General features: G+C 42.0%; 53 protein-coding genes, 8 tRNA genes and 1 pseudogene (1 of these 62 running past the window's edge). 44 read left to right on the plus strand and 18 right to left on the minus strand.

Annotation, left to right across the window (positions count from 1 at the left end):
• Positions 1-2 precede the first annotated feature (2 nt).
• The 13 genes from FFM63_RS07135 (at position 3) to gor (ending at position 7,822) form a co-directional block, all read left to right on the plus strand.
• Positions 3-75 (plus strand) — tRNA-Val (locus FFM63_RS07135).
• A gap of 3 nt (positions 76-78) precedes the next feature.
• Positions 79-151: transfer RNA gene (locus FFM63_RS07140), tRNA-Lys, on the plus strand.
• Positions 152-160: 9 nt separating this feature from the next.
• Positions 161-242: transfer RNA gene (locus FFM63_RS07145), tRNA-Leu, on the plus strand.
• A gap of 18 nt (positions 243-260) precedes the next feature.
• Positions 261-333 (plus strand) — tRNA-Thr (locus FFM63_RS07150).
• Positions 334-337: 4 nt separating this feature from the next.
• Positions 338-409, plus strand: a tRNA-Gly gene (locus FFM63_RS07155).
• Positions 410-431: 22 nt separating this feature from the next.
• Positions 432-517: transfer RNA gene (locus tag FFM63_RS07160), tRNA-Leu, on the plus strand.
• Between the two features lie 14 nt (positions 518-531).
• Positions 532-605: transfer RNA gene (locus FFM63_RS07165), tRNA-Arg, on the plus strand.
• 17 nt (positions 606-622) lie between these two features.
• Positions 623-696: transfer RNA gene (locus FFM63_RS07170), tRNA-Pro, on the plus strand.
• 123 nt (positions 697-819) lie between these two features.
• Positions 820-1,284 carry a CtsR family transcriptional regulator gene (locus FFM63_RS07175; protein ID WP_137609630.1) on the plus strand — a complete coding sequence of 155 codons (465 nt, stop codon included), beginning with the start codon at positions 820-822 and terminating at the stop codon, positions 1,282-1,284.
• 4 nt (positions 1,285-1,288) lie between these two features.
• Entirely contained in the window at positions 1,289-3,787 is a 2,499-nt protein-coding gene (locus FFM63_RS07180; RefSeq protein WP_137609631.1) for an ATP-dependent Clp protease ATP-binding subunit, read from the plus strand.
• A 256-nt stretch (positions 3,788-4,043) separates the two neighbouring features.
• Positions 4,044-4,958: a peptidase U32 family protein gene (locus FFM63_RS07185; protein ID WP_137609632.1), complete on the plus strand. Its 915-nt coding sequence runs from the start codon at positions 4,044-4,046 to the stop codon at positions 4,956-4,958.
• Positions 4,959-4,971: 13 nt separating this feature from the next.
• Positions 4,972-6,213 (plus strand): peptidase U32 family protein, encoded by a 1,242-nt coding sequence (locus FFM63_RS07190; protein WP_137609633.1) that lies wholly within the window; start codon positions 4,972-4,974, stop codon positions 6,211-6,213.
• 259 nt (positions 6,214-6,472) lie between these two features.
• Entirely contained in the window at positions 6,473-7,822 is a 1,350-nt protein-coding gene (gene gor, locus FFM63_RS07195; protein ID WP_137609634.1) for a glutathione-disulfide reductase, read from the plus strand.
• Positions 7,823-7,923: 101 nt separating this feature from the next.
• Here gor and FFM63_RS07200 read toward each other — a convergent pair whose 3' ends face one another.
• The 4 genes from FFM63_RS07200 to FFM63_RS07215 form a co-directional block, all read right to left on the minus strand.
• Positions 7,924-8,877, minus strand: coding sequence for a biotin--[acetyl-CoA-carboxylase] ligase (locus FFM63_RS07200; protein WP_137609635.1), 954 nt, complete (start codon positions 8,875-8,877; stop codon positions 7,924-7,926).
• A gap of 105 nt (positions 8,878-8,982) precedes the next feature.
• Positions 8,983-9,786, minus strand: coding sequence for an ABC transporter ATP-binding protein (locus FFM63_RS07205; protein WP_137604455.1), 804 nt, complete (start codon positions 9,784-9,786; stop codon positions 8,983-8,985).
• Entirely contained in the window at positions 9,787-10,683 is an 897-nt protein-coding gene (locus tag FFM63_RS07210; protein ID WP_137609636.1) for an ABC transporter permease, read from the minus strand.
• Between the two features lie 45 nt (positions 10,684-10,728).
• The gene (locus FFM63_RS07215) at positions 10,729-11,691 is read right to left on the minus strand and encodes an ABC transporter substrate-binding protein (RefSeq protein ID WP_137609637.1); all 963 of its coding nucleotides are present in this window, start codon (positions 11,689-11,691) and stop codon (positions 10,729-10,731) included.
• A 705-nt stretch (positions 11,692-12,396) separates the two neighbouring features.
• Here FFM63_RS07215 and rpoB point away from each other — a divergent pair.
• From rpoB to msrA, 4 genes are all read left to right on the plus strand, one after another.
• The gene (rpoB, locus tag FFM63_RS07225) at positions 12,397-16,014 is read left to right on the plus strand and encodes a DNA-directed RNA polymerase subunit beta (protein ID WP_137609638.1); all 3,618 of its coding nucleotides are present in this window, start codon (positions 12,397-12,399) and stop codon (positions 16,012-16,014) included.
• Between the two features lie 74 nt (positions 16,015-16,088).
• On the plus strand, positions 16,089-19,742 hold the full coding sequence (rpoC, locus tag FFM63_RS07230; protein ID WP_137609639.1) for a DNA-directed RNA polymerase subunit beta': 3,654 nt from the start codon (positions 16,089-16,091) through the stop codon (positions 19,740-19,742).
• 218 nt (positions 19,743-19,960) lie between these two features.
• On the plus strand, positions 19,961-21,061 hold the full coding sequence (locus tag FFM63_RS07235; RefSeq protein WP_137609640.1) for an LCP family glycopolymer transferase: 1,101 nt from the start codon (positions 19,961-19,963) through the stop codon (positions 21,059-21,061).
• Positions 21,062-21,174: 113 nt separating this feature from the next.
• A complete protein-coding gene (gene msrA, locus FFM63_RS07240) occupies positions 21,175-21,699 on the plus strand; it encodes a peptide-methionine (S)-S-oxide reductase MsrA (RefSeq protein ID WP_137609641.1) in 525 nt (174 codons plus the stop codon).
• On the opposite strand, the gene FFM63_RS07245 is transcribed toward msrA, so the two are convergent.
• Positions 21,696-22,448 (minus strand): prepilin peptidase, encoded by a 753-nt coding sequence (locus FFM63_RS07245; RefSeq protein ID WP_137609642.1) that lies wholly within the window; start codon positions 22,446-22,448, stop codon positions 21,696-21,698. The two genes, msrA and FFM63_RS07245, sit on opposite strands and share 4 nt — an antisense overlap.
• Positions 22,449-22,497: 49 nt before the next feature.
• Here FFM63_RS07245 and FFM63_RS07250 point away from each other — a divergent pair, with 49 nt between their 5' ends.
• Positions 22,498-22,965 (plus strand): Dps family protein, encoded by a 468-nt coding sequence (locus tag FFM63_RS07250; protein WP_137609643.1) that lies wholly within the window; start codon positions 22,498-22,500, stop codon positions 22,963-22,965.
• Between the two features lie 55 nt (positions 22,966-23,020).
• On the opposite strand, the gene FFM63_RS07255 is transcribed toward FFM63_RS07250, so the two are convergent.
• The 3 genes from FFM63_RS07255 to FFM63_RS07265 all read right to left on the minus strand — a co-directional run bounded on the left by FFM63_RS07255 (position 23,021) and on the right by FFM63_RS07265 (position 26,088).
• Positions 23,021-23,725 (minus strand): transposase, encoded by a 705-nt coding sequence (locus FFM63_RS07255; RefSeq protein WP_137609644.1) that lies wholly within the window; start codon positions 23,723-23,725, stop codon positions 23,021-23,023.
• On the minus strand, positions 23,715-25,241 hold the full coding sequence (locus tag FFM63_RS07260) for a DUF1538 domain-containing protein (protein ID WP_137609645.1): 1,527 nt from the start codon (positions 25,239-25,241) through the stop codon (positions 23,715-23,717). The genes FFM63_RS07255 and FFM63_RS07260 overlap by 11 nt, the downstream gene beginning before the upstream one ends.
• A 97-nt stretch (positions 25,242-25,338) precedes the next feature.
• Positions 25,339-26,088 (minus strand): MurR/RpiR family transcriptional regulator, encoded by a 750-nt coding sequence (locus FFM63_RS07265; RefSeq protein ID WP_137609646.1) that lies wholly within the window; start codon positions 26,086-26,088, stop codon positions 25,339-25,341.
• Positions 26,089-26,235: 147 nt separating this feature from the next.
• On the opposite strand from FFM63_RS07265, the gene pfkB reads away from it, so the two are divergent.
• The 4 genes and pseudogenes from pfkB to lacD all read left to right on the plus strand — a co-directional run bounded on the left by pfkB (position 26,236) and on the right by lacD (position 30,060).
• Complete coding sequence (gene pfkB, locus FFM63_RS07270) at positions 26,236-27,186, plus strand: 1-phosphofructokinase (protein ID WP_137609647.1); 951 nt, start codon at positions 26,236-26,238, stop codon at positions 27,184-27,186.
• Positions 27,168-28,617, plus strand: a pseudogene (locus FFM63_RS07275) (PTS fructose transporter subunit IIC). The gene pfkB and the pseudogene FFM63_RS07275 overlap by 19 nt, the downstream one beginning before the upstream one ends.
• Positions 28,618-28,630: 13 nt before the next feature.
• Complete coding sequence (locus FFM63_RS07280) at positions 28,631-29,089, plus strand: fructose PTS transporter subunit IIA (protein WP_137609648.1); 459 nt, start codon at positions 28,631-28,633, stop codon at positions 29,087-29,089.
• Positions 29,086-30,060, plus strand: coding sequence for a tagatose-bisphosphate aldolase (gene lacD / locus FFM63_RS07285; RefSeq protein WP_137609649.1), 975 nt, complete (start codon positions 29,086-29,088; stop codon positions 30,058-30,060). The genes FFM63_RS07280 and lacD overlap by 4 nt, the downstream gene beginning before the upstream one ends.
• Before the next feature lie 79 nt (positions 30,061-30,139).
• Here the strand turns inward: lacD and argH are convergent, their stop codons facing one another.
• Both argH and FFM63_RS07295 read right to left on the minus strand, forming a co-directional pair.
• On the minus strand, positions 30,140-31,510 hold the full coding sequence (argH, locus tag FFM63_RS07290; RefSeq protein ID WP_137609650.1) for an argininosuccinate lyase: 1,371 nt from the start codon (positions 31,508-31,510) through the stop codon (positions 30,140-30,142).
• Between the two features lie 353 nt (positions 31,511-31,863).
• Complete coding sequence (locus tag FFM63_RS07295; RefSeq protein ID WP_137609651.1) at positions 31,864-33,072, minus strand: argininosuccinate synthase; 1,209 nt, start codon at positions 33,070-33,072, stop codon at positions 31,864-31,866.
• Positions 33,073-33,423: 351 nt separating this feature from the next.
• Here FFM63_RS07295 and rplM point away from each other — a divergent pair, with 351 nt between their 5' ends.
• Together rplM and rpsI are read left to right on the plus strand one after the other, a co-directional pair.
• Entirely contained in the window at positions 33,424-33,852 is a 429-nt protein-coding gene (gene rplM / locus FFM63_RS07300) for a 50S ribosomal protein L13 (RefSeq protein ID WP_307723007.1), read from the plus strand.
• 15 nt (positions 33,853-33,867) lie between these two features.
• Entirely contained in the window at positions 33,868-34,260 is a 393-nt protein-coding gene (gene rpsI, locus FFM63_RS07305) for a 30S ribosomal protein S9 (RefSeq protein WP_137609653.1), read from the plus strand.
• 23 nt (positions 34,261-34,283) lie between these two features.
• Here the strand turns inward: rpsI and FFM63_RS07310 are convergent, their stop codons facing one another.
• On the minus strand, positions 34,284-34,508 hold the full coding sequence (locus FFM63_RS07310; RefSeq protein ID WP_212741173.1) for a hypothetical protein: 225 nt from the start codon (positions 34,506-34,508) through the stop codon (positions 34,284-34,286).
• 555 nt (positions 34,509-35,063) lie between these two features.
• Here FFM63_RS07310 and FFM63_RS07315 point away from each other — a divergent pair.
• The 6 genes from FFM63_RS07315 (at position 35,064) to FFM63_RS07340 (ending at position 40,311) form a co-directional block, all read left to right on the plus strand.
• On the plus strand, positions 35,064-35,483 hold the full coding sequence (locus FFM63_RS07315) for a MerR family transcriptional regulator (protein ID WP_137609654.1): 420 nt from the start codon (positions 35,064-35,066) through the stop codon (positions 35,481-35,483).
• 73 nt (positions 35,484-35,556) lie between these two features.
• Positions 35,557-36,423 (plus strand): aldo/keto reductase, encoded by an 867-nt coding sequence (locus FFM63_RS07320; RefSeq protein ID WP_137609655.1) that lies wholly within the window; start codon positions 35,557-35,559, stop codon positions 36,421-36,423.
• A gap of 66 nt (positions 36,424-36,489) precedes the next feature.
• Complete coding sequence (locus FFM63_RS07325; RefSeq protein WP_137609656.1) at positions 36,490-37,104, plus strand: NAD(P)H-binding protein; 615 nt, start codon at positions 36,490-36,492, stop codon at positions 37,102-37,104.
• A gap of 121 nt (positions 37,105-37,225) precedes the next feature.
• Complete coding sequence (locus FFM63_RS07330) at positions 37,226-37,849, plus strand: flavodoxin (protein ID WP_307723006.1); 624 nt, start codon at positions 37,226-37,228, stop codon at positions 37,847-37,849.
• A gap of 21 nt (positions 37,850-37,870) precedes the next feature.
• Positions 37,871-39,166 (plus strand): MFS transporter, encoded by a 1,296-nt coding sequence (locus tag FFM63_RS07335; protein WP_137609657.1) that lies wholly within the window; start codon positions 37,871-37,873, stop codon positions 39,164-39,166.
• Positions 39,167-39,348: 182 nt separating this feature from the next.
• Positions 39,349-40,311 carry a tRNA dihydrouridine synthase gene (locus tag FFM63_RS07340; RefSeq protein ID WP_137609658.1) on the plus strand — a complete coding sequence of 321 codons (963 nt, stop codon included), beginning with the start codon at positions 39,349-39,351 and terminating at the stop codon, positions 40,309-40,311.
• Positions 40,312-40,423: 112 nt separating this feature from the next.
• Here FFM63_RS07340 and FFM63_RS07345 read toward each other — a convergent pair whose 3' ends face one another.
• Positions 40,424-40,753 (minus strand): ArsR/SmtB family transcription factor, encoded by a 330-nt coding sequence (locus tag FFM63_RS07345; RefSeq protein WP_137609659.1) that lies wholly within the window; start codon positions 40,751-40,753, stop codon positions 40,424-40,426.
• A 237-nt stretch (positions 40,754-40,990) separates the two neighbouring features.
• Between FFM63_RS07345 and FFM63_RS07350 the strand changes: the two genes are divergently transcribed.
• The 3 genes from FFM63_RS07350 (at position 40,991) to FFM63_RS07360 (ending at position 42,952) form a co-directional block, all read left to right on the plus strand.
• Complete coding sequence (locus FFM63_RS07350) at positions 40,991-41,992, plus strand: NADP-dependent oxidoreductase (RefSeq protein WP_137609660.1); 1,002 nt, start codon at positions 40,991-40,993, stop codon at positions 41,990-41,992.
• A 54-nt stretch (positions 41,993-42,046) separates the two neighbouring features.
• Positions 42,047-42,538 carry a macro domain-containing protein gene (locus FFM63_RS07355; RefSeq protein ID WP_137609661.1) on the plus strand — a complete coding sequence of 164 codons (492 nt, stop codon included), beginning with the start codon at positions 42,047-42,049 and terminating at the stop codon, positions 42,536-42,538.
• Positions 42,539-42,658: 120 nt separating this feature from the next.
• Positions 42,659-42,952 (plus strand): nucleotide pyrophosphohydrolase, encoded by a 294-nt coding sequence (locus FFM63_RS07360; RefSeq protein ID WP_137609662.1) that lies wholly within the window; start codon positions 42,659-42,661, stop codon positions 42,950-42,952.
• A gap of 177 nt (positions 42,953-43,129) precedes the next feature.
• On the opposite strand, the gene gloA2 is transcribed toward FFM63_RS07360, so the two are convergent.
• Positions 43,130-43,519: an SMU1112c/YaeR family gloxylase I-like metalloprotein gene (gloA2, locus tag FFM63_RS07365; protein WP_137609663.1), complete on the minus strand. Its 390-nt coding sequence runs from the start codon at positions 43,517-43,519 to the stop codon at positions 43,130-43,132.
• 84 nt (positions 43,520-43,603) lie between these two features.
• Positions 43,604-43,957, minus strand: coding sequence for a winged helix-turn-helix transcriptional regulator (locus FFM63_RS07370; RefSeq protein WP_137609664.1), 354 nt, complete (start codon positions 43,955-43,957; stop codon positions 43,604-43,606).
• Between the two features lie 145 nt (positions 43,958-44,102).
• On the opposite strand from FFM63_RS07370, the gene FFM63_RS07375 reads away from it, so the two are divergent.
• Entirely contained in the window at positions 44,103-45,311 is a 1,209-nt protein-coding gene (locus FFM63_RS07375) for an MFS transporter (protein ID WP_137609665.1), read from the plus strand.
• A 75-nt stretch (positions 45,312-45,386) separates the two neighbouring features.
• Here FFM63_RS07375 and FFM63_RS07380 read toward each other — a convergent pair whose 3' ends face one another.
• The 3 genes from FFM63_RS07380 to FFM63_RS09975 form a co-directional block, all read right to left on the minus strand.
• Positions 45,387-46,757: an MFS transporter gene (locus tag FFM63_RS07380; RefSeq protein ID WP_137609666.1), complete on the minus strand. Its 1,371-nt coding sequence runs from the start codon at positions 46,755-46,757 to the stop codon at positions 45,387-45,389.
• A gap of 258 nt (positions 46,758-47,015) precedes the next feature.
• A complete protein-coding gene (locus tag FFM63_RS07385; RefSeq protein ID WP_137609667.1) occupies positions 47,016-47,804 on the minus strand; it encodes a TraX family protein in 789 nt (262 codons plus the stop codon).
• Positions 47,805-47,999: 195 nt separating this feature from the next.
• Positions 48,000-48,110 (minus strand): hypothetical protein, encoded by a 111-nt coding sequence (locus tag FFM63_RS09975; protein ID WP_171000207.1) that lies wholly within the window; start codon positions 48,108-48,110, stop codon positions 48,000-48,002.
• Positions 48,111-48,258: 148 nt separating this feature from the next.
• On the opposite strand from FFM63_RS09975, the gene FFM63_RS07395 reads away from it, so the two are divergent.
• Positions 48,259-48,678 (plus strand): Rid family detoxifying hydrolase, encoded by a 420-nt coding sequence (locus FFM63_RS07395; RefSeq protein ID WP_137609669.1) that lies wholly within the window; start codon positions 48,259-48,261, stop codon positions 48,676-48,678.
• A 114-nt stretch (positions 48,679-48,792) separates the two neighbouring features.
• Here FFM63_RS07395 and FFM63_RS07400 read toward each other — a convergent pair whose 3' ends face one another.
• The gene (locus FFM63_RS07400; protein WP_137609670.1) at positions 48,793-49,797 is read right to left on the minus strand and encodes a YeiH family protein; all 1,005 of its coding nucleotides are present in this window, start codon (positions 49,795-49,797) and stop codon (positions 48,793-48,795) included.
• Positions 49,798-49,953: 156 nt separating this feature from the next.
• Between FFM63_RS07400 and FFM63_RS07405 the strand changes: the two genes are divergently transcribed.
• The 9 genes from FFM63_RS07405 to FFM63_RS07445 form a co-directional block, all read left to right on the plus strand.
• Entirely contained in the window at positions 49,954-50,799 is an 846-nt protein-coding gene (locus FFM63_RS07405; RefSeq protein WP_371851346.1) for a LysR substrate-binding domain-containing protein, read from the plus strand.
• Positions 50,796-51,824, plus strand: coding sequence for a C39 family peptidase (locus FFM63_RS07410; protein WP_137609672.1), 1,029 nt, complete (start codon positions 50,796-50,798; stop codon positions 51,822-51,824). Before FFM63_RS07405 ends, FFM63_RS07410 begins: the two co-directional genes overlap by 4 nt.
• A 244-nt stretch (positions 51,825-52,068) precedes the next feature.
• Complete coding sequence (locus FFM63_RS07415; protein WP_137609673.1) at positions 52,069-52,641, plus strand: LemA family protein; 573 nt, start codon at positions 52,069-52,071, stop codon at positions 52,639-52,641.
• 15 nt (positions 52,642-52,656) lie between these two features.
• Complete coding sequence (locus FFM63_RS07420) at positions 52,657-53,967, plus strand: TPM domain-containing protein (RefSeq protein WP_137609674.1); 1,311 nt, start codon at positions 52,657-52,659, stop codon at positions 53,965-53,967.
• A gap of 355 nt (positions 53,968-54,322) precedes the next feature.
• On the plus strand, positions 54,323-55,810 hold the full coding sequence (locus tag FFM63_RS07425) for a BglG family transcription antiterminator (protein ID WP_137609675.1): 1,488 nt from the start codon (positions 54,323-54,325) through the stop codon (positions 55,808-55,810).
• A complete protein-coding gene (locus FFM63_RS07430; RefSeq protein WP_137609676.1) occupies positions 55,797-56,228 on the plus strand; it encodes a PTS sugar transporter subunit IIA in 432 nt (143 codons plus the stop codon). Before FFM63_RS07425 ends, FFM63_RS07430 begins: the two co-directional genes overlap by 14 nt.
• The gene (locus tag FFM63_RS07435; RefSeq protein ID WP_137609677.1) at positions 56,225-56,542 is read left to right on the plus strand and encodes a PTS fructose transporter subunit IIB; all 318 of its coding nucleotides are present in this window, start codon (positions 56,225-56,227) and stop codon (positions 56,540-56,542) included. Before FFM63_RS07430 ends, FFM63_RS07435 begins: the two co-directional genes overlap by 4 nt.
• A gap of 42 nt (positions 56,543-56,584) precedes the next feature.
• Positions 56,585-57,034 (plus strand): fructose PTS transporter subunit IIA, encoded by a 450-nt coding sequence (locus FFM63_RS07440; protein ID WP_137609678.1) that lies wholly within the window; start codon positions 56,585-56,587, stop codon positions 57,032-57,034.
• Positions 57,035-57,047: 13 nt separating this feature from the next.
• Positions 57,048-57,671, plus strand: the 5' portion of a protein-coding gene (locus tag FFM63_RS07445; RefSeq protein ID WP_137609679.1) for a PTS fructose transporter subunit IIC. The gene runs 477 nt beyond the window's last position; only the first 624 of its 1,101 coding nucleotides appear in the window; it begins with the start codon at positions 57,048-57,050; its stop codon lies off the right edge, out of view.

Raw genomic sequence — 57,671 nt, forward strand, 5'->3', positions numbered from 1 at the left:
ATGGGGGTTTAGCTCAGCTGGGAGAGCATCTGCCTTACAAGCAGAGGGTCAGCGGTTCGAACCCGTTAACCCCCATTTGAGCCGTTAGCTCAGTTGGTAGAGCATCTGACTTTTAATCAGAGGGTCACTGGTTCGAGCCCAGTACGGCTCATAAGAATATGCGGGTGTGGCGGAATTGGCAGACGCACTAGATTTAGGATCTAGCGCCTTACGGCGTGGGGGTTCAAGTCCCTTCACCCGCATTGTATTTTTTTGTAGTTGCCGGCTTAGCTCAGTTGGTAGAGCATCTGATTTGTAATCAGAGGGTCGAGGGTTCAAATCCTTTAGCCGGCATCATGCGGAAATAGCTCAGTGGTAGAGCACCACCTTGCCAAGGTGGGGGTCGCGGGTTCGAACCCCGTTTTCCGCTTTCCTGAAGACCAGGGGAAAGCGCCGGGGTGGCGGAACTGGCAGACGCACAGGACTTAAAATCCTGCGGTGAGTGATCACCGTACCGGTTCGATTCCGGTCCTCGGCATTAAAAAAGAATACGCACCCGTAGCTCAATTGGATAGAGTACTTGACTACGAATCAAGGGGTTAGAGGTTCGAGTCCTCTCGGGTGCATAGTTTTTTTTATTTTCCGGGAAGTAGCTCAGCTTGGTAGAGTACTTGGTTTGGGACCAAGGTGTCGCAGGTTCGAATCCTGTCTTCCCGATCAAAAAGAAGGTGAAAACCTTCTTTTTTTTTATCTTAATTTATTAAAAAAGGCGTTCTTCTTTATTTCGTGCTGCAAATTCGCTATAATTATGGTCAGGAATAGTCAATAGGAGACAATATTATGGGCAGAAATACCTCTGATCTGATCGAATCTTACTTGAAAGATATTTTAGAGAACAGCGAAATAATCGAAATTCGCAGAGCTGAGATGGCTCAGTTATTTAATTGTGTGCCTTCTCAGATAAATTATGTGATCAATACGCGTTTTACTTTTCAACGTGGTTATTTAGTTGAGAGCAAACGAGGTGGCGGCGGCTATATTCGAATAAGTAAAGTTAAGATTTCTGATCAACATTATTTTTTGGAACAATTAATGGATTCTTTTGGTAGCGAGATTTCTGAAGTGAATGCTTTTGGAATTATTCAAAAGTTATTTGAAGAAGAGATTATTACCGAAAATGAAGGCAATTTGATGTTGAGTGCCGTATCAAAGAATGTTTTAGGTATTAGTCAAATTGAAAATAGGCTGCGTTCCCGAATTCTTCATGGATTTTTAGAACGTTTAAGTTATGAGAAAAAGGAGTGAGGATATGGATCAGCTGTATACAGAACGTGCAAAAGCAGTATTAACAATTGCGCAACAAGAAGCTAAGTATTTTAAACATCGCTCGGTTGGTTCTGAGCATTTATTGTTAGCGTTAGTGATCGAACAACAAGGAATCGCAGGTAAAACATTACGTCAGATGAGTTCAAACGAAAATGATATTCGTGAAGAGATCGAACATATGACGGGCTACGGGTCAGTTAAATCCTATCCTGAAGGCAGTTATTTGCCTTATTCTCCGAGAGCTAAACAAATTTTGATTTTTGCTGATGATGAAGCGAAACGCTTTAATGCAAAATTAGTTGGAACGGAACACATCTTATTAGGTCTTTTACGTGATGATGAAATTTTGGCTTCTCATATTTTGGTGAATTTAGGTTTAAGCTTACCTAAAATGCGTCAGCTTTTATTAAAAAAAATGGGTGTGAATGAAGCTTCTAATGGAAATCAAGGAGCCGGTAATCGACGGAAGACACCGATAAAACCAGTCCAAAATAATTCACAAGGAACACCGACGTTAGATGGATTGGCTCGTGACCTGACAAAACTAGCGCGTGAAAAACGTTTGGATCCAGTAGTTGGCCGTGATGGTGAAGTACGGCGTGTAGTTCAAATTTTGAGCCGTCGGACAAAAAATAATCCTGTATTGGTCGGAGAACCGGGTGTTGGTAAAACAGCGATCGTTGAAGGTCTGGCTCAACGAATTATTTCCGGTGATGTCCCTGAAGACATGCGGGGAAAACGGTTGATGATGTTGGATATGGGCGCTTTAGTAGCCGGTACGAAATATCGCGGCGAGTTTGAAGATCGGTTGAAGAAAGTGATTGATGAAATCTATCATGATGGCCAAATCATTTTATTTATTGATGAATTGCATACGTTGATTGGTGCGGGTGGTGCTGAAGGTGCGATCGATGCATCAAATATTTTGAAACCGGCATTGGCGCGCGGCGAATTACAGACGATTGGTGCGACAACACTCGATGAATATCAAAAATATATCGAAAAAGATTCTGCTTTAGAACGCCGCTTTGCCCGTGTACAAGTGGAAGAACCAACACCGGAAGAAGCCGAAGAAATCTTAAAAGGTTTGCGTCCCCGGTATGAAGAACATCATGGCGTTGAGATCACTGACGAAGCGCTGCATGCGGCCGTCTCTTTATCCGTGCGCTACATCAATTCACGCCAGCTGCCAGATAAAGCAATCGATTTGATGGATGAATCTTCTGCAAAAGTCCGCTTAGATTCGACTGATGAAGTATCAGAATTGACGGAGTTGGAAGAAGAAGTTCAAGAGTTAGTGGCTGAAAAAGAAAAAGCGATCCAAAATCAAGATTTTGAATCAGCAGCTCGTTTACGTTTGCGGGAAAAACAATTAGCGGAAACGTTAGAACAAGCAAAAATCAAAGCAGCTAAACAAGAAAATGGGTATATTGATCAAGTAACTGACGAAGATGTGGCGGCAGTTGTATCACAATGGACAGGTGTGCCGTTGCAGCAATTAGAGAAAAAAGAAAGTCAACGTTTATTAGATTTAGAAAATGTTTTGCATAAACGTGTAGTAGGACAAGAAGATGCTGTCAAAGCGATCTCTCGTGCGATTCGCCGGGCCCGCAGCGGGTTGAAAGATCCTAATCGTCCAATCGGTTCCTTTATGTTCTTAGGTCCAACTGGTGTCGGAAAGACCGAGCTGGCCAAAGCGCTGGCCGAAGCAATGTTTGGCAGTGAAGAAGCGTTGATCCGAGTGGATATGTCTGAATTTATGGAAAAATACAGTACCAGTCGGTTGATCGGTTCACCTCCAGGTTATGTTGGGTATGAAGAAGGCGGACAATTGACAGAGAAAATTCGTCAAAAACCTTACTCAGTAATTTTGTTAGACGAAGTAGAAAAAGCCCATCCAGATGTCTTCAATATTTTATTGCAAGTTTTGGATGATGGTCATTTGACTGATTCAAAAGGGCGGAAAGTTGATTTCCGCAATACGATCTTGATTATGACTTCAAATATTGGAGCGACTGAGATTCGCGAAGAAAAAAATGTTGGATTCAACGTAAAAGATATTACCAAAGATCATCAAGCAATGGAAAAACGTATCTTGGAAATATTGAAAACGGCATTTCGTCCCGAATTCCTTAACCGGATCGATGAAACAGTAGTCTTTAAATCATTGGATCAAGAACAAATCCATGAAATCGTGAAAATCATGAGTCGTTCGGTTTTAGATCGCATGAAAGAACACGAGATCAAAGTGAAGATCACAGCAGCAGCTTACGATGTGATCGGAAAAGTCGGATTTGATCCTGAATATGGCGCACGCCCCATTCGCCGGGCACTACAAAAAGAAATTGAAGATCGGCTCGCTGAAGCATTGTTATCAGGTCAAATTCAATTGGGCGACGCCGTGACGATTGGCGCCAGCAAAGGTAAGATTACACTGACGGTAAAAAATTCTAAAGAAGAAAAAATACCGGAAAAAGTTTAATTCTATTGAGGTTGTGACAAGACTCTTGTCACAACCTCTTTTTTCTTTTAGCGCTAGTTGGAAACTTTTCAAAGCTGTGATAGTATAAAAAAGTCTAAGGAAGGCTGAGTGAATGGTTTTTTTAGGCAAGTTCAGCAATTGTTGAGTCAGAAAAGAAGTGATTGTAACTATTGCTGGCAAGTGGGTATGGACGGTGAATTTCAATCTTATTTTCTCAGGAAAATGAATTTACCGATCGGAACTAGGAGGATACACGATGATCGAATTAATTGCGACGGCGGAATCGATGACACAAGCCGAAGAATTGTTAGCTGCCGGCGTGGATACATTATATATTGGAGAAGAGACATTTGGTTTGCGGTTGCCGCATTCTTTTTCCCGTGAAGAACAGCAAGCGTTGATTGAAATGGCGCATGCGCAAGGAAAAAAAGTGAATATCGCTGTAAATGGTATTATGCATCCCGACAAAATGAAGCTGGTTCCAGAATATTTGGCATTTCTTGCCGAAGTCAAGCCTGATCAGCTAGTTGTCGGTGATACGGGAGTGATCTATTTATTGCAAAAATATGAGCTGCCTTATATTTATGATGCGGAAACATTAGTGACAAATGCGCGACAAATCAATTTTTGGCAGAAAAAAGGAGCCGTTGGGGCCGTCTTAGCCCGCGAAGTTCCTTTTGAAGAAATGCAAAGCTTGAATCAGCACGTCACTGTACCGGTAGAAGTATTGGTTTATGGAGCGACGTGCATCCATCAATCGAAAAGACCGCTGCTGGATAATTACTTCAATTATACGAAGCAGACAGAAAGTGCGACAAAAGAGCGGGGCTTGTTTATTTCAGAACCTAAAAAGGCAGAGACTCATTATTCGATCTACGAAGATCAGCATGGCACACATATTTTTGCCGATAACGATCTGAATTTGATCAAAGAATTGCTGGAATTGAGTCAAACAGGGTATCAAACGTGGAAATTAGATGGTTTGTTTACGCCTGGGGCAGATTTTGTTGCGATCGCTAAAATTTTTGCTTCAGCCAAAGCAGCGATCGAAACAAATACTTGGGATGAATCAGCGGCAGTCAATGCACAACAAGAAATTCAAAAATATCATCCTGTTGGTCGAGGAATGGATACTGGTTTTTATCATTTAGACCCAACAGCGATTAAATAGGGGTAATGGCAACATGACAGAGAGAAAATTGAAACGGCCGGAAGTTTTAGCGCCAGCCGGGACCTTAGAAAAATTAAAAACCGCGATCCATTATGGCGCGGATGCAGTATATATCGGTGGGGACGCTTACGGTTTGCGCTCGCGGGCGGGAAATTTTTCATTTGAAGAAATGGAAGAAGGCGTGCTGTTTGCTAAAAAATACGGTGCGAAAGTCTACGTGGCGGCTAACATGGTGACACACGAAGGCAACGAAAAAGGCGCCGGTGAATTTTTCCAAAAACTACGCGATATCGGGATCTCAGCGGTGATCGTCTCTGATCCGGCGTTGATCGAGATCTGTGCCACTGAAGCACCTGGGTTAGAGATCCATTTGTCTACGCAAGCATCAGCGACCAACGCGGAGACATTGAACTTCTGGAAAGAAGAAGGTTTAGAACGAGTTGTTTTAGCCCGCGAAGTTTCGATGGAAGAATTAGCAGAGATTCGCAGCAAGACTGACGTTCAAATTGAAGCCTTTATTCATGGCGCGATGTGTATTTCTTATTCAGGTCGTTGTACTTTATCAAATCACATGTCGATGCGGGACGCGAACCGCGGCGGTTGTTCGCAATCATGCCGCTGGAAGTATGAATTGTTCGATATGCCTTTTGCTCAAGAACATCGTTCAATGACAGAAAATGGAGACGTGACGGAAGAGTTCTCGATGAGCGCTGTCGATATGTCGATGATTGAACATATTCCTGACTTGATCGAAAATGGCGTGGACAGCTTGAAAATCGAAGGTCGGATGAAATCTATCCACTATGTGTCGACTGTATCGAATGTGTACAAAGCAGCTGTGGACAGTTATATCGCAGATCCAGACAATTATGTCTGCAAACAAGAATGGATCGACGAATTATGGAAAGTTGCGCAACGTGAATTGGCGACTGGGTTCTATTACCAAGTGCCGACTGAAAATGAACAATTATTTGGTCCACGGCGGAAGATCCCGATTTACAAGTTTATCGGCGAAGTCTTGAGTTACGATGAAACAAGCAAAATCGCAACGGTTCGTCAACGGAATCATTTTAAAGTAGGCGATGAGATCGAGTTTTATGGCCCGAATTTCCATCACTTTGAACAGACGGTCACTGAGTTGAAAAACGACGAAGGAGAATCGATCGATCGCGCACCAAATCCTATGATGATCGTAACAATGCCAGTCGCTCAACCAGTCAAACCCGGTGATATGATCCGAAAGAAAAAAGATTAAAGATTTTTCAGTTTGATAGTTAAAGCAGGTTCCAAGTTTTTGAGCTTGGAATCTGTTTTTCTATAAATCTATTGAGTTCAGTCGTCAGAAAATAGTGTGTAAAAAATGACGCTGCAAAAAAGGCTGGGCAAATAACGGTGCTTTTTTAGTAAATTGTATTAAAATGAACGTAAGTTTGACGTGGTCGATCAATAAATCTGGTTTCGATTTTTTTGTGAGCTGGGTTTGATCAGCTGCGTGACAAATAGGAGGAAATTAAATGAAAGAATATGATTATATCGTCGTTGGCGGTGGAAGCGGCGGAATCGCTTCGGCTAACCGTGCGGGGATGTATGGCGCAAAAGTGTTATTGATCGAAGGCAATAAAATCGGCGGGACGTGCGTCAATGTTGGCTGTGTACCTAAAAAGGTGATGTGGCAAGCCAGCAGTATGCTGGAAATGATCGAGCGTGACGCACCTAGTTATGGTGTTCAAGCAGACATCGAAACGTTTGATTTCAAAGGGTTAGTTACTCGCCGCGAAAAATATATCGACTTTTTACATAGCGCTTATTATCGTGGGCTAGACAGCAATCATGTCGAGCGGCTAGAAGGCTATGCGACGTTTAAGTCTGATCATGTGGTTAGTGTGAACGGTGAAGAGTATACCGCACCGCATATTTTGATCGCAACTGGCGGTCGGCCAAGCCAAATGAATATTTCTGGCAGCGAATTTGCGATCGATTCGAATGGGTTCTTTGAATTAACCGAGCAACCAAAAGAAGTGGTCGTCTTAGGTGCCGGCTATATCGCGGCAGAGTTAAGCGGTGTCTTGCAAGGAATGGGAACACAAGTCCACTGGGCTTTTCGTCACAGCCGTCCGTTACGAACGTTTGATAACATGCTGGCGGATAATTTGGTTGAGATCTATCGCGAAAATAAGATGAAACTTTATGACCATCATGTCGCAAAAGAAATCAAACAAAATACGGATGGAACGTATACGGTCTATTTTGAAAACGGCAATTCATTGACCGGCGATAAAGTTTTGTTTGCCGGCGGTCGTCTACCGAACACAAATAAACTAGGCTTGGAAAATACGTCGGTGACGTTGAACGAGAAAGGTTTTGTGATCGTCGATAAATACCAAAATACAACAAGTGAAGGAATTTACGCGGTGGGTGATGTTATCGGCAAACTTGATTTGACCCCCGTTGCGATCGCAGCAGGGCGCCGATTGTCAGAGCGGGTCTTTAATGGCAAATCCGAAGAATTTTTAGATTATGAAAATGTTCCGACAGTGATCTTTACTCATCCAACGATCGCGACGATCGGTTTGTCCGAAGAAGCTGCAATCGAACGCCATGGCAAAGATCAGATCAAAATTTATCACTCACGTTTTACGCCAATGTATTTCGCCTTAAGCGATTACCGGCAAAAATGTGATATGAAATTAGTTTGTCTCGGAGAAGATGAAAAAATCATCGGTCTGCATGCGATTGGTGTCGGTGTTGATGAAATGCTACAAGGTTTTGCTGTAGCGATCAAAATGGGCGCGACGAAGAAAGATTTTGATGATACCGTTGCGATCCATCCGACAGGCAGTGAAGAATTTGTAACCATGCGCTAAAAAAAACGGCTCTTTGCCCAATAGGACCGATAGAATATTTTCCTATCAGTCTTAGAAATTATAGTACCAAAAAAAGCGATGTGCCGCGGCACATCGCTTTTTTATTGGATCGAACTTAAACTGATCTCGCCAGAAGAAAGAGCGATCTGTTCAGTGCCTAGATCGACTATTAATTCACCTGTATCTGCGATTGCAACAGCAGTTCCTAAGTAGGAACGATCTTTACGTTTAAAGGTGATTTTTTTTCCTAATACGAATGACTTTTTACGATAAGAAGCAAGAAAGTCTGTCTGCTTCGTCAACAAGTCAAAGAAACGATTCCAAATAGTGATGATCAATTGATTGCGGGTAGTGGTTGCTCGACCAGCAGAAAAGAGCGAGGTCGCTTTTTCTTGCAGTTCTGGTGGATAATCTTCCTGTGGAATCGAAAAATTGATCCCCAAGCCGATAATGATATATTTCAGCGAATTGCTTTCAACATCCGTCATCGCTTCTGATAAAATCCCAGCGACTTTTTTTCCATTTAAATAAATATCATTCACCCATTTGATTTGGCTGTCGACACCCAAAAGTTCATCGATCGCTTCAGCCGCCGCTACCGCCATCAAGATCGTGTATTGCGGCAGTTCGTGCAACTGTTCGTTAGGTTTCAATAATAAACTCATGTAGATTCCTTGCTGTTTTGCCGCAAAAAAAGGGCGATCAAAACGACCATGAGGAGCTTCTTGCATATCTGCTACGATCAGCAACGGGGATTTTTTCCCGGCTAATACGGCAAACTGCGCATCTTTCATCGTTGAGTCAGAAGTTTCTAAAACATTCACATCGATCGGATAGCGGATCTGGTCTTGAATTTCTTTAGCATCTAAAATATCAGAAGGTTGGTAGCGATAGCCGTTAGCTAAATGTTGGATGTGATAGCCTTTTTTCTCTAGCTCTTTGATCGCTTTCCAGATCGCGGTGCGCGACACACCCAGTTCTTGCGCCAAGACTTCACCGGACAATACTTCTTGTGTTTCTTTTAAGCGTGCTAAAATCTTTTCTTTCGTGGTCAACCAAGTCCCTCCTTTTTTTGATTTCTTCAGTAGACTTAGTGTAACAAAAAAACAGACTGCATAAAAGCAGCCTGTCAAGAAAGAAGGGAAGCGATCATTTATCGATCAGCTTAATAACAAAGCATCATCTTTCAGTTCGACGCCGGAATTTTGTTGGAAGAGTTCCATCAATTTCGGTACGGTCAAATGTTGTTTTTCCGCTTGGTTCAAGTCTAAAGCAATCTGTCCTTGATGTAGCATGATCAATCGATTGCCGTATTGGATAGCATCTTCCATATTGTGGGTTACCATGAAGGCCGTCAGCTCTTGTTCGCGAATCAAGCGCTCAGTCAGCTGCATCACGGTCAATGAGGTTTTTGGATCAAGTGCGGCGGTATGTTCATCTAATAAAATCAAATCAGGTCGTTGCAAAGTTGCCATCAGCAAGGTAATCGCTTGGCGTTGTCCGCCAGATAGCAGGCCGATCTCTGCATCTAGCCGATTTTCTAAATTCAAATTCAGCATCGCTAATTGTTCTTGGAAGAAACTGCGGTCTTTGCTTTTCACCCCAAGGGAGAAGCCGCGTTTATGGCCGCGTTTCAGTGCTAATGCTAAATTTTCTTCAACAGTCAAACGGACGGCGGTACCCATTTTTGGATCTTGGAAGACACGACTGATTCTTTTCGACCGTTTAGTAACGGAGTATTTGGTGATTTCCTCTTCATTTAGAAACATTTGGCCTTCTTCGATTGGTAAAGTACCGGCAACGCTGTTCAGCAAAGTTGATTTGCCGGCGCCGTTTCCGCCGATGATCGTTACAAATTCACCTGGGGCTAAGCTTAGGTTGATTCCGCGCAACACATGATTTTCATTGACGGTCCCGCGTTCGAAATATTGATGAAGGTTATTAATTCTTAGAACTGGTTGCATCTAATTCGCCCCTTTCTTTTTTGTTTTTAAAGTAAATTTCGCCCGAATTTGCGGCAAAGATAAACAGATGACTAATACGATCGCTGAAGCTAGTTTTGAATCGGTCGGTTCAACATTCATTTCGAAGACTAAAGCTAAGATGAAACGGTAAATAATTGCCCCGGCCACGATCGTAACTAAACGAACCCAGATCGGTTTGTTGTGAAGCAGCACTTCTGCGATGATGATCGAAGCCAAGCCGATAACGATCGTTCCGACACCGGAATTCAGATCAGCAAAGCCGTTGTTTTGTGCCAGTAAGGCACCGGAAAGAGCGATACTGCCGTTTGAGATCATGTAGCCTAAGAGTTTCATGTTTTCAGTTTTAATCCCGTTAGCTTCACTCATATCAGGATTATCTCCTGTTGCGCGGACAGCTAAACCGATCTCTGTGCGGAAAAACAAGACTAACAGAAAGATCACTAGCAAGGTGATCAATAAACCAATCAGGATCACTGCATTGTTTTTGCTTAAGCCCATCGTTTGAGCCGTGGTAAAGATCGTATTTTCTCCCAACAACGCGATGTTGGGAGCGCCCATTACACGTGAAGTAATGGAGTACAAGCCTGTCATCGTAATGATTCCGGCTAGCAATGCGGGGATTTTGAATTTTGTGTTTAAGATCCCGGTCACTAAACCGGCTAACATTCCACCGCCAAAAGCTAATAAAGTGGCTAGGGCAGGATGGATTCCATTAACGATGGCGACGGCGGCGATCCCACCGCCTAAAGGGAAACTCCCTTCAGCGGTTAAATCGGCAATATCTAAAATTCGAAAAGTCATGTAAACACCGATTGCGAGCAATGACCAAAGAATCCCTTGCGACGTCGATGATACTAACAAAGTGATAATATTCATGCTTCTTCCTTCTTTCTTTCTGGAACTGTCGTTCAACGGCTTCCTTTATTTTGGTTCTTTGATGCTGGCTGGATCGATATCTAAAGCTTTCGCCATGTCTTCATTGACGACTAATTTCAGTGTGTCAGCAGATTCAACTGGAGTATCCGACGGTTTTGCGTCGCCATCTAAAATCTTAGCGGCCATTTCGCCCGTTTGTTTGCCTAATGATTTGTAGTCGATTCCAACGGTAGCTAGACCGCCATCAGTAACTTGTTCTGTTGAACCTGCGACTAATGGGATTTTCTTTTCTTTAACGACATCGCCGATCACTGCGGCTGCACTTGCGAAAGTATTATCCGTTGGGACATAGATCCCATCAGTTTCGTTTGCTAAAGATTCGGTTACTTGCTGAACGTCATTAGTTGTGTTGGCTGTTTTAATTTTTACGTCGACACCGGCTTTTTTCAGCGCTTTCTCAGCGAGGTCAGCTTGGATCTTAGAATTGGCTTCGCCGGCGTTGTACATGATCCCGATTGATTTTGCATCTGGAACGATCGACAATAGAAGCGCGATTTGTTTATCGATCGGCACCATGTCTGTGGTTCCTGTAACGTTTCCGCCAGGTTTTTTATCGCTTTTAACGAGTTTGGCTTCTTTTAAATCAGTCACTGCAGTAACCGTGATTGGAATTTCCGTCGTTACATTCAATAGAGATTGAGCGGCGGGAGTTGCGATCCCTAAAAGCAGATCCGGTTCATCATTGACTAATTTTTCACTCATACTTTTTAGGTTGTCTTGATTGTTTTGAGCGTTTTGGTAATCAATCTCTAAGTTGTCGCCTTCTTTATAGCCGCCTTCAGCCAAACCTTCTTTGAAGCCTTCATAGGCATTGTCTAATGAAGCGTGTTGAACAAGTTGCAAGACCCCCACTTTTTTTACACTGTCGTCACTTGCTTCTTTACTGCCGCAAGCACCTAACATCAATAAACTTACCAATCCAATTCCTGCTAATACTGTTTTTTTCATTATTTTCTCTCCTTTTGTAATAAAAAATCACCCGCTTAGAATGAATGAAATCCTAAGTGGGTGATGCAAATACAGAAATAGTATGCTATTTCAGCCACTTAGATTCCTCTATGCGGCCGGTGATACGTTGAAATGCTCTAGCCATCATAGATACAAAAAACACTGAGGTTGTTTGCATCCATCATGATGAATACAAACCTATCTAAAATAGCTAAAGTAATAGCGGTTATTCAGTTGTGAGTTTTTCGGATTCAGCATGTGAACAACCTCCAACTTGTTAAGATGTACATTAGTATACGGTAAGAAAAATGAGATGTCAATAATAAACTGAAGAATATTCAGAATATTCAGGAATGTAAATCAATTTAAAATAAACTATTTTCATTGAAAGTTTTAAGAAAACCTTGCGGAAAGCTCCCGCAACTGCAGAGGCTATTGACTTTTATGTTGACGTCATGTATCATATTAATTTGCTAAAACTATCTGAACTGATAAAAGGCAGGAACGAAATATTGTCCGTTCCGGCTTTTAATAAGGAAACAAAAGTAGAAGCTCGCGAATATTTTCAAGAGAACGTTCTATTTTTGGTTTTTTTTTGCCTAAAAGCCGCAAAAAATGTCGGGTGTTACACGAATTTAATTTTTGTAACATAAATGTAATTTATCTTCGGAACGGTTTTCAAACTTTTAAGAGGGGTGAAGAAACTTGGCTGGACACGTAGTGAAATACGGGAAACACCGAGAACGCAGAAGCTTCGCACAAATCAGTGAAGTGTTGGAATTACCGAATTTGATCGAAATTCAAACAGATTCTTATCAATGGTTCCTAGATGAGGGCTTGCAAGAAATGTTTGAAGACATTTTGCCAATTGAAGATTTTAATGGAAACTTGTCACTTGAATTTGTTGACTATGAATTGAAAGAACCTAAATACACCGTGGCAGAAGCACGTGCACACGATGCAAACTACTCTGCACCATTACATGTAGTTTTACGCTTAGTAAACCGTGAAACTGGCGAAATCAAATCACAAGAAGTATTCTTTGGCGATTTCCCATTAATGACGGAACAAGGAACGTTTATTATCAACGGAGCTGAACGGGTTATCGTTTCCCAATTAGTTCGTTCTCCCGGCGTCTATTTCCACGGAAAAGTGGATAAGAACGGGAAAGAAGGTTTCGGTTCAACAGTCATTCCTAACCGTGGCGCATGGTTAGAAATGGAAACAGACGCAAAAGATATCTCTTATGTCCGGATTGACCGTACTCGTAAAATTCCTTTGACCACGTTAGTCCGTGCGCTAGGTTTTGGTTCCGATGATACGATCTTTGAGATCTTCGGCGAAAGCGAATCATTACGCAACACCATCGAGAAAGACTTGCACAAAAATCCAAGCGATTCTCGTACCGAAGAAGGATTGAAAGATGTTTATGAACGTCTACGTCCCGGCGAACCAAAAACAGCAGACAGCTCTCGTAGCTTGCTGACCGCTCGTTTCTTCGATCCAAAACGTTACGACTTAGCAAATGTTGGTCGTTACAAAGTAAATAAAAAATTAGACCTTAAAACACGTCTATTGAACTTGACGTTGGCTGAAACGTTAGTTGATCCTGAAACTGGCGAGATCATTATGGAAAAAGGGACTGTTATTACTCATCAAGTAATGGAAGAAACACTTGGTGCGCATTTAGAAAACGGCTTGAATTCTGTAACTTACTACCCATCAGAAGATGCTGTCGTAACAGATCCAATGACTGTTCAAGTGATCAAAGTCTTTTCACCAAAAGATCCAGAACGTGAAGTAACAGTGATCGGCAATGCATATCCTGATACTTCTGTCCGGACTGTTCGTCCTGCTGACATCATCGCTTCAATGAGCTATTTCTTGAATTTGATGGAAAACATCGGCAATGTCGACGATATCGACCACTTAGGAAACCGTCGTATTCGTTCAGTCGGTGAATTGTTGCAAAACCAATTCCGTATCGGTTTAGCTCGGATGGAACGTGTTGTTCGCGAACGTATGTCGATCCAAGATCAAGAAACATTGACGCCACAACAATTGATCAATATTCGTCCAGTTGTTGCCAGCATCAAAGAATTCTTTGGATCTTCTCAATTGTCACAGTTCATGGACCAAACGAATCCGTTAGGGGAGTTGACGCATAAACGTCGTCTATCTGCCTTAGGACCTGGTGGTTTGACACGTGACCGTGCCGGCTATGAAGTCCGCGACGTTCACTATTCTCACTATGGCCGGATGTGTCCGATTGAAACGCCTGAAGGGCCTAACATCGGTTTGATCAACAGTTTGGCTTCGTATGCCAAAGTCAATAAGTTCGGTTTCATCGAAACGCCTTATCGTCGTGTCGATCGTTCAACAGGTAAAGTAACAGACAAGATCGATTACTTAACTGCTGATATCGAAGACCATTATGTTGTTGCTCAAGCAAACAGCAAATTGAACGATGACGGAACATTCGTTGAAGAAGTCGTTATGGCTCGTGCAACTTCTGAAAACTTGGAAGTTACGATCGATAAAGTCGACTACATGGACGTATCTCCTAAACAAGTAGTTGCTGTCGCTACTGCTTGTATCCCATTCTTGGAAAACGATGACTCGAACCGTGCCTTGATGGGAGCGAACATGCAGCGTCAAGCCGTGCCTTTGATCAATCCTAAGTCTCCTTGGGTTGGTACCGGTATGGAATACAAAGCCGCGCATGACTCAGGTGCCGCTTTATTATGTAAAAATGATGGTGTCGTTGAATTCGTTGACGCCCACGAAGTTCGTGTCCGCCGCGACAATGGCGCATTAGATAAATATGATATTACAAAATTCCGTCGTTCTAACTCAGGGACTAGCTACAACCAACGTCCATTAGTTGGATTAGGCGAAAAAGTTGAAGTCGGTGATATTTTAGCTGACGGACCTTCTATGGAAAACGGCGAATTGGCTTTAGGTCAAAACGTTGTCGTAGCCTTCATGACTTGGGAAGGGTACAACTATGAAGATGCCATCATCATGAGCCGTCGTTTGGTCAAGGATGATGTGTATACTTCGATCCATATTGAAGAATATGAATCAGAAGCACGTGATACAAAATTAGGACCTGAAGAAATCACTCGCGAAATCCCGAACGTTGGGGAAGACGCATTGAAGAACTTGGACGAAATGGGAATCATCCGCATTGGTGCTGAAGTTCATGATGGCGACCTATTAGTCGGTAAAGTCACTCCTAAAGGGGTAACTGAATTATCAGCGGAAGAACGTTTATTGCATGCGATCTTCGGTGAAAAAGCGCGTGAAGTCCGCGATACCTCTCTACGTGTGCCTCATGGCGGCGGCGGGATCGTTCATGACGTGAAGATCTTTACTCGTGAAGCAGGCGACGAATTATCTCCTGGTGTAAATATGTTAGTGCGCGTCTACATCGTGCAAAAACGTAAAATCCATGAAGGGGATAAAATGGCCGGCCGTCACGGAAATAAAGGGGTCGTTTCTCGTATCATGCCGGAAGAAGATATGCCATTCTTGCCAGACGGCACACCAGTTGACATCATGTTGAATCCTTTAGGGGTGCCATCACGGATGAATATTGGACAAGTATTGGAATTGCATTTAGGGATGGCCGCTCGTCAATTAGGAATCCATGTTGCAACACCAGTCTTTGATGGTGCGCAAGATAGCGATGTTTGGGAAACTGTCCGTGAAGCTCGTATGGCTGCAGACGCTAAGACTGTTCTTTACGATGGACGTACAGGTGAACCATTCGACAACCGGATCTCAGTCGGCGTGATGTACATGATCAAATTGGCCCACATGGTCGATGATAAATTGCATGCTCGTTCAATTGGACCTTACTCTCTTGTTACGCAACAACCATTGGGTGGTAAAGCTCAATTTGGTGGACAACGTTTCGGGGAAATGGAAGTTTGGGCACTGGAAGCATACGGTGCTGCTTACACGTTACAAGAAATCTTGACTTACAAATCAGATGATGTGGTCGGTCGTGTGAAAACTTACGAAGCCATCGTCAAAGGTGAACCTATTCCAAAACCAGGCGTGCCTGAATCTTTCCGCGTATTAGTGAAAGAATTGCAAGCTCTTGGTTTAGATATGCAAGTCTTAGATATTAATGACAAAGAAATCGAGTTGCGAGACATGGACGATGATGATGACGACTTGATCACAGTTGACGCTTTGACAAAATATGCAGAACAACAACAATCTGCAAAAGAAGTTGAAGAAAAAGCAGCTGCTGAAAAAGCGGAACAAAAATCAGATTTGATCCAAGAAATCGAAACTGCTGAAGACTTATAAGCGTCACACTTGCCATACGTAAGTCAGCTAATGTTTAGCTGACTTACGATAAAATGAAATGGAGGGAAACCCTTTTGATCGATGTAAATAAATTCGAAAGTATGCAAATAGGTTTGGCTTCTCCTGAAAAAATCAGAAGCTGGTCATACGGTGAAGTAAAAAAACCGGAAACCATTAACTATCGTACATTGAAGCCTGAACGCGAAGGATTATTCGATGAAAGAATTTTTGGGCCAACCAAAGACTGGGAATGTGCCTGTGGAAAATACAAACGGATCCGTTATAAAGGAATCGTCTGTGACCGTTGTGGCGTAGAAGTTACCCGCTCTAAAGTTCGTCGCGAACGGATGGGTCACATCGAATTAGCAGCACCAGTAACACACATTTGGTATTTCAAAGGAATTCCTTCTCGAATGGGTCTTGTCTTAGACATGAGTCCTCGTGCGTTGGAAGAAATCATCTACTTTGCATCTTATGTCGTGATCGATCCAGGTAATACGAGCCTAGAGAAAAAACAATTATTGACTGAACGTGAATACCGTGAAAAACGTGATCAATACGGTCAAGAATTCCATGCGGCAATGGGTGCCGAAGCGATCAAACAATTATTAGATAAAGTTGATCTAGATGGCGAATCCGCAGAATTAAAAGAAGAATTAAAAACAGCTCAAGGTCAAAAAAGGACCCGTGCAATCCGTCGTTTAGACGTATTAGAAGCATTCCGTTCTTCTGGCAACCTTCCAGGTTGGATGGTCATGAATGTGATCCCTGTCATTCCGCCAGATTTACGTCCGATGGTTCAATTAGAAGGCGGTCGTTTTGCAACGAGTGACTTGAATGATCTGTACCGTCGTGTGATCAACCGTAACAATCGTTTGAAACGTTTGTTAGACTTGAACGCACCAAATATCATTGTTCAAAATGAAAAACGGATGCTGCAAGAAGCGGTAGATGCGTTGATCGATAATGGTCGTCGCGGCCGTCCAGTTACTGGACCAGGTAACCGTCCATTGAAATCTTTATCTCACATGTTGAAAGGGAAACAAGGTCGTTTCCGTCAAAACTTGCTGGGTAAACGGGTCGATTATTCTGCGCGTTCAGTTATCGTTGTTGGACCGTTCTTGAAAATGTATCAATGTGGTCTGCCAAAAGAAATGGCGATCGAATTGTTCAAACCTTTCGTAATGAAAGAATTAGTTCAACGTGAGATTGCATCAAATATCAAAAATGCCAAACGCAAAATCGAACGTCAAGAAGACGTTGTCTGGGATGTTTTAGAAGAAGTTATCAAAGAACATCCTGTATTGCTGAACCGAGCACCTACATTGCACAGACTTGGTATCCAAGCGTTCGAACCGATCTTAGTTGAAGGTCGCGCAATCCGTCTTCACCCATTAGTGTGTGAAGCCTACAATGCCGATTTCGATGGTGACCAAATGGCTGTCCATTTACCACTAGGCGAAGAAGCTCAAGCAGAAGCTCGGATGTTGATGCTAGCTGCAACACATATCTTGAACCCGAAAGACGGCAAACCAGTCGTTACGCCATCACAAGATATGGTGTTAGGTAACTATTACTTAACAATGGAAGAAGAAGGCCGCGAAGGCGAAGGAATGATCTTCCGTGACATGAATGAAGCTGTCTTAGCATGGCGCAATGGCTACGTTCATTTGCATTCACGTGTGGCTGTTGATCCTAATACATTAGGTGACAAACCATTTACTGAAGAACAAAAAGAACGGATGCTGATCACGACTGTTGGGAAAATTATTTTCAACGAGATCATGCCGCAAGAGTTCCCTTACTTGAACGAACCGACTGATTTCAACTTGACACAACACACACCTGACAAATACTTTGTCGAAAAAGGTGCGGATATTCCTGCAGCGATCAAAGAACAAGCGATCATTTTACCATTCAAGAAGAAAAATCTTGGAAATATCATCGCTGAAGTCTTTAAACGTTTCAAAGTAACGGATACATCTATGATGCTTGACCGAATGAAAGACTTAGGTTACAAACATTCGACTCATGCCGGTATGACTGTTGGTATCGCTGATATCATGGCCTTGGCTGAAAAACAAGAGATCATCGATAACGCCCACAAACAAGTTGGTACGATTACGAAACAATTCCGTCGTGGTTTGATCACGGATGACGAACGTTATGAACGTGTTATCGCAGTTTGGAATGCGGCTAAAGATGATATCCAACAACGTCTGATGGAATCCTTAGATGCTAAGAATCCAATCTTCATGATGTCTGACTCTGGAGCCCGTGGTAATATCTCCAACTTTACTCAGCTTGCTGGGATGCGTGGATTGATGGCCGCTCCGAATGGACAAATTATGGAATTGCCGATCATCTCTAATTTCCGTGAAGGACTATCTGTCTTGGAAATGTTTATCTCCACTCATGGGGCTCGTAAAGGGATGACCGATACTGCCTTGAAAACTGCCGATTCAGGTTACTTGACTCGTCGTTTAGTTGACGTTGCCCAAGATGTGATCGTACGTGAAGAAGATTGCGGAACTGACCGCGGTTTAGAAATCTCTGCGATTCGTGAAGGAAACGAAATTATCGAATCATTGGAAGAACGTCTAGTTGGACGCTATACTCAAAAATCGGTAATGCACCCTGAAACAGGCGAAGTAATTTTACCTGGCGATGCACTGATCAGCGAAACAGATGCTAAACGAATCATGGATGCTGGCGTTGAAAAATTAACGATCCGCTCAGTCTTCACATGTAATACTAAACACGGAGTATGTAAACATTGTTACGGCCGCAACTTGGCAACTGGCGACGACGTTGAAGTCGGTGAAGCAGTTGGTACTATCGCCGCTCAATCAATCGGCGAACCTGGTACTCAATTAACAATGCGTACATTCCATACCGGTGGGGTTGCCGGAGACGATATCACACAAGGTCTTCCTCGTGTCCAAGAAATCTTCGAAGCACGTAATCCTAAAGGTTTAGCTGTTATTACTGAAGTTACTGGTGAAGTTGTTGAGATCGCTGAAGATGCTGCAACACGATCAAAAGAAGTCACTGTCAAAGGTGAAACCGATACTCGTACGTATACTGTTCCTTACACCGCTCGGATGAAAGTGGCAGAAGGCGATATGATCCATCGTGGAGAACGCTTGACAGAAGGTTCAATCGATCCTAAACACTTATTGCAAGTGCGTGATGTTATCTCAGTTGAGACTTACTTGCTGCGTGAAGTTCAACGTGTTTACCGGATGCAAGGGGTAGAAATCGGCGACAAACATATTGAAGTAATGGTTCGTCAAATGTTGCGTAAAGTCCGCGTCATGGACCCAGGCGATACAGATATCTTGCCAGGTACATTGCTAGATATCGCTGACTTCAAAGACCAAAACTACAATACATTGGTTGCTGGCGGAACACCCGCAACCTCTCGTCCAGTCTTGCTTGGTATCACTAAAGCATCATTGGAAACAAACAGTTTCTTATCTGCCGCATCATTCCAAGAAACAACACGTGTCTTGACCGATGCTGCAATCCGCGGTAAGAAAGATCCATTACTTGGATTGAAAGAAAATGTTATCATCGGTAAGATCATCCCTGCCGGAACTGGTATGGCGACTTACCGCAACATGGAACCGAAAGAAGTTGTTGTGGCTAGCGAAAATGTCTACAGTATCTCTGATATTGAAGCACAAATGGCAGCCGAAGACGCTTTGAACAATCCATTGAATTAATGGAAACTCTAGACCACAAGATTCTTTTGAATCTTGTGGTCTTTTTTCATGCGATTATTAAGGATTATTAAGCAGTTATCTGGTAAAATGGTAGCGGTCACTTTAGACAGATATTAAATTTCGTTTAGAGCACGGAATAAAAGGTATTGTGAACGGGAGATTTGTGAGAAAATGAAAGAAACTATCCTAGTAATATGTAAAAATTTTTGAGGTGCTACATGAGCAGAGCAAAGAAAATCATCTTGATCGTCGTAGGAATCATCGTATTGTTAGTCGGAGCAACGACTGTGTATTTGTTAAAAGTGAACAATGATGTGGATCAGGCAATCAGTAAAATGACTAAAAAAATCAACTATAAGAATACCCGAACCGATTCTGTCGACTTAAAAAGCGGGGAGCCGTTTTCGATTTTATTGATGGGGACCGATACTGGTGATAAAGGGCGAACGGATCAAGGTCGTTCCGATTCCATGATGTTAGTAACGATCAATCCGAAAAAGAAGCAGACGTTGCTGACTAGTTTGGATCGTGATATTTATACACAAATTGTCGGTTACAAAGGTGACGAGAATAATTACGTTGCAAAAGGCGATACGTATTATGATAAATTGAACGCGGCTTATTCACTAGGCGGAACTAAGATGGCGATCGAATCCGTCCAAACAATGACGAATGTTCCGGTGGATCATTATGTAGAGATCAATATGAAAGGTTTGAGAACTTTGGTCGATGCGGTTGGTGGAATCGAAGTCGATAATAAGATCGCTTTTACTTTGGACGGTGTCCACGTGAAAAAAGGGAAACAAACTTTAGATGGCAAACACGCGCTAGAGTATGTACGGATGCGCCACGAAGATCCAAAAGGCGATGTAGGTCGCCAAGCGCGGCAACGGGAGATTTTAACAAAAATCATCCAGAAGATCCTTTCCGTTGATTCTGTTACCAAGTATAAAAAATATCTGAGAGCCATAGAAGATTACGTCCAGACTGATCTTAGTTGGAGCGAGATGCTGTTGATCGTAAAAAATTACACGCCTGCAGCCGAAACGATCAAGCAAAGGCAAGTAAAAGGGCAAGGCGAGATGATCAACGATATTTATTTCCAAATCTTAGGGCTGAATTCTTTATTAGAAGAACAAAATAGTCTGAAGAAACAGTTGGAGCTGCCGACAAAGAAAAAACTGCCGAATTTAGATGAAGATGATGAGAATCAATTGTTTTTTGACGACAGTGATGTGGATGAAATCAGTACGGGAACCCATTACGATTACACCGGCTATGGGAATATCATTTATCCGATTGACGAAAATAATTATTAAGAACAAGAGAGGAGCCGATGAGTGGGCTGCTCTCTTTTTTGTGCAACTGACTGAGCAGATTGGTTTCAATTTTCTAAATAATCGTTATGATGAAATTAAAAGGAGGCTTTTGTATGACAGAAGAAAGAGCAATTTTTGCCGGCGGCTGTTTTTGGTGTATGGTGAAACCCTTCGATCAAATGCCTGGAATCAAACAAGTCGTTTCGGGCTATACTGGCGGTCATGTGCTGAATCCGACCTATGAAGAAGTTTGCAGCGGAACGACTGGGCACACCGAAGCAGTCGAGATCACATTTGATCCGACGGTGATCTCTTATCGGCAATTAGTCGATATTTATTGGCAACAAACAGATCCTACTGATGCGTTCGGTCAATTTGCTGATCGCGGAGATTCTTATCGTCCGGTGATTTTTTATGCTTCTTCAGAACAAAAAGCAGCAGCGGAAGCATCGAAGCAACAATTGCAGACGAGTCGGCGCTTTAGCGAGCCAATCGTTACAGCAATCGAACCGGTCCAAGTTTTTTATCCTGCAGAAGAATACCATCAGGCATTTTATCGTAAAAATCCTGAACATTATGCGGCTTACAGTGAAGGCTCCGGGCGCAAAGGCTTCATCCGTCAGCATTGGCAAGCTTAAAGATTTTTCAAGAGGATGATCAAAAGTCCAATAAATAAAAAGGGCAGAAAAGGCAGTCGTTCGGGAGTTTTTTTGCGAAATTTTTGATAAGCGAAAAAAAGCAAACCGCTGATAGAAGCAAGGAACAACAGTTGCAGCAGTTCATACCCAGTCAAAAATAAGCTCCACAAGCCGACGACCCAAAGATCTCCTAAACCTAAACTGTTTGGGAGTATTTTTTGACTGAGATAAAAGAAGCTGCAAATGATCAGTGGCTGCAGCCAATGGATTGGAACTAGCAAAAAACCGCTGAGTAGTAAGAGCAATCCGGTACTCCAAAAAATTTTGCTTTCGACAATTAAGTGATCCCAGTCGATTACCGCTAAAACTACAGTACTCAATAACCAAAATAAGTGCCAAAGTTTGAGCCACTGAAAATCTTGTAAAAAGATCAAACAGAGGACCCCGCAAAAGAGTTCCAGCCCAAAACTGCGTGGAGAAAATTTTTGCTGACAATAGGAACAGCGAAATTTTTGGCGCAAAGCAGAGATCAAAGGGATCATTTCACTTGGACGCAATCGCTGTCCGCAAAAATCACAGTGAGATGGCGGATAAAGCAGGGATTCATTTCGCGGAAGCCGGACACAGAGGACAGCTAAAAAAGACCCAATGATCGTACCGAAAATAAACTGTCGAATCGTTCTCACCACCTTTTCAATAAGGTACGAGAAAGCCGTGATTTTCCAGCGTTTTCTTTGTACTTTTAGCATAATTGTATTATGCTTTTAATGGAGCAAAAAAATTAGGAGGTATGAAGGAATGAAATTTGAAAAAACAAAAGAAGTCTTAAACCAACTAGTAGCAGATTTAAGTCAAATGTCTATGATTATTCACCAAACACATTGGTATATGCGTGGTCCTGGTTTCTTGACATTGCACCCAATGATGGATGATTTCATGGATGACGTAAATGATCAATTAGATGAGATCTCAGAACGTTTGATCACATTAGACGGTTCTCCATATTCAACATTACGTGAAATGGCTGAACAAACAAAACTTCCAGATGAAACTGGTCGTTGGGACCGTTCGATGGAAGAACGCTTAGCAACACTTGTTGACGGTTATCGTTACTTGGCAGACCTTTATCAAAAAGGGATCGAAGTATCTGGTGAAGAAGGCGACGATCCAACACAAGATATCTTCATCGGATTTAAAACAGCAACAGAAAAACGGATCTGGATGATTCAAGCTCATTTAGGAAAAGCACCAGAAATCGATGCATAAAATTTAACCAAAGAAGCGCCTATCGTTAGTGATAAGCGCTTCTTTTTTTGCATATTTACAAAAGTGTATTCGTATTTAAGCCAAGGACTCCATCGACTGGGATCGACAAGAGGATACCTTGGGCTTCACTCAGCAGGCCGCATTGTTCGCTGATTGCTTTCATAATGGCGGTTTTTTTGTCTTGTTCCACTAAGATATAAACCATCTCTTTTTCTGGCTGAATACTGATGCCCCATTTTTTCATGGTTTCTTGCGAGTCTAGGCGGCGAGCGTGGACGACCGTTCCGCCAGCTGCACCAGCGGCGGTTGCTGCTGTCATGACCTCCTCGCTGAATCCTTGGTTGATGGTAACTATCAGCAAACTATGTTTTGCTTCATGGATCATCGGACTTTCCTCTCTCTCATCATGTTTTTGATCAGCTTCAGGTATCTTCGACGCTAAGATTTTCGTAATATAAGAACTTGCCCCAGAAATAGGAAAAGTGAAGGCGCAGCCTCTATTGGGTTTATGGAGATTTAGACCTTTCGTAAGGGCTTTGAACAGATCAGGAACTTGGGTTTTTAACACTGGACAAAAAAGAAGCGCTTTTTCAGATACGCCCAAGCCTAAAAAGTCGAGGATCTCATTAGTGGCGGTTCCTTCACCAATACAGGAATATTGGATGGGAGCATTTTGTGCAGTAAAAATAGAATGCGCCTTTTCCATATCTTTGTGACTGACGATCACTACTACCATTCGAATTGCCGACTTATACATCATCCGAATCCTCCCATTCTTCGATCTCATTAAGATCTTCACTTGCTAAAACAGCATTTCGCAAAGCCACAGCAGCCTTTCTCTTATAAATGAGCCCCATGATTTGAACGGCGATCAACGGGGTCAATGCGACAAGTGCGACTACGCCGAAAGCATCCGCCATGATATTGCCGCCGAGAGATTCACTAACGCCGATACAAAGCGGCAGCAAAAACGTGCTCGTCATAGGTCCGCTGGCAACACCGCCAGAGTCAAAAGCGATACCGATAAAAATCTTAGGGACGAATCGGGAAAGCAGCAGCGCAATAAGATACCCAGGAATGATGATCCAGTAAATACTGATACCTGTGATCGCCCGCAACATCGCTAGCCCGACACTGATTGCAACTCCGATCGAAAGACAAGCGTTCATGGAGGAAGCTGCAATCGAGCCGCCGGTAACATTATCGACTTGATGATTTAAAACTTGGATCGCCGGCTCTGCTTTTACGATAAAGTAGCCAATCAGCATTCCAATCGGAATCAATAACCATTTGTATTTACTGGCAGCCAGTTCGCTGCCCAGCAGACTGCCGACAGGCGCAAAGCCGATACTGACTCCCGTCAAAAAAAGGACGAGTCCTATGTAAGTATAGAGAAATCCAATGATCATACGGACAGATTGTCGATGATGATAGCGGCGACTGACTAGCTGGAAAATCAAAAAAAGCAAACCAATCGGTAGGATCGAAATGGCAACTTCTTTTGCGTAGTGGGGCAGTTCCAACATAAATTCGTGCATGACATCTTGGGTAGTCGCTACATGCAGAAATTCAACTGGGGTATAAGGCGTGTCAGTTGGACGAAAGAAAATTCCCAGCAGCAAAACCGCTAAAATAGGTCCGACACTGGAAATCGCCACTAAGCCAAAGCTGTCGTCAGAAGCATTTTTATCACTTCGCACAGAAGCGATCCCGACACCTAAAGCCAAAATAAACGGCACAGTAATTGGCCCAGTAGTTGCGCCGCCGGAGTCAAAAGCGACTGGGACGAAATCATTGGGCGTCAGAAAAGAAAGCAAAATCACAATAAAATACAGTATCATTAATAGCAGCGATAAATTGATCTTAAATAAGATCCGCAAGACCGCGAGCGGCAAGCAAATTCCAACGCCAACCGCTACAATCCAGACTAATAAATTACTAGGAATCGCCGGCATCTGATCCGCTAATACTTGCAGATCAGGCTCGGCAATCGTAATAACCGCTCCGATAATAAAAACACTGAGGATCAACAAAATGATTTTTTTGCTTTTTGAAAGTTGGACGCCGATCCCTTCGCCAAGAGGAGTCATTGATATTTCGGTGCCTAATTGAAAGAAGCCCATTCCGAAGATCAGCATCACAGCGCCTACTAAGAACATAGCAAACGTCCCAATCTCCATTGGGACTAAAAAAACACTGATGACTAAAACAGTAATTGTAATCGGCAAAACGGCCGACAACGATTCAGAAATATTTTCTTTTAGTTTTTGATTCATAGGTTCACTCCGTTTCTATTTTATCTGGAGGAATGTTGTCAATACAGACTATTTATACCTAAAAGTCATATTTCCTCTTGATGGAACAAGGTATTTATCAAGTATCAGTGACACGTAAAGCGTAGGAGTCGAGTAAAATTCTCGCGATGATTTGCAACGGCAATCGTGAGCGCACCTCGTAATCAGGAAAATAGGAACCTTCAGATTTGAAACCAACCAAAGCAATTTCACAATAAGTCATCAGACTAGAGGAATTGTTCGCCGTTAATAGAATCGAACCAATCTCCGCGTCGTAACAGTTCTTCGCTGCAATGACGAGTTCCTTCGTCTCGCCGTTTAGAGAAATAAAAATGACGATGTCGCGCTTCGTTAGTTTTCGACTGATATTCTTAATAATCTCCGGATCGGTGTGCATCTGACAATTTTTGCCGGTCAATTGGAACTTCACCATCATTTCCTGACCAATCATTTCTGAAAACCCTCGCGCAAAAATAATCACCCGCTCAGCGAACTTGATCTTTTGGATCGCGTCTTCAATATTTCCGATTTTCATCATGTTGATGGTTCGAACGACCTCTTGTTCATTTTTTAGAATCGCTCGCCGAATGCCTGTATCGACCTTATCTAATGAAGAAAAGTTGATATTCTTATTTTCTTGCTCCTTTAAATGATGCTTAAAAGCAGTGAATCCTTCGTAGCCTTTCTTTTTCATCGTACGAACGATCGTCGCTGTCGAAACATTGGCTAGTTCACTAAGTTTGACGATGGAGTAATTAGGGATCTCAAGAATATGACTTTCAATAAAATCCCAGAGGTATTGTTCAGTATCGCTTAATTTATGTTCCATTGCCTCATAAACCTTCTTTCAATGTATCACTAGTTAAAAAGTATCATGTTTCGTGAAAAGATGTAAAGCTTTTCACGAAAATCCCTAAACATGAAAACCTTTTTGGTGTCGAATGTCCCATAATAAGTTCAAAGGAGGTCATCACTTATGTCTATCTATACATGCACCATGAATTTAGCGATTGATCTATTCATTGAAACAGACACCATGAATCCTTCTACAGTAAATCGAACGAAGGATGATGATATCCAAGCAAATGGAAAAGGCGTGAATGTCTCGCTTGTATTAAAAATGCTGGGAGTCGCCACCACTGCATTAGGATTTCGTGCAGGGTTTACAGGTAATTATATAGAAGATTATTTACAGGAAAAAATAATCAGCACTGATTTTATTGAAGTTCCTGGGATGACTCGCATCAATGTGTTCACTCAAGTCAATCAAACAGGGGAGGAATATAAACTAGTCAATCAGGGACCTGAAATATCGCCCGAAAAGGTTCAAGACTTTTTAGATCAAATCAAAGGATTGCAGCCAGGCGACTATCTCTGTATCTCAGGAAGTTTGCCTCGAGGAGTAGAGCCGAAAATTCTTGTTGCTATTAGTCGGATTTGTCACGAGCGCGGAGTTCATTTGGTCATTGACAGCAGTTGCCAGGAAGTCATGGACTGTTTACCTTATCGGCCGTTTTTATTGAAGCCGAATGAAGAGGAATTGGAATCTTGGTTTGGACAAGTGATTGATACGGAAGAAGCCTATTTGTTTTATGGGCAGCAATTGCTGGAAGCGGGTGCGAAAAATGTGTTGTTGTCACTTGGCGGAGAAGGCGGCATCTTTTTTACCCAGGGTAAGATCATTCGAGGAAATTCGCCAAAAGGGAAAGTAGTCAACACAGCTTGTGCCGGAGATACGCTATTAGGAACGTTCTTGGCCGGCTATTTGACTAATCAGCCGCTGGAGGATACATTGCGAAAAAGCTTGGCAGCGGGGAGTTCGACGGCTTTTCGCAAAGGATTGACCGATTTTTCGGATGTAGAAGAGTTGAGTAAACAAATTGAAATCAAAGAAGAGAGGGTAAAAGCATGGGAAATTATCAATTAATCGCAGCAACAGGTTGCCCAACAGGGATCGCCCACACCTATATGGCGCAAGAGACTTTAGAACAAACTGCTAAGAAAACGGGTGTCACGATCAAAGTAGAAACACATGGCAAATCGGAGTTGAAAATGAATTAACAGCCGAAGAGATCAAAAATGCAGATGCCGTCATTATTGCGGCCGATAGAGACGTTCATCCGGAACAGTTTGCTGGGAAACGGATTATCGATGTTTCGGTTAGCACGGGGATCAAGGATGCAGAACGTTTGATCGACGATGCGTTAGCAGGAAAAGGGTCGATTGCTTCAGAAAATAAAGCAGTTGAGGCCTTGGAGCAAGAGACAGGGAATAAAAGCAGTTTTGGTCGCAGCATTTATAAAAATTTTATGAACGGTGTTTCTCACATGCTACCCTTCGTAGTGGCCGGCGGGGTATTGATCGCAATCTCATTGCTGTTTAGGGCATTTATTCTTTTGATCCAGATAATGCGCAATACAACTCGACGGCAGCAGCGATGCTAAAAGCCTTTGGAGATGCGGCGATGGGGAGGATGGTTCCAGTTTTGGCGGCTGATATTGCTGAATGAATCGCGAAACATCCAGGTTTAGTCGTTGGTTTTGGCGGCGGAATCGTCGCGATGAATGGCGGTACCGGATTCTTAGGTGGTATTTTGGTAGGTTTCTTAGCGGGTTATTTCATTCTATTCTTACAAAAAGTCTTAGATGTTTTACCAAAACAATTAGATGGATTAAAAGCCATTTTCTTATATCCAGTCATTGGTGTGGCTATTATCGGGGTCGTAATGTCTTTATTGGCAGGACCGATGAAGGCAGTCAGTCAACGAAGGTATGATGAGTTTCTTAGCTGGATTTGAACATTCAAATCTATTTGTTCTAGGCGTGATTGTTGGTTGTATGTGTGCCTTTTTGATATGGGTGGACCGATTAACAAAGCCGCTTATGTGACCGGAACGGCATTATTGGCGCAAGGAAATACAACCTTTATGGCAGGAGTTTCTGCAGCGTGTATCGCACCGCCATTGATTACAGGATTCGCGACATTATTCTTTGGAAAATATTTCGATACAAATGACCGCAATGCTGGTTTAGTCAACTTCATTTTAGGCTCAACCCATATTACTGAAGGGGCGATCCCATTTGCCGCAAAAGATCCGATTCGAGTATTGCCAACAATGATGCTAGGCTCATCAATCGCGGCGGTCTTAACTTACATGTTCGGCGTCCAAGTACCAGCGCCCCATGGCGGGTTCCTGGTATTACCAGTCGTAACGGGTAAATTCCAATGGGTTCTTTCGATTCTGATTGGCTCGATTGTGGGTGGCGTCATTTTAGGCTTTATCCAAAAGAGCAGTGTCGCTGCTAAAGAGAAGAAAGCGAGTGCCGAACAAGCAGACAAATCGGCAGTTGCGGAATAGAGAGGAATCCATAATGGGAATTATTCAAGAAGAGAACATCTTTTTAAAGCAAACATTGACTACCCAAAAAGAAGTATTTGAATTTTTGGTCAAACAAGCCAAGCATTTAGCGATTTCAACAGATGAACATCAAGTTTATCAAAAATTAGTCGAACGTGAAAACGAGGGCACTACAGGAATGATGGACGGCTTTTCGATTCCGCATGCGAAAGATCAATCGATCAGCGAACCAAGCATTGTCATCGTTACGCTGGAGCAAGGAATCGAATGGAATAGCTTAGACGGTCAGTTGATTAACTTTGTTATTGCACTGTTTATTCCAGATTCAGAAGCGGGAACGACTCATTTGAAATTATTATCAGCAGTCGCACGTTTACTAATGCGAAACGAAGTGACGGAACAGTTAAAAGCAGCGCGATCGAAGAAAGAAATCGCAACATTACTAAACGAAAAAATAGGTGAGAATGAATGAAGACAATTAGTGTAGGAAAAAAGAACTATTTAAATCAAATAACCAATGAAGAAGGAATCATCGGTGCTTTAGCGATTGATCAGCGCGGCGCTTTGAAGAAAATGATCGGTAAATACAAAGAAGCGACCACAACAGATATGATCAAGTTCAAAGAGCTGGTTTCTCAACAATTGACGCCTTATGCGTCCGCGATTTTGCTGGACCCAGAGTATGGAGTGCCGGCGGCTGGCGTTCGCGACAAAGATTGTGGACTGCTTTTAGCCTATGAAAAAACCGGTTATGATGCAACAACTCCTGGTCGTTTGCCAGATGTGCTAAATGATTGGTCGGTGAAACGCTTGAAAGAAGCGGGTGGAGATGCCTGCAAATTCTTACTATATTATGATGTTGATGAACCGAAAGAAATCAATGAACAAAAACAAGCCTATATGGAACGAATTGGCTCAGAGTGTACAGCGGAAGATATTCCTTTCTTCTTAGAAATCGTTTCCTATGACGCAGAAATTACCGATGTGACATCATTAGACTACGCAAAAGTGAAGCCACGAAAAGTGATTGAAGCGATGCGGGAATTTTCGAAAGATCGTTATCAAGTTGATGTTTTGAAGGTAGAAGTTCCAGTAAATATGAACTTTGTTGAAGGGTATGGTCAAGAAATTATCTGTAGTCAAGCCGAAGCAGCCGCCTACTTCAAAGAGCAATCAGAAGCGACTAAGCAGCCATTTATTTTCTTAAGCGCGGGTGTCAGTGCGGAGTTATTCCAGGAAACATTACGCTTTGCGAAACAATCAGGTTCAACCTTTAACGGTGTGCTATGCGGCCGGGCAACTTGGGCCAATGGTGTGGAGTCCTTTGTAACTGAGGGCGAAGAACAAGCAATTGCTTGGTTATCGGAAGAAGGCAAGCGAAACATCGAAGAATTGAATGCCGTATTAAAAGAAACGGCAACCCCTGTTTATACCAATCTATAAGAAAAACCGACTATCCGTGAAGGGTAGCCGGTTTCTTTGTCAATGATGTTTTTCGCAGTGTATTTATTTTGATTTGCAGTTATAGTTCTGCTTTTGCCAGTTGAATTTGTTTTTTGACTTGATCGAAGCCGGTTCCGCCTAATGAGTGCCGGCGAGTGACCGCTGTTTTAGATGCCAATGTGTCGTAAATATCTGCTTCGATCACGGGATTGAGGGCTTGGTATTCTTCTAGCGGCACATCTTGTAAATAAATGCCTTTTAGCGTACAATCCAAAACCAATTTTCCGACGATTTCGTGAGCTTGGCGGAAGGGGATGCCTTTGGTCGCCAAGTAATCGGCTAATTCTGTTGCGTTTGAGAAATCTTTTTCGGTTGCGTCATGCATAGTCTGGGTGTTGACTTTCATAGTCGCGATCATTCCAGCCATGATGTCTAAACTTGTTGCTACTGTATGGACGGTGTCGAACATGCCTTCTTTGTCTTCTTGCAGATCTTTGTTATACGCCAACGGCAAGCCTTTGATAACGGTCAACAGGCCCATCAAATCACCAAAAACACGGCCTGATTTTCCGCGGATCAATTCCGCCATGTCCGGATTTTTTTTCTGCGGCATGATCGAGCTGCCGGTAGAAAAAGTATCAGTCAGTTCAACGAATTTAAATTCATGACTGCACCACAAGATGATTTCTTCGCAAAAACGTGACAGATGCATCATCAAGATCGAGCTGTTGCTTAAAAATTCAAGAATGAAATCGCGATCGCTGACGCCGTCAAGACTGTTCATATAAAGATCAGCGAAACCTAATTCGTCTGCGGTCATTTGCCGATCAATCGGAAAAGTCGTTCCGGCTAAAGCGGCACAGCCTAAAGGAGAGATATCCACTCGTTTGAGACTTTCTTCCAGCCGAGCCTGATCACGCGTCAACATTCCATAATACGCCATCAAGTGATGACCAAAGGAAATCGGTTGAGCATGCTGCAGATGGGTATATCCCGGCATGATCGTTTCGATATGTTCTTCCGCCTTAGCGACTAAGACGGTTCTGAAATGTTGGACTTTTTCAATGATCTCTTTCAAATGTTCCTTCAAATATAAATGCATATCGGTGGCAACTTGATCATTTCGGCTGCGGGCAGTGTGGAGTTTGCCGGCTACAGGTCCGATTTCGTCGTGGAGCATTTTTTCTAAATTCAAATGAATGTCTTCATTTTCAATCGTAAAAGTTAATTCATGATTGGCCGCTTTTTGTGCCAGTATTTCTAAGCCAGCTGAAATCTGCTGCGCTTCTGCTTCTGTAATGATCCCTGTTGCACCAAGCATTTTGACATGGGCCAAACTGCCGATGAGATCTTGTTTAGCTAATTGTTGATCAAATGGAATCGAGGCACCGAATGCGTCGATCCAAGCTTCATTTTTTCCGTCAAAACGTCCGCCCCATAATTTTGCCATCGTTTTATCCTCGCTTTTATTTATAATTTTAGCAAAAAAGACCGTCGCAACGGTCCTTTTTGCCTTAACGTATCAATCCTATAGACTTGCCGGCTCGCTTTTCTGCGAATGTTGCAGATCAGCAGGAGCCCGCGCAGTTTTTCTTTTAAGGAGGAGGCATCTTCTCAGATACCTCAGGATGAAAACATTGCTGGTTTCCTTATTTCCTCACCGGAAAAGAAACTCTCCTAAGAGCAATGGCAAGATGTGAAACCGGACGGCCTTATTTACCGGCAAGTAAAAGCCGCCTCACATCTGGTTCATCTTGCGCTTTTTCAATATCCGACTGAACAAATAAATCTGTTTAGCCGATCCTAGATACTTGGTTGTTTATTTTCTGCTTGAACTTCCGCGTTTACTTTTGTTGGCAGACCCCATAGTTTGATGAAGCCGACTGCCGCATCTTGATCGAAGGTATCAGCAGAAGTGTAAGTTGCAAGATTTTCATTGTATAAACTGTTGTCAGATTTACGTCCTTCAACGATTACGTTGCCTTTGAATAATTTCACACGCAACACGCCGTTTACGACTTCTTGCGATTGTTTCAAGAAAGCGATCAAGGCATCCATCGTTGGATTGAACCATAGACCGTCATAGATCATTTGACCAAGTTGTTGTTCGATGATTGGTTTGAAATGCGCCATTTCGCGAACAAAAGTCAAATCTTCCAACTCTTTATGAGCTTTCAATAATACTTCAGCACCCGGACACTCGTAAACTTCCCGTGATTTGATTCCTACCAGCCGATTTTCGATGTGATCGATTCTGCCGATTCCATGAACACCTGCAATAGTATTCAATTTCATAATCAATGCTGCTAATGATAATTTTTCACCATCTAATTCCGTTGGCACACCTTTTTCAAAGGTAATTTCAACGTGTGTTGGTTTATCCGGTGTATCTTCTAATTCTGCAGTGATCGCGTAAGCACCTGCTGGCGGTGTAGCCCAAGGATCTTCCAAGATCCCGCATTCGCAAGCACGTCCCCATAAGTTTTGGTCGATCGAATAAGGATTGTCTAAATCAGCGGGGATAGGTACACCTTTTTCAGCCGCATAATTGATTTCTTCTTCCCGTGACCATTTCCATTCACGAACCGGCGCAATGATCTTCAAGTTTGGATCAAGTGCAGCGATGGAAACTTCAAAACGAACTTGGTCGTTTCCTTTACCCGTACAGCCGTGAGCGATTGTTGTTGCACCTGTCTGATGCGCAAGTTCCACTAATTTCTTTGAAATCAACGGACGCGACAACGCTGAAACCAATGGATAAGAATTTTCGTAGTAAGTATTTCCTTGCAAGGCAACTAATACGAAATCTTGTGAGAATTCTTCCCGAGCATCGATCGCGTAAGATTCGCTAGCGCCAACTTGTAATGCTTTATTTTTGATAAATTCGGTATCGCGGCCTTCGCCAATATCTAAACAGCAGGCGATGACGTCATACCCTTCGTCAACGAGCCATTTAATTGAAACTGAAGTATCTAAACCGCCTGAATATGCTAAAATCACTTTTTCTTTCATCCTGATTACTCCCTTATTACTTTTTCATTAAATTCTAACTTAATGTGTTGAGGCTATATTAGCACCGTAAAATACAAAAAGCAAGCATTTTTTAAATATTTATGCAAAATAATTTGAATTTACGTTTCTTTATTCATTTTATCCATCAAATCACTATCTATTATGAATAGTAGGAAAAAGATTACGGAATGAAAATTGTTTCTGTTTTCAAAGAGAAAAACATTGACAGGGCAGGGCTTTGCAAGTATCATGGTAAATGGTATTGTTTGCCCCATGAGAGCCCCGGAAACTCAAGTGTTTGTCAAACATTCGAAATTGAAATTGGAGGAAAAAAACGTGCGTACAACATATATGGCTAAGCCAAACGAAGTAGAACGTAAATGGTACGTAGTAGACGCAACTGATGTTCCTTTAGGACGTCTTTCAACAGTTGTTGCATCTGTACTACGCGGAAAAAATAAACCAACATTCACACCACATTTAGATACTGGTGATTTTGTAATTGTAATCAATGCAGATCAAATCAAATTAACAGGTAAGAAAGCAACAGACAAAATTTACTACCGTCACTCAAACTTCCCTGGTGGATTGAAATCAATCTCAGCAGGCGAATTACGTGCTAAAAATTCTCGCCGCTTGGTCGAAACTTCTGTTAAAGGTATGCTTCCTAAAAACACTTTAGGCCGCGCTCAAGGCATGAAACTTCACGTATACGGTGGAGCAGAACATCCACATGCAGCACAACAACCAGAAGTCTTAGACATCACAAACTTAATTTAATAGGAGGGAAATTCATTGGCACAAGTTCAATATAGCGGCACAGGCCGTCGTAAAAATGCAGTTGCTCGCGTACGTTTAGTACCAGGAACTGGTAAAATTACTGTAAATAAAAAAGACGTTGCAGAATATATCCCACATGCTGACCTACGTTTAGTAATCAACCAACCATTTGGCGTTACTGAAACAGCTGGTTCATACGATGTATTCGTAAACGTAAACGGCGGAGGTTACGCAGGTCAAGCCGGCGCTATCCGTCACGGTATCTCACGTGCTTTATTAGAAGTAGATCCTGATTTCCGTACACCATTAAAACGCGCTGGATTACTTACACGTGATTCACGTATGGTTGAACGTAAAAAACCAGGTCTTAAAAAAGCCCGTAAAGCATCACAATTCTCAAAACGTTAATATATCCTTATATATCAACATTTTCAGGTGTTTCGCAATTCATTTTGCGAAGCGTCTTTTTTTGAGTTGACACCACTGTTGACACCATTCCAGTCTGCAACATTTTGAGCTAGTTTGCGATACGCAATTTCACCAACAGGCATTTGAATGATGTTTGGTGTATTTACGTAAGTTCTGGTGACATTCGTATCACTATGAGTTAGCGCTTCTGAAATCTGTTCAAGTGTAATATTAGATTGTCTTGCCAAGGTTGAGCCTTATGTCGTAGTTTGTAGGGTACCGCATGGGCGTGGTTTTTATGATGTCTTTGATTGGTATTTCCTTTGTCATCAAAGGTGGTACAGAGTAATCGTTCCTTAGTTTATTCAATTTCAAATTCGATTGCTCTTTTTATTGAACTTTATACTGTTGAATCAATGGATTTAGTTTACCTGGAATGTGAAAAATAGTAATCATCTTTCCTTCAGCGCTTTTCTGATTATCGAATGCATTTAATACTTTATCCACCATAATTTGAGAGACCATAAAATTTGTATTTGTCCATCTTCTCATAGTAATAAAAAGATGGACACTTTTAGTCTGCTTTATAAGGCTGCTATTTTTGTCAATATTACTTCTGCCGTGATTCTTTGAATAGATACCGTTATTGCAGTGTTGATAGCGAACTCTTCCAGCTCTTAAAGCATCAATATCTCTTTATATACAATCATTCCAGACACTTTCTTTCTCAGGGGGTGTCTTTTTTCTTGCCCTTGAGTTAACTCCATGGTTTAGTATAGTCGAGAAGTAAGGGGGGATTTTTAATGAATATCAAAAAAGCGGCTGAAATGTTTGATTTAAGTGTGGATACACTGCGTTATTACGAAAGAGTGGGTGTGATTCCACCGGTGAGTCGAAACGCTAGCGGCTATCGCGATTATCTGACGAATGATTTGAATTGGATCTACTTGGCTAAAAATTTACGGAATGCGGGATTATCGGTTGAATCGTTGATTGAGTTTGCGCAGTTGGCACAATTGCGGGAAACGCAAAATGTGGAAGAGGCTCAAAAACAGATTTTATCAGATCAGTTGGATGAGTTGGATAAAAAATTGGCTGAAATGCAGGAAGTCAGAGATTTATTGGTCTATAAAATCGATACTTATGACGATCATATCGCAAAATTTAAAGCTGGAGAAATGACGCCTGATAAAATTGAAAAATTATGGGAACGAAAAAAATAAAACATTTCTCTTGCTATGGAGTGGACTTCAAGGTTTAGGATGAAACATGTAATCGAAAGAGGAGGAAATTTAAATGCAAACAATCAAATTAAACAATGGTGTTGAAATGCCGCAATTAGGATTCGGAGTTTACCAAATTTCATTGGAAGAAACAGCGGAAGCCGTTTATCAAGCAATCAAAGTCGGCTATCGTTTGATCGACACTGCGTCGATTTATGGGAATGAAAAAGAAACGGGCGAGGGAATCAAACGCGCGATTGCTGAAGGATTAGTGACACGAGCAGAATTATTTGTGACGTCTAAACTATTTATTTTACAAGCGCCAGAAGAGAAAGCGGCTGAAACAATTGAACAATCGTTGCATGTAATGGGGCTGGACTATTTGGATCTGTATTTGATCCATCAACCGTATGGAGATATTTATGGTGCATGGCGCGCAATGGTCGCGGCTCAAAAAGCCGGGAAATTGCGTGCAATCGGAATCTCAAACTTCAAGTCAGCGAAAATGATTGAATTTGCAGGATTAAATGAAGTGAAACCGCAAATCAATCAAATCGAGGTAAATCCTTGGAATCAACGGTTAGAAGATCAAGAATGGCATGAAAAATATGATGTACAAATCGAAGCGTGGGCACCGTTTGCTGAAGGGCGTCATGAATTGTTCAAAAATCCTGTTTTAGCGGAAATCGGCGCACAATATGGAAAAACAGTCGGTCAAATAGTATTGCGTTGGTTGATGCAGCGCGGGATCGTCGCTTTAGCAAAATCGGTTCATTCGGAGCGTATGGCTGAAAATATTGATATCTTTGATTTTGAATTATCAAAAGCAGATATTGAAAAAATAACTAACTTAGATATGAAAGAATCAGCCTTTTTCGATCACGATGCACCGCAACAAGTTGAGTGGTTCATGGATCGGATGTTGGACACAGAAAAATAGGAAATCGGTTCAGGATTTCTTTTCACGATTTCCTGATTAGAAAAATTTTGCGAAAGGAAGAAACGAATGAATATACTTATTATTGGCGCGGGTGGGCAGATCCCTGAAGTGTTGATTCCCGCTTTGCAAGAGCAGGAAGTGAATTTAACATTATTTGGGCGAAATGCGGAGCGTTTGCCGTATACCAATGTCACTAAAATTTCCGGCGACGCTAGCAACTTGTCAGAGTTAGCTGCTGCCATGCAAAATCAAGAGATCGTTTATATGAATTTTGATAATAAAAAAATAACAGAAGTAGTGATCGAGGCGATGCATAAAACTGGCGTGAAGCGGATCATTCAAGCTGGCGTACTAAGTGTCTATGGTGAAGTGGCTGAACCATTTGCGGCTTGGAACAGTCGAATGATGGGCGGTACTATCGCTCATAACCGAGGGGTCGAAGCGCTGGAAGCAAGTGATTTGGATTATACCTATATGCGAATGACGTGGCTTTATGACGGCAAGCGCAGTGACTATGTTGCAAGTCCTAAAGGAGAACCGTTTTTAGGAGCACAGATTACTAGACGAGCAATCGCGCAGTTTGTTGTCGATAATATTACCGGTAAACGAAATGACCGCCGAGCAAGTATCGGGCTTTGGGAACCTGGTTCTGAAAATAAAGCCAAACCTGATTTTTATTAAGTTCGCTTATTTGATTATCAGATAGATTATTCAGCACGCAGAAATCGTCAGCAAGGCTGTGGCAGCGCTCATTTTGGACCTGTCACAGTCTTTTTCACGTGTCAGTAAGAGGAGTGATTCAATGAAAAGAATTATAGTAATACTGACAACGATCGGTGCATTGATCGCTGTTTTTATCGGTGCTGCAATTGTGCGCAATACGAATGAAAAGGAGCCGACTATGAAAAATTCAAAAACATTAATCGTGTATTACTCACGGACTGGAAATACAAAAGCTGTTGCGGAGCTGATCCAAGAAAAAGTTGGTGGAGATTTGGTCCAAATAGAAACGAAAGAGGCGAGACCTGCGAATTATCAAGAAGAAGTTGCTCAAAATGAACAAGAACAAACGGAGCAGATAGTGCCGGAATTAAAAACAAACGTTGCGCACTTTGACAGCTATGATCGGATTTTTATCGGCGCGCCAACATGGAATATGGCTTTGCCGCAAGCCGTTACGGCATTTCTGTCAGAATATGATTTCGCAGGAAAAACGGTCGTTCCTTTCAACACGCATGGAGGCTATGGTGTCGGATCGGTTTTTAGTCAAATCGAAAAGGGTACAAACGGAGCCGACGTTCTTGAAGGAATTTCGATCAAAGGCGGCGAAGAAACGAAGGGTGTTTTATTAGCCATCAAAGGAAATGAAAAGAATAAAGTTTCAAATAAAATTGATGCTTGGTTGAAAGAGATCCAGCAGCAATAATCATTTAAAGAAGGTAATAAATTGAGTAAACAGAAATTCGGAATCGTTTTACCAGTAACACTACTGGCTTATTTTTTGATCTTAATGGATAATTCGATCATTTTTACCAGCTCGGTCCAGATTGGGCAGAGTCTAAACTTATCGGCGGCGGCACTTTCGTGGGTATCGAGCGCGTATACGCTGACTTTTGGCGGGTTTCTTTTATTGAGCGGACGGTTATCAGATCTGTTGGGAAGAAAACGGGTTTTCTTAGTGGGATTAACTATTTTTGGTCTCAGTTCGCTAGCGATCGGATTATCCCAAAATGCAACGATGATGATCCTCATGCGGGCATTTCAAGGAATCGGCAGCTCGATCATCGCGCCGACGACACTTGCTTTGATCATGGATGCCTATAAAAATAAGATGCGGCAAAAAGCAATTTCATATTATGGAGCTACGGCAGGGATCGGCTCAAGTGTCGGTTTATTGATCGGTGGCGGTCTGACAAGTTTGATTTCTTGGCGGGCAGGTTTTTTGATCAATGTTCCCTTCACGCTTGTTTTGATTTTCTTGACGGTAAAATATATAGAGAATTCACAGACGAAGAAAGAAAAGATCGATTTTATTGGAAGTATTTTATCGATCTTAGGTTTGGTTGGTATTATTTTTGGCTTTACTGAAACAAATTGGGCTGCGATTATTATCGGTGTTTTGATTTTATTTCTTTTTGTTTATTGGGAACACAGAAGCGCGTATCCGATTTTACCGCTGACCTTATTCAAAAATCGTGTCCGTTCAGGTGCGTATGTCGCGCGGCTTTTATTTATGATGGCGATGTTGCCGTTTTGGTTTTTCTTGCCGCAAATGCTGCAAGGGCAATTTGGTTTTTCGGCTTTTCAATCCGGGATGGCATTTTTACCGCTGACGATCGTCAACTTTATAATCGCGATGCAATTGCCTTATTTAACTGCTAAATTTGGGAATAACAAAGTCTTGATTGCTGGAGAGATCATCTTAGCTTTAGGTCTGATCATTTTAGCAATCGGCGACATAACGAAGGGCTATTGGGGAGCTATTTTTATTCCGATGTTGATCTTAGGTTTAGGGCAAGGGGTGATTTTAGCACCGGTCACATCAGCAGGAGTCCACGAGGCGCCGGCTAAGATGGCTGGGATTGCCAGCGGCGTCACTAATACAATACACCAGATTGGCGGACCAATTGGGTTATCACTCATTGTTTCTACTACAGACTATTTTTATACTGAAATTTGGCTGATGGTGTTATTTACGATCCTTTCAATTTTAATCGTCGCTATTTTTGTCAGAGCAGATTAGTCTTGATTGGTGTAGTCGTTTCATCAGGAAAAATTGATTGCGGAAGTTTTTAGCTCGGTACTCTTCAAATAGATAAACAGGTTCGGCTCTAATAGAAATCTTTCGCTTTGCTTCTTCTTTCAAAGCTTAGTATAATAGCGTTGTTTTGGTAAAAAGTGCTGAACTAGGAGGAAGTATACATAATGGCAAGTAATTTTTGGGCGGAATTGCCGAAGCCCTTTTTTATATTGGCACCGATGGAAGATGTGACAGATGTCGTGTTTCGTCATGTTGTCAAAGAAGCGGGAGCACCGGATGTTTTTTTTACGGAGTTTACGAATTCGGATAGTTTTTGTCATCCGGAAGGAATCGAAAGTGTCCGTGGACGGTTAACTTTCTCGGAAGATGAACAGCCGATGGTCGCTCATATTTGGGGCGACAAGCCGGAATTCTTTCGCCAAATGAGTATCGCTTTGGCGGAGATGGGATTTAAGGGAATCGATCTGAATATGGGGTGTCCGGTCCCGAATGTTGCCGAACGCGGCAAAGGCAGCGGCTTGATCTTGCGTCCTGAAGTGGCGGCGGAATTGATTGACGCGGCGAAAGCGGGTGGTTTGCCAGTCAGTGTGAAAACACGGGTCGGCTTTACTGAGCTGGCTGAAATGGAACAGTGGATCAGTCACTTATTGAAGCAAGACATCGCCAACCTTTCGATCCATTTGCGAACACGAAAAGAAATGAGCAAAGCAGCGGCTCATTGGGAATTGATTCCTCAAATCATAAAAATGCGCGATGCGCTTGCACCGCAAACGTTGATCACGATCAACGGTGATATTTTGGATCGTCAGATGGGGCTGGAATTAGCTGAAAAATATGGGGTCGACGGTGTGATGATTGGACGCGGGATTTTCAAAAATCCTTATGCCTTTGAAAAAAATCCACAGCCGCATACACCAAAAGATTTGATCGATTTATTACGCTTGCAGCTTGATCTGCAAGATAAATATGCGGAGCAAGTTCCGCGTTCTATCGTCGGTTTGCATCGCTTTTTCAAAATCTACGTCAAAGGATTTCCTGGAGCGAATGATTTGCGTGTTCGCTTGATGAATACGAAAACTACCGCAGAAGTCCGCACGATTCTAGCAGAGTTTGAAAGAAATAATTAAAAACCTTTAGTCCTCAAAAATCAGTCTTTGAGGGCTAAAGGTTTTTTTGAAGACAATATTAAATAACGTTCTTTCTTTAAATCAGAGCGACATCTCGGCTCGTCACGGATAATTAATTATTATTTTCGATGATTTGACTGACAAGGGTCAGTACGTTTTTCAGTTTATCGATCTCAGTCGTATCATGGGATAAGTAATAATAATTTTTGGTCCCTTCGCTGCGATAATCGATCAGCTTAGCTTGTTTCAAAATTTTCAAATGATGAGAGACTGCTGGACGAGAAAGTTTCGTTGCTTCAGTCAGATCGGTCACCCGCAAGCCTTCGCACGCTTTGTCTTCTAGCAGCGCAATGATGATCGCTTGGCGTTTTTCATCGCCTAATGCTATTAAAAATTCGCTGACTTCTGAAAATTCATATTGTAGTTGTTTTGGATCGTGCATAGTTGCGCCTCTTTTGTTCGTTATTTTAAACCATTGAACCATCAATCCAACAACTTGTCAATTTTTTAGCAGATCAAAGCAGTTGACGAAAGAGTTCCAATCGGCTAAGATACATTTTATATTAATGGTTTAAACATTTAAACAAATGAACGGAACCGAAAAATACTTATTATCTTAGTGATTGAAAGATCAAACACAAACAGGATAAATTTTTTTACAGAAAGCAGGCGTAGATAAATGAAGGCAGCGATGATTCATCAATACGGGCAAAAAAATGTGGAGCTAGTAGAAACGGCAATTCCAACAATTCAAAAAAATGACGTTTTAGTCAAAATCGAGGCGGCGAGTATCAACCCAATCAATCTAAAAACGAAAAGCGGGGCGATGAAACTGTTGTTGAAATATCAAATGCCGCTGACTTTAGGCAGTGATTTTTCAGGGATCGTGACAGAAGTTGGTCAAAACGTAACGGATTATAAAATTGGGGATCGGGTCTATGGCCGTGTCCAAAAAGAACGAATCGGAACTTTTGCAGAATATATTGCTGTCGCAAAAACAGATATCGCTTTGATGCCGAAAAATTTGAGTTTTGAAGAAGCTGCCGCGATTCCTTTAGTCGGTTTGACTAGCTATCAAGCTTTGTATGACATCATGGGGCTGACTGACAAGGATAAAGTATTGATACAAGCAGGTTCAGGCGGAGTTGGGACGATCGCGATCCAGTTAGCGAAAGTATCTGGCGCGTATGTAGCGACCACGACGAGTGAGAAAAATGCGGCCTGGGTAAAAGAATTGGGGGCTGACCAAGTGATCGACTATCACAAAGAAAATTTTGACGAGGTCATCTCTGATTATGACTATGTATTCGATACGATGGGTGGCGAAATTTTAGAAAAATCCTTCAAGATCATTAAACCAAATGGAAAAATCGTAACTTTGTCAGGAATTCCTGATAAAAAATTTGCCCAAGAATATGGTCTGTCTTTTTGGAAACAGATGCTTTTAGCGGCGGCTAGTTGGAAATTTAGTCACTTAGCCAAAAAAGCGCAGGCCGGTTATCATTTTCTTTTCATGCGGCCAGACGGCAAACAATTAGCAGAATTGACGAAACTGATTGAAGCAGGAAAAATTCGCCCAATTATTGATCGCGTGATTCCGTTAGCTGATATCCAAGAAGCTTTCGACTATTCTGAATCTGGTCGAGCAAAGGGCAAGATTATTATTAAAATGGCGGATTAATTGCTGGAACGAGTGATTTTGTTACAATGAAGGAGATGAAAGGGGCGAAAAACGATGATCGAAATAAAACTTGGTGATATCGCACATTTAGATTTTCAAGTAGATGCAATCGTCAATGCAGCCAATGCGGCACTGATTCCCGGCGGTGGCGTAGATGGTGCGCTCAATCGCGCGGCGGGTCCTGAATTGAAACAAGCAATGGAAAAAATCGGCGGGACTGCGGTGGGAAGTGCAGTCATCACACCAGCGTTTGCTTTGCCGGCGACTTATGTGATCCATGCAGTGGGACCGCGCTACATCGACGGGAAGCATAACGAGGCAGCCTTATTGTCTGCAGCTTACGAAGCAGTTTTTCAATTCGCCCATGAATACAAGTTGCATTCACTCGCTTTGCCTGTATTGAGTTCCGGTATTTATGGATATCCGAAAGTTGATGCCGCAAAAATCCTTTACGAAATAGCCAATCGACCTGAAAACCAGCAGTTCGTTGTGTCGGTGATCGTGTTTACTGAAGAGTGGCTGTCGATTTTTGAAAAGCTCAAGTGATTCGTATCCGTCCTAAAATATTGGTTATTAGTCAGTAAATAATCTGGATCAAGCGCTGAGCCTGGCAAAAGAAATCGGATTTGTTTCTATGATAAAATAGTAGCGGAAAGAAGGTTGACTATGGATAGTATGGAAAAAATCAATCAGTTTCGTGATGAACGGAATTGGCGGCCTTTTCACAATGAAAAAGATTTAGCCTTGTCGATTTGTTTAGAAGCGGCGGAGTTGTTAGAACTTTTTCAATGGAAAGATTCAGCCGAAGCACGGACTCAAACGGAGCGATTGAAAGAAGAATTGGCGGATGTATTAATCTATTCGTATATGATGGCAGATAATTTGGATTTTGACATTGATGAAATCATCAGTGAAAAATTAAAGAAAAACGCGATTAAGTATCCGCTGGAAAAAGCGTAAAGAAATCGTTGAGGGTGTGACAGAAGTTCTGTCACGCTCCTTTTTTCTGAATAAGCGGTGTTCCAGAAGCAGTTTCTTCGAAAATCAGCCAAAATTTCATAAAAGTTTAGAAGTAATTTTAGAAAATTTCTTCTTATTTATTGAAGCTGACCACTTCTGTCACACCGTCTTTACTAATTATTCGTGTAATTCTAAGGGCAGTCCGTCTGGATCGAAGAAAAAGGTCATCTTCTCGCCAGTAAAATCATCTGTTCGCAATGGCTCGCATTCAACGCCGCAACTCGCTAAGTAAGCGACGGTCGCCGCGATATCAGTTGTTTTGAACGCTAGATGACGCAGTCCGGCTGCTTCAGGAAAACTTGGACGCTGCGGCGGATTTTGTACCGCAAAAATTTCTAGTTCAGCGTCATTTAATTGCAAATCCAATTTATAATCGTTTCGTTCAGGACGATAATTTTCGCGAATGATCGGTAAGCCGAGGATATCGACATAAAAATGCCGCGCTTTTTGATAATCTGACACAATGATAGCGACGTGATGAATCGCGGAAAAATCTGGTTTCGACATAAAAACATCCTTTCTGTTTTATGATAAGTCGGTTAAATACTGAATCAAATTAAGGGGTGTGACAAGATTTCTGTCACACCCTCTTTAGTTTGCCTTCAAATAAACGGCTTGTCCTTCTTCTTGCAGATGAGCAACGTGCTGTTCGCCCCAACTGCATAAACTGTCTAAAATATCCGAAAGGCTGCGGCCATAGTTGCTTAATGAATATTCAACTTTCGGTGGTACTTGCTGGTATACTTTCCGGTCGATAATTTTGTCATCTTCTAATTCGCGGAGTTGCTGCGTCAACATTTTTTGGCTGATGCCGGTGATGCCGCGTTTCAAATCACTAGGACGCATCGGTCCGTGGCGCAAGTTACAAAGAATGATTGGCTTCCATTTTCCGCCGATAACATCCATCGTTGCCTCCACGCCAATCATATATGCACGATTTTCCAAAAAAATTCCTCCTTAAAACCCTTGATATGATCCAAAAGTCACTAAAAGGTACCTATAATACAAAAAAGTGGGTACTTATCAAAAGCTCATCAACAGTATATAGTATCTTCTTGTAGCTTACAAATAATTTTTTTGGAGGAAAAAAATGGGAAAGAAAATCTCACCAAACTTAACTTTACTGGCTCTCGCAATCAATGCCTTTGCGATCGGGTCGACTGAATTTATCAGTGTCGGATTGTTGCCGATGATCGTCAAAAGTTTCGATGTCACACTCGCACAAGCAGGTTTGACCGTCTCTTTATACGCGTTAGGCGTAACGATCGGTGCCCCGTTATTAACTATTTTGACCGGTAAGTGGAACCGGCGGAATTTGATGATCGGGATCATGCTTTTATTTATCGGCGGGAATTTATTAGCCGCGTTTGCCCCAACATTTATGATTTTATTAGTGGGTCGTATTTTAGCCGCATTGGCACATGGGATCTTTATGTCAGTTTCAACAGTTGTCGCTGCTGATGTCGTTGCGCCGTCGCGGCGCGCAAGTGCGATTGCCATCATGTTTACTGGCTTGACTGTCGCAACTGTGACGGGAGTACCGTTAGGAACATTTATTGGGCAGCAAACAACGTGGAATATGTCCTTTATTTTTATCGCAGCAGTTGGTTTGCTTGGTTTGATCGCCAGCAGTTTCTTAGTTCCGCGTCAATTACCGATCCCTGGTAAAGTCGATCTGAAAGGTTTTGTCCGGATCTTTACGAACAAACCATTAGTGATGTCTTTCTTGATCACCGCATTCGGTTACGGCGGAACATTTGCTGCGTACACGTATCTTTCGCCGATTTTAGAAAATTTTGGTTTTTCCGCAAATGCAGTCGTGATCATTTTGATCGTTTATGGCGTGATGGTCGCAATCGGCAATACGGTCGGCGGGCATTTGGCGAATGAAAAACCACTTGCTTCATTGATCAAGATGTTTGGTCTTTTACTAGTATCCTTGCTGTTCTTGTTCATCACAATCATGCTTGGAAATACGCTTCTCGGCTTGTTGGCAGCGATTCTTTTAGGGCTGTTTGCTTTCATGAATGTACCGGGATTGCAGTTATACGTCGTACAATTAGCCGAAAAATATGTACCGCAAGATATTACATTGGCTTCAGCATTTAATATCGCTGCTTTCAATATCGGAATTACCTTAGGTTCGACTGTTGGCGCACAAGTCACAGACAAAATAGGTATTGCATACACACCAATTTTTGGTGCGGCAATTGTTTTATTAGCGATCGTTTTGATCGTGCAAGTTAAAAGAAGCGAAGCGCCGAGTTCTTTGAATGAAGCAGCCAGCTGTGAAGAATAATAGTGATAAAAAAATCGAACCGCAAAGGCTAGTTTTTAAACTAACTTTTGCGGTTCGGTTTGTTTTATTTTAAAATCAACCGCGAGCAGGTTCTTTGCGAAAATGGATCAGACAAGCAATCAACACTGCGAATAATAAAACGAGCAGTACGATCAGCGAGAGCTGCGAACCAGTAACAGTGGCGGCGATAAAATCAGTTTGTGATTGTTGGGCTAGATTGATGATCGTAGCGACGATCGCCGTGGCAATCGCTCCAGAGAATTGCTGCAATGTGTTGAACAACGTATTGCCGTCGCCGTATTCAGTTTCTGGCAGCAAGTTCATGCCGGTAGTCATCAGATTGCTGTAAGCAAAGCCGATTCCGATCATATAAAAGACATGACCAGCAACAAAGCCCAATAAGAGCGGCGAACGTAATAACAATGTCAAAGCGATCCAACCGATCGTTGCAAAACTCAAGCCAAGCAAAATCGGTTTTTTTGAACCGAAGATATCTAAGATTCGACCAGAGATTGGCGCTAAGATCGCACCGACAGCGGCTCCGGGCATCATGACCAGACCAGCGATAAACGCGTCTTTGCCTAAAACGATTTGAATGAAGTTCGGCAAGACGAAAGAAATTCCTAATAATAAGAACTGACAAACTAAAAAGCCGCATAAAAATAAGACGAAGACTTTATTTTTCAAGACAGTAATCCGCACCAATGGATTTTTTCCGCGCGTCGCTTGGCGATAAAAAATGAATAATCCGAGAATTCCGACTGCTAGCGAAAGCAAGCTCAGCCAGCTGCCAATTTGATTTAAAAACATCAGTAGTCCGCTGAAAAGTAATGCTACACCCAGCAAACTTATGATATCCAGCGCACCCTTCTTTTTGACCGGCATTTCCGGGATCGCATAAAGCCCGATTCCTAAAGAAATCGCTAGGACCGGTAATAAAAACAAGAAGATCGCGTGCCAAGACAGGCTGGCAGTCATTATTCCGCCGTAAGTCGGCCCAATCGCTGGAGCAATCGAAGTCGTCAACGTGCCGACGCCCATCATCGTGCCGCGTTTATGCATAGGTGTAAAATTTAATATGATATGGAACATCAGCGGCAAGGCGATCCCTGTGCTGATCCCTTGGAATAACCGTCCAACCAATAAAATACTAAAGGTCGGCGCCCAGAAATCGATCACTAGCCCGGCAATAAAAAAGAGATTGGCGACGATAAATAATTTGCGGATCGAAAAATTCTTCAATAAATAATTGGAAAAAGGCACCATGATGGAGATCACTAAAAGGTAAATAGTGGTGACCCATTGGACCGTACCGGTAGAGATGCCGAATTGTTCGATCAAGGTAGGAAAGGTCACGTTCATGGCGGTCTCAATCAAGACACCGGCAAAGGACATGATTCCTGTGGCAAGGACTGCTGACAATAGATGGATTTTCTTTTCTTTCATTCAATTCCCTCACTTTAATAAGATCATTCACCCCGATAAATGACCGGGTGAACGGTTGCGTTGTATGAATTTTTTAACGGAAAAATTCAATTGATCTCGTACAGGATTTCGTCAATCAGCTAAGCTGCAGTAAAACAAAAAAAGAGAGCTGGTTTCTAAATTAATAGAAACCGCCTCTCTCTCGACACGCGCTTGCGTGTTATCTGTACGATTTATTCACAATCAGCATTGTAAAACTTTTTATTCGTCAGGTCAAGTTTAGCGTTGGATGAAAAAGCTGATCAGAGCAAACAACGCGATATGAGCAGGATAGAAGATATAGAAAAAATTTCGCATACTGCGCCCTTTTTCACCGTTATAAAGAACGATTGGAATCGCCGCTAAGAGCATCATCCATTGATAATTGTAGGTAAAGGCATGTTGAATGCCGCCTGTGACTAAAGTGATCCCTGCGACGATCACGAGTGCTGCAATCTGGAATTGCTTCTTGCCGTGGAAAAGATAGAAGAAGACTGCCAGTGCGACAAACAACACCCCGCCTTCAGTAAGCATCAACGTTGGAATGAATAAAATAAATGTCTGAAAAATGATGATGCCAAGATTTGAATCAAACAGGCTGTCATTCGATAATAAGAGCAATACTAGGATATTTAAAATTATCGGTACGATCGCCCAGATCAGGCCGTTGAAAATCTTTTTCTGTTTGAAGTATTCGCACGCCTGCATGTAGACCGTCCCTAAAAATAGCGTTCCAAATATATTATTGATCACGATCGAATGATCAATTGTAAAGTATTGATTCAAGATCAGATTGATGACCCCCATCAACCAATAGCCTGCTAATAAACGAAACATATATTTTTTACGGTTGCTTGTATGGATAAAACCTTCCGAGCTTTCAAATAAGAAAATCGGTGCCGCGATCCGACCAATCCAATGAAACCACATAGGTACTCCTAAAAATAGAAAAAATTGCCCGATGTGATCGATCACCATCGTCACGACCCCAAGAACTTTCAACTGGAAACCAGTCATTCCTTTATGCATGAAAAAAACCCTCTCTTTCTTTGATACCACAATAGCAAAAATTTAAAACACTTGCCATATAAGAAGCAAGGAATCAGCTTACAAAAATGAGAGATAAAAAACTATCAGAAAATTCTATAAACTTGTTGACAAATGATAGAACCTCCGTTATTATTACAATCATAAATTAATTAAACTATCATTTAAATCTAATTTTTAAAAAAGGAGAATCATTATGAACGCGATGACTACTAAACAAATGATTATTATTAGACTGAGGACTTGAGACCTGTTTTGACTAAAACGGTTTGAAGTCCTGTTTGACATTTGTTGAGTGGGATTCTCCAAGCATCTCACTTAACTAAGTGAGATGCTTTTTTTGTCAGTAAATTTTAATAATAAAAGGAAAATGTCTAACGATTGGCTCAACGCCTAGAAAACGTGAAGCCTGCTAATTAAAAAAGGAGTGGAAAAAATGGAAAACAACGTAACTAAAGTGAACTTTCAAAAACCGGCTGTTCTTACAGTCGAAACTACAGAGGCACCGCAAGCAATCGGACCTTACGTCCAAGGAAAAGTCGTAAAAGGCATGTTATATGCTTCAGGTCAGATCGCATTAGATCCAACAAATGGCGAATTGGTCGGAAAATCGATTGAAGAACAAACCAATCAAGTCTTGCGCAATGTTGGCGGGATTTTAGCAGCAGCCGGCGTCAGTTATGACCAAGTAGTAAAAACAACTTGTTTCTTAAAAAATATCGCCGATTTTGCGGCCTTCAATCAAGTTTATGAACACTTTTTTAACAATGAAAAACCAAGCCGCTCGTGTGTCGGCGTCGCGGATCTGCCAAAAGGTGCGCTAGTGGAAGTAGAAGTTGTTGCAGTCGTAGATTAAGAAGTAATTGTGGTAAAAGTGGACACTACAAGAAGTTTCGGCTTGTTTCCGAAGTTGCTGGAGTACCATTGTATTCGAAAAGAGTGTGACAAAAACTGTCACACTCTTTTTTTTTTAGATATGCAAAAGAAAAATAAACAAGACAGCAGCGAGTGTCTGTAGTGTACCGACGGATAAACCGTAAAGCAAAAAGCGTGGTCCTTCTTTCAAAAATTTCCGAAAATCTAAGCGCAAGCCAATCGCCGCAAGAGCGGTAGTCTCAAACCAAGTGCTGATAAAATGGGCACTCTCACTAAAAATCAGTGGCAATGAAAAGAGGCTGTTGAGGATACAAAAAAGTAAAAATCCCGTGACATACCAAGGAATCGGAAATTTTTTCTTTGTTCCTTTAGCTTTGACTAGTCTGGTTCGTTGAGCCTTGCGTTCAAAGAGGAATACAACGACGACTAAAAAAATGATTCGGGTGATTTTAAAAAGCATCGCGTATTTAACTGTTTCGGGATTGATCAGACTCGCGCCGGCGACGACTTGACCAACCGATTGCAAAGTCCCGCCTAGCAAAGCACTTTTTTGTAATAAGTTGTCGCCAAAAAGTGATAAGCCTAAAAAAGGCAGCGTCAGCATCATAACTGTTCCCAATAAATTGACGAGGGTGATGATCTGACCTTTTTCTTCGTCGTTTGCTTCAATCGCCGGAGCGATCGCACCGATTGCAGAGGAGCCGCAGACTGCGTTTCCGCCCGCCATCATCAGTGCCATTTTTTCATTGAAGCCCAGCTTGCGGCCAATCCAATAAGCGCCGGTGATGACCGTTGTCATGATCAATAAGATAAAGATCAGACCTTTGATCCCCATCTCGCCAATGGTTTGGAAAGTCACAGTAAAACCAAGCAAGACGACAGAATACTCCAACAGTCGGCTTTCCGCAAACTTAGTTCCAACCGCTAAAACGGGTTGATGAAATACCGTATTGCCTAAAATAATTCCTAACAAGATCGCTAAAGTAGCTCCGCCTAGCTGCGGCAAAAACAATGCTAAAAGTTTAGCGCCGATCGCGACGGCTAACGCTAAAAGAAAGCCTGGTAAAATGGGGGTCAGTTTATTTTGTAGACTAGACATCAGATAATTCCTTTCTTGATAAAATGTAGCTAACTATTACTCCGACACATCATTTGAAGCGTGTCGTTCGTCTAATAGATTATAACCAATAATTTTCATTATTATAATTTATTGATATAATAGTTTAGATAGAAAAACGTAATGAAAGGGATCCCGATGTTTAAATGGCTTGAAACATTTAAAGTAGTCTACGAGACAAAAAATTTCTCCAGGGCATCAGAGATTTTATTTATTTCGCAGCCGACAGTTTCGTCTCAAATCAAACAGTTAGAAAATGAGCTGAATACGCAATTATTTATCCGCAGTGGTCGAAAAGAAGTTTTGGCGACGCCGCAAGCAGAGATCTTGTACGAGCGAGTGATTGATCTGATTGATGATTGGGATAATTTGTATCAAGCCGTCCAAACGAATCAGCAGCAGATTATTCGTTGTGTGATTGGTGCGTCCCATACGTTTGCGAATTATATTTTGCCAAAGCTCTTGATTCAACTGCATCAAAAATTTCCGCAAATCCGCTTTAGTGTTCAGATGATGAATTCGTTAGAAGTTTTGCAGGCAGTTGAACATCACGCGGTGGATCTTGGTTTTATTGAGAAGCCGTTATCGGCACCGACAATCAAGCGCTCTTCATTGATGGAAGATCAGCTGGTTTTGGCAGGGGACACGCAAGCAGGGCCGTGGTTAGTCCGAGAAAATACTTCGGGCGTATACTATTATACGAAGCGTTTTTTAGAAGAAAAAGATATCGACGATCCGGCCATCGAGATTCAAAACAACGAAGTCATCGTTGGGTTGCTGAAACAAGGGTTCGGTTGTTCCGTGATTTCAGAGCGGGCGGCAGAAGGGATCGCGTATCAAAGACTGGACGATAGTTTTAAACGGAATTTTTATTTGATCCGGCGAAAGACCAGCACCTTTGATGCGATCGAAGAATGTGCGAAATTCATCTGTCAGTGGAGCGAGATGGAAGAAAGCAAAAATACAGGGAGGACAATAGAATGAAAAAAATAGGTTTGTTGATTGGTTTAGTGATTGGGATGATTATTTTACCGGTTTCTGCACAAGCGGGTGTCGCGATGTCACGACTTTATAATCCTAATAGTGGGGAACATTTTTATACGGCGAATACAAATGAACGGGATAATTTGAAACGAGTCGGCTGGCGTTACGAAGGGATCGGCTGGAATGCGCCGACAAACGGAAATCCCGTGTATCGGTTATACAATCCTAACGCGGGTGATCACCACTATACATTAAATGCGAATGAACGGGATAATTTGAAACGAGCAGGCTGGCGCTATGAAGGGATCGCTTGGTACTCTCCTGCGAAAGGGACGCCGCTTTATCGTTTGTATAATCCTAACGCGAAAACCGGCACGCACCATTACACGTTAGATACGAATGAACGAGACAATTTAAAACGCTCTGGTTGGCGCTATGAAGGAATTGCGTGGAATGCTGAACCGATGGATACGTCTAATGATGTTCTATTAAATGTTCCGTACATCAATCAAAATTCAGCAGGTTTGCCGATGGGGTGTGAAGCCGCAGCTTTGTTGCAAGGGTTGCAAGCAAAAGGCTACGCAAAAAATTATAGTTTGAAAACATTTATTAAAGAAATGCCGTTAGCCGCAGATAAAAATCCTAATCATGGGTTTGCTGGTCGTCCGGATATTGTGATGTCTGGCGTTTACCAATCGATTTTCCCGGCACCGTTAACTAGCTGGGGCAGTAAATATGGGAAGACCGTCAATATTTCCGGTAGTTCAACCACAACATTAAAACAAGAATTACGCAATGGCAATCCAGTTGTCGTGTATGTCACATTGAATTTTGTAAGCCCGCAGTATGGAAATTATTTTTGGGGGACAGGGATCGATAACGCGCACGTCCTGACATTAGATGGGTATAATCAAAATAGTGATACTTATCATGTCTCAGATCCAAATGCTGGAAAATATTGGGTGACGGCAGATAAATTCGAAACTAGTTATAACTTGAAAAAATTTGCAGTTGCCATCAGATAATCGCTTTAATTGTAAGCAGTCGAGAAACAAAGGCTGCTTATTTTTTTTGCTAAAAATCCTAATTGGTGACGAGAATACCACAAAAAATTTGGCCGCTCTGCCGCTTCGCTAGTTGATCTGAAAAAAGTTTGTCTAATCTTTTGTTAACGAGGCTGAATATCAGTCAAAAGTCTGAGGTGTATACTTGCGCGAGTGCTATAATTAGCTCAATCAGAAAGATAAAAATAAAAAGGTTGGGATAAAAATGAAAAGAAGAGGTTCAGGTATTATCGTTGGGATTGCCGTTATCGTTTTAGCAATCGGAGTGTATTTTATCACTACTTACAATTCGCTAGTTTCCGCTGAAAATAACGTCGATGCAAAATGGTCTCAAGTTGAAAATGTGATGCAGCGCCGAGCAGATTTGATTCCGAATCTAGTAAATAGTGTCAAAGGCAGTATGGAGCATGAAGAAGCTATCGTCAAAGAAATCACGGATGCACGTAAAGCCTATAATGATGCGAATACGCCGGCTGAAAAAAATGCCGCAAATGAACAGATCAATCAAGGTTTAGGAACAATGGTGAATGTCATTCAAGAAGATTATCCAACACTAGCTTCAAACGAAAACGTCAAAACGTTGATGGTCCAATTAGAAGGAACAGAAAATCGGATCTCAGTTGAACGGAAAAATTATATTGAACAAGTCAATGAGTACAACCAAAGTCTAGTTCGTTTCCCCAAAAATATGGCAGCAAAAGTTTTAGGGTTTGAGAAAAAAGCGAACTTCGAAGCTGACGATCAGGCAAAAGAAGTGCCGGCTGTCAGTTTTGAATAAGAATGGGTGAAAAAAATGAAACAAAAACAGCGTACTTCAGGCAAACGACTCCAGCAAGAAATCGTTGAGAATTATCGTAAGTTACGCAGACGCAATCGAGTCTTGTCTTTGATTTTAGTCGTTATTCTAATGATCAGCGGTATGGGTCTATACAATCTTTTAGCAAATGATGGATATGGAAATAAAAAAGCGACCTATGATCAGCAGTTGACGACCTTGCAACAAGATCGAGCAGATATTTTAGATGGAAAAAAAGTCACGACCAATCAGTCTTTTAAAACGACCTTGAATGATAATTTGGCTAATTTGAAGGAATACCCCCAAAAAGCCGATAATTATCAAGTAGCGATCGACGGAACGGATAGTCGTTTGACGATCAATAAAAACAATATTTTTGTTTCCGATAACGCGGGTATGCTGAGTCAGAAAACCAAACGCAAAATTTATCAATTAAACAAACAACTGGCGGCAAGTACGAATGGTGCGCAGTTAGAAGTGGTCACGGTACCGGAATTGCCGCGCGGAGAAGATATCGAATCGTATGCGAATACGATCTTCAATCAATTAGGGATCGGAGATAAAACGGAAAACAATGGTGTTTTATATTTGATCGCTTTGGATGATCGAGAATTTCGGCTGGAAGTTGGTTACGGATTGGAAGGACTGATCCCTGACGGCAAGGCGGATGACATCATCAACAATGACGAGGTCGTCGATGCGTTCAAAGATGAAGACTATGACACAGGCGTCAATCAAGTGTTGGATGACGTTTTTGCGATCATGAATACGAAGACTGCTTTAGTCGATTCGCAAATCAAAAATATTGAAAGTCAGCGGACACAGCTAGTATTTCTTCATTGGGCCGGAATAGTTGGCTTAGTTCTGCTTATTTTCATCAGCGTGCTTGTTGTGAGCAATCTTTTCCGGGCGCGGGCTGCCTTGAAGCGAAACTATAAAAACTATCGCGCGGAAACAGCTGTAATCACAGAAGATGAAGCATTGCTGCAAATCAGCAAACACACAGAACTGTATAATATCCTGCTGAGTGGTCTGGTGATCGGATTATCCGCGGGAGCTGTCCAGCGTGCGATTGCTCAAGGAAGACTATTGCAAAATCCAGCCGCGGAAAAGAAAATGTTCGGGCGTATTTTGATCGGCGATACATTGTATGGAGGAAACGGCGAGATATTGACAACGGCGTATTTAGCATCAAACTATAATTCCAGCAACTGGTCAGACAATGATAAAGGATCTGGCGGCGGCTCTTCTTGGGGATCTTTTGGCGGCGGTTCATCCGGCGGCGGCGGAGCCTCGGGTGGTTGGTAATTAGTAAGGGGTAATTTGAAAGAGGGAGTGTGACAAGATATCTGTCACACTCCCTTTTCCCGCTAAACGGTGTTCCCGCTTCGAAAATAAGTTGAAATTTTACAAAATTTGAAAAGCAGTTTCCGGAGATTTCGTCTTATTTTTCGGAACCGCTCCTTTTTTTCACAATTTTTTTAAGCGTTGTTTTTTGGGTTGTGGAACGAGCAGCCCGTTGCTTTTTTCCACATTTTTAACTATTCCTGACTATAATAAGTGGGAGTAGTTTTATTTTTTGTCCGTTGCAACGGACAAAAACGAGTGAAACGTTTTCTTTTTAACGGGTTATGATAAAAACAAGAAGGGGAGGTCGATAGCCGTGGGAGCAAAGAAAAATCGTGAACAAGGGCTGTTACTACTTCTAGCAAAACGACATGACTATGTGACGTCTGAAGAATTGGCGGAGCACCTAGGAACTTCGCAAAAAACGATTTATCGCCTGATCAAGAAGATCAATGAAACACATGGCGAAGGACTGATTCAGTCAGAAAAGGGGCGGGGCTACAAATTAAATTACGAGAAATATATCAGTCAAACCAATTTTCAACCCAGTCAACGGAGTCAATATTCACCGCAAGAGCGTAGAAATCGTGTGATGGAGGAGTTGTTACTTTCTTCCCCCAATCCGAAAAATGTCTATGATCTGTTTGAAGAATATTACGTTGGCGAGTCGGTGATCTTCGGTGATGAACAAATCATTGCAGAATATTTGCAACGCTATGAGCTGAAGCTTGAGCGGAAACAACGAACATTAGCTGTTTTAGGTAAAGAAGCCAATCTTCGTCGCGCAATTTCTGATTTGATCCAAATGCATAATATCGTCGAAATCGATGACTTGAAGAATAATTCAGAGTTGAATTTTAATAATTATGACGTGTTGTTTATCTTAGATCAAATAAAACTGATCGAAAAGCAATTGGGAATGACGATTCCGTATCCGTATAATATCAATATTTTTTCTCATCTATATATATTGATTAGCCGGTTGCGCAAAGTCCAACAACTGCCAAATGAGGAACGCGGATTGCTTTCTAAAAGTGAACAAGAACGATTACAACAAGATACGACACTTTATCAAGTTTCCAAAGCAGCTATTCAAAATGTTGAACAATATCTGCATCGAGAACTGCCTGAATCAGAGATCTATTATCTTTATCAATACCTAACTTCTTCGCGGATGCAAGGATCATTGAGCAAAGTGACGAAGTTTTCACCGAAAGTCGCAGAGATCACCAATGTCTATCTGGATGGAATGAGTCAACGCTTAAATATCCCAATCAAAGGAGATTCGATTTTTCTTGATTTGGCAAACCACATCAAACCGATGATCAATCGTTTGAATAATGGAATCCATGTAAAAAATAGTTTATTGGACCAAATCAAAATGACGTATGAAGTAATTTTTACAGACGTTACTCAAGTTTCTGATGAAGTGAGTCAGCGATTTGATTTACCAAAAATCGGTGAGGATGAGAATGGCTTTATCAGTTTATATTTTGCCCGAATCATCGAAACCAATCAGTTGCCGATTCGGACCGTCATCATGTGTACGACCGGTGTCGGGACTTCAGAACTTTTGCGAGTGAAAGTCGAGAAAAAATTCCCTGAATTAGAGATCGTTGATGTGATCGCTTCACGCGATGCGAAACGCTTCATGGAAAGATATCCCGGAATCGATCTGATTTTGACGACAGTCAATGTGAGTGATGCGATCCAAGTTCCTTCTTTGTTAGTCAGCGCGATGTTTACTAAAGATGATCAGAATCGCTTGCAAAAGAAAATCGAGGGGATTTATGATGAACGATAATTTTTTCCAAGTAGCCTTGGATCAACCGCTAACCAGCCGCGAACAAATTCAACACTTTATTGCGACACATGCTAATAAAGAAGCCGCAGAGGAATTGGTCGCTTTATTGCGAGAACGGGAAAAAGTCGGCAATACAATGATTTCAGAACATGTCATCTTGCCCCACTTAGAAAGTCCTAAAATCAAGCAAAGCCAAATTTTATTGATTCGTTTGGCAAAAGCTATTGATTTAGATGAAGAAACACCGGAAGTCCAACTGATTATCACCATTTTGATGAAAAGCAACGAGCGTCAAATAATGAAACAACAAATCGCACAATTTACACGTCGATTGGCGGATGATGAATTTTTAGCAGCATTATTAAACAGTGAAAGTGAAGAACGGATTTACCAACTATTAGAGGAGGAAACAAAATGAAAATCGTCGGAGTAGCAGCATGTACAGTAGGGATTGCTCATACATACATCGCACAAGAAAAATTAGAAAATGCCGCAAAAAAAGCGGGTTATGAAATGAAAGTAGAAACACAAGGAACAATCGGGATCGAAAATAAACTGACCCAAGAAGAAATCGACCAAGCGGACATCGTGATCTTAGCGATCGACGTAAAAATTTCTGGTCGGGAACGTTTTGACGGCAAACGGATCATTCAAGTACCAACCGAGGTCGCTGTCAAATCACCAAATAAACTATTAGAAAAAGCGCAAGAAGTCGTTGCTCAAAAGGCCTAGACTCTTTTAAATAAGTTATTCATGGAAGCAGGAGGGATTCAAATGGAAGTAAAAGATATCGTGGATCTAGCAATCGTTAAGACGAATATGACGGCTAAAACAAAAGATGAAGCCTTGCACGAGCTGGCAAACCAATTATTAGCTAATGGCTATATCTCGGAAGTGAACGGATTTATTAAAGATATTTATACCCGTGAAGCAGAAGGTCAAACAGGCATTGGTAATTATATCGCAATTCCGCATGGAAAAAGTGCCTACGTTAACAAAGTCGGCGTCGCGATTGGGATCAATCAAGAAGAGATCCCATGGGAAAGTTTAGACGGCAAAGGCGTGAAAGGAATCATTCTTTTCGCGGTGGGCAATGACAATGAAGGTGCGACTGAGCATTTGAAATTATTATCTTTATTTGCTAGAAAACTAGGAAACGATGAAGTTATTGAAGAACTGTTGCAGGCGAAAAAGCCAGAAGACGTTGTTGAAGCATTCGCTTGATGGAGGGAGAAAAATGAAAAAAATTAAAGCGTTAAATCTTAAAGGTCATTTATTGACAGCGATTTCTTATTTGATACCGATTGTCTGCGGAGCGGGTTTCTTGATCGCTATTGGGATGGCATTTGGCGGAACAAGCCAAGATGCCTTAGTACAAGGAAAATTCACGATCTGGGATGCTTTAGCAACAATGGGCGGTAAAGGCCTAGGACTATTACCAGTCGTCATCGCAACTGGGATCTCATTTTCAATCGGCGGAAAACCCGGTATCGCACCTGGATTTATTATCGGTTTAACAGCCAATGCAATCGGTGCCGGCTTTATCGGCGGGATTTTAGGTGGTTACTTAGCTGGTTATCTCGTATTAGCAGTTTTAAAATACGTCAAATTACCAAACTGGGCAAAAGGTTTGATGCCAACATTGGTCATTCCGTTTTTGACCTCGATTATTGGCGGACTCATCATGGTTTATATCATAGGTACGCCGATCGCAGCATTAACGTCATTATTAACAAATTTCTTGGATGGACTCGGAAACTCGTCACTATTGATCTTTGGCGGAGTCATCGGTTTATTGAGCGGGGTCGATTATGGTGGTCCAATCAACAAAACTGTATTTGCTTTTGTCTTGACGATGCAA

It is taken from the genome of Enterococcus pingfangensis, assembly GCF_005405205.1.
Taxonomy (GTDB): domain Bacteria; phylum Bacillota; class Bacilli; order Lactobacillales; family Enterococcaceae; genus Enterococcus_A; species Enterococcus_A pingfangensis.

What these genes read in the sequence shown, in the direction of transcription:
- argH (WP_137609650.1), bottom strand. Translation starts at nt 31,510, where the DNA reads ATGGCAAAATTATGGGGCGGACGTTTTGACGGAAAAAATGAAGCTTGG.
- FFM63_RS07260 (WP_137609645.1), bottom strand. Translation starts at nt 25,241, where the DNA reads ATGAATCAAAAACTAAAAGAAAATATTTCTGAATCGTTGTCGGCCGTT.
- FFM63_RS07340 (WP_137609658.1), top strand. Translation starts at nt 39,349, where the DNA reads ATGGCAAGTAATTTTTGGGCGGAATTGCCGAAGCCCTTTTTTATATTG.
- pfkB (WP_137609647.1), top strand. Translation starts at nt 26,236, where the DNA reads ATGTCTATCTATACATGCACCATGAATTTAGCGATTGATCTATTCATT.
- FFM63_RS07235 (WP_137609640.1), top strand. Translation starts at nt 19,961, where the DNA reads ATGAGCAGAGCAAAGAAAATCATCTTGATCGTCGTAGGAATCATCGTA.
- FFM63_RS07180 (WP_137609631.1), top strand. Translation starts at nt 1,289, where the DNA reads ATGGATCAGCTGTATACAGAACGTGCAAAAGCAGTATTAACAATTGCG.
- FFM63_RS07360 (WP_137609662.1), top strand. Translation starts at nt 42,659, where the DNA reads ATGGATAGTATGGAAAAAATCAATCAGTTTCGTGATGAACGGAATTGG.
- FFM63_RS07190 (WP_137609633.1), top strand. Translation starts at nt 4,972, where the DNA reads ATGACAGAGAGAAAATTGAAACGGCCGGAAGTTTTAGCGCCAGCCGGG.
- FFM63_RS07420 (WP_137609674.1), top strand. Translation starts at nt 52,657, where the DNA reads ATGAAACAAAAACAGCGTACTTCAGGCAAACGACTCCAGCAAGAAATC.
- FFM63_RS07380 (WP_137609666.1), bottom strand. Translation starts at nt 46,757, where the DNA reads ATGAAAGAAAAGAAAATCCATCTATTGTCAGCAGTCCTTGCCACAGGA.
- rplM (WP_307723007.1), top strand. Translation starts at nt 33,424, where the DNA reads ATGGCTAAGCCAAACGAAGTAGAACGTAAATGGTACGTAGTAGACGCA.
- FFM63_RS07435 (WP_137609677.1), top strand. Translation starts at nt 56,225, where the DNA reads ATGAAAATCGTCGGAGTAGCAGCATGTACAGTAGGGATTGCTCATACA.
- FFM63_RS07325 (WP_137609656.1), top strand. Translation starts at nt 36,490, where the DNA reads ATGAATATACTTATTATTGGCGCGGGTGGGCAGATCCCTGAAGTGTTG.
- FFM63_RS07320 (WP_137609655.1), top strand. Translation starts at nt 35,557, where the DNA reads ATGCAAACAATCAAATTAAACAATGGTGTTGAAATGCCGCAATTAGGA.
- FFM63_RS07440 (WP_137609678.1), top strand. Translation starts at nt 56,585, where the DNA reads ATGGAAGTAAAAGATATCGTGGATCTAGCAATCGTTAAGACGAATATG.
- FFM63_RS07330 (WP_307723006.1), top strand. Translation starts at nt 37,226, where the DNA reads ATGAAAAGAATTATAGTAATACTGACAACGATCGGTGCATTGATCGCT.
- FFM63_RS07410 (WP_137609672.1), top strand. Translation starts at nt 50,796, where the DNA reads ATGAAAAAAATAGGTTTGTTGATTGGTTTAGTGATTGGGATGATTATT.
- gor (WP_137609634.1), top strand. Translation starts at nt 6,473, where the DNA reads ATGAAAGAATATGATTATATCGTCGTTGGCGGTGGAAGCGGCGGAATC.
- msrA (WP_137609641.1), top strand. Translation starts at nt 21,175, where the DNA reads ATGACAGAAGAAAGAGCAATTTTTGCCGGCGGCTGTTTTTGGTGTATG.
- FFM63_RS07250 (WP_137609643.1), top strand. Translation starts at nt 22,498, where the DNA reads ATGAAATTTGAAAAAACAAAAGAAGTCTTAAACCAACTAGTAGCAGAT.
- FFM63_RS07385 (WP_137609667.1), bottom strand. Translation starts at nt 47,804, where the DNA reads ATGCATAAAGGAATGACTGGTTTCCAGTTGAAAGTTCTTGGGGTCGTG.
- FFM63_RS07280 (WP_137609648.1), top strand. Translation starts at nt 28,631, where the DNA reads ATGGGAATTATTCAAGAAGAGAACATCTTTTTAAAGCAAACATTGACT.
- FFM63_RS07215 (WP_137609637.1), bottom strand. Translation starts at nt 11,691, where the DNA reads ATGAAAAAAACAGTATTAGCAGGAATTGGATTGGTAAGTTTATTGATG.
- gloA2 (WP_137609663.1), bottom strand. Translation starts at nt 43,519, where the DNA reads ATGTCGAAACCAGATTTTTCCGCGATTCATCACGTCGCTATCATTGTG.
- FFM63_RS07265 (WP_137609646.1), bottom strand. Translation starts at nt 26,088, where the DNA reads ATGGAACATAAATTAAGCGATACTGAACAATACCTCTGGGATTTTATT.
- FFM63_RS07395 (WP_137609669.1), top strand. Translation starts at nt 48,259, where the DNA reads ATGGAAAACAACGTAACTAAAGTGAACTTTCAAAAACCGGCTGTTCTT.
- FFM63_RS07430 (WP_137609676.1), top strand. Translation starts at nt 55,797, where the DNA reads ATGATGAACGATAATTTTTTCCAAGTAGCCTTGGATCAACCGCTAACC.
- FFM63_RS07210 (WP_137609636.1), bottom strand. Translation starts at nt 10,683, where the DNA reads ATGAATATTATCACTTTGTTAGTATCATCGACGTCGCAAGGGATTCTT.
- FFM63_RS09975 (WP_171000207.1), bottom strand. Translation starts at nt 48,110, where the DNA reads ATGTCAAACAGGACTTCAAACCGTTTTAGTCAAAACAGGTCTCAAGTC.
- FFM63_RS07350 (WP_137609660.1), top strand. Translation starts at nt 40,991, where the DNA reads ATGAAGGCAGCGATGATTCATCAATACGGGCAAAAAAATGTGGAGCTA.
- FFM63_RS07175 (WP_137609630.1), top strand. Translation starts at nt 820, where the DNA reads ATGGGCAGAAATACCTCTGATCTGATCGAATCTTACTTGAAAGATATT.
- FFM63_RS07400 (WP_137609670.1), bottom strand. Translation starts at nt 49,797, where the DNA reads ATGTCTAGTCTACAAAATAAACTGACCCCCATTTTACCAGGCTTTCTT.
- FFM63_RS07295 (WP_137609651.1), bottom strand. Translation starts at nt 33,072, where the DNA reads ATGAAAGAAAAAGTGATTTTAGCATATTCAGGCGGTTTAGATACTTCA.
- FFM63_RS07245 (WP_137609642.1), bottom strand. Translation starts at nt 22,448, where the DNA reads ATGCTAAAAGTACAAAGAAAACGCTGGAAAATCACGGCTTTCTCGTAC.
- FFM63_RS07405 (WP_371851346.1), top strand. Translation starts at nt 49,954, where the DNA reads ATGTTTAAATGGCTTGAAACATTTAAAGTAGTCTACGAGACAAAAAAT.
- FFM63_RS07255 (WP_137609644.1), bottom strand. Translation starts at nt 23,725, where the DNA reads ATGATGTATAAGTCGGCAATTCGAATGGTAGTAGTGATCGTCAGTCAC.
- FFM63_RS07415 (WP_137609673.1), top strand. Translation starts at nt 52,069, where the DNA reads ATGAAAAGAAGAGGTTCAGGTATTATCGTTGGGATTGCCGTTATCGTT.
- lacD (WP_137609649.1), top strand. Translation starts at nt 29,086, where the DNA reads ATGAAGACAATTAGTGTAGGAAAAAAGAACTATTTAAATCAAATAACC.
- FFM63_RS07185 (WP_137609632.1), top strand. Translation starts at nt 4,044, where the DNA reads ATGATCGAATTAATTGCGACGGCGGAATCGATGACACAAGCCGAAGAA.
- FFM63_RS07375 (WP_137609665.1), top strand. Translation starts at nt 44,103, where the DNA reads ATGGGAAAGAAAATCTCACCAAACTTAACTTTACTGGCTCTCGCAATC.
- FFM63_RS07315 (WP_137609654.1), top strand. Translation starts at nt 35,064, where the DNA reads ATGAATATCAAAAAAGCGGCTGAAATGTTTGATTTAAGTGTGGATACA.
- FFM63_RS07345 (WP_137609659.1), bottom strand. Translation starts at nt 40,753, where the DNA reads ATGCACGATCCAAAACAACTACAATATGAATTTTCAGAAGTCAGCGAA.
- FFM63_RS07205 (WP_137604455.1), bottom strand. Translation starts at nt 9,786, where the DNA reads ATGCAACCAGTTCTAAGAATTAATAACCTTCATCAATATTTCGAACGC.
- FFM63_RS07355 (WP_137609661.1), top strand. Translation starts at nt 42,047, where the DNA reads ATGATCGAAATAAAACTTGGTGATATCGCACATTTAGATTTTCAAGTA.